Source organism: Bradyrhizobium sp. B117, from assembly GCF_038969555.1.
Lineage (GTDB): Bacteria > Pseudomonadota > Alphaproteobacteria > Rhizobiales > Xanthobacteraceae > Bradyrhizobium.
Window position 1 is genome coordinate 7,563,217 of record NZ_CP152414.1, and the last position, 55,043, is coordinate 7,618,259.

Here is a 55,043-nt window from a genome sequence, read left to right on the forward strand (position 1 = left end):
GTTTCGCTTCAGAAAGCCTTATGGCGCGGGTTCACGATGAAGTGCCCGAACTGCGGTCAGGGCCATTTGTTCGGCCGCTTTCTCAAGGTGGTCGACAACTGCGAGGTCTGCGGCGAAGATTACACGCCGCAACGCGCTGACGACCTTCCGGCCTATCTCGTGATCGCCATCGTCGGCCACCTCGTCGTGCCGGCGCTTCTTGCCGTCGAGATCGCCTATTCACCTCCGGCCTGGCTTCAATTGCTGATCTGGCTCCCCGTCACCGGGCTTTCCGCACTCTTTCTGCTGCAGCCCGTGAAGGGGACAATCGTCGGCCTGCAATGGCAGACCGGCATGCACGACTTCGAGGCCACCAAGCGCCGGCGGGATCGAGAGACCTCCGATCGCGTCACGCCCGTTCCCCACCTCGCCTCAAAGGAGTTGGTGTCATGAAAACCGTCGTGAATTCGCTCCGTCGCTTTGGGCTGACCGGTGCCGTTGTGTTGGTCGCACTTTGGGCCGGCTACAAGCTGTGGGATTACTACTTTGATGCGCCCTGGACCCGCGACGGACACGTACGGGCCGACGTGGTGCCCGTGGCCCCCGACGTTGCCGGCTTTGTAAGCGAGGTTCTGGTTCGGGACAATCAGCAAGTCCAAAAGGGCGACGTGCTCTTCCGGATCGACCGGGCGCGCTATGAGATCGCGCTCAAGCAAGCAGAGGCGGTACTGGAAGGCAAGCGCTCCATGCTCGACAATGCCAATGCCGATCTGAAGCGCTACAGTGCGCTGACGCCCGGCGTCGTGGTGTCGACGCAGCGGATGGACCAGGTCGTCGCCATCCAAGGCTCGGCCCAGGCGGCCTATGACCAGGCCGTCGCCGACGTTGCCCTCGCGAAGCTCAACATCGAACGCAGCGAGGTGCGGGCTTCGGTCAGCGGCATCGTTACCAACAACGAGCTGCGTCCTGGCGCCTATCTCGCCCCCGGAAAGGGCGTGATGGCGCTCCTCGACAGCGACACGCTGCACATCCAGGGCTACTTTGAAGAAACCAAGCTGCGGCGCATCCACGTCGGCGATCCCGTCAGCGTGCGGCTAATGGGAAGCAGCGGCGCGTTGCTCGGCAAGGTCGAGAGCGTTGCAGCTGGTATCGAGGATCGCGATCGCAGCAACGGCTCGACCCTGCTTGCCAACGTCAACCCGACCTTCAACTGGGTGCGGCTGGCGCAACGTGTGCCGGTCCGAATCACGCTGGACGGCACCGACCGAAACGAACTCGTTGCGGGGGCCACCGCGACCGTCGAGGTCCTTGAACCGGCTCGGCGCGGCCACTCCGAGGAAGCTGGCGTCGGGATGGACGATGCAATGGCATCGGCGCATTCGGCCTCTCACCATGCAGAGCACAATAGGTTCGACTCGCTGCGCCCGGGCTCCTTCTAAAGGGTCAGCTTCATGAACATCCTGATCGCACTTCTGGCCTCAATGAGCGCGGCTATTTTTGCGGTCCATACCGTCGACGCGCTCCGCACCCCCGGCACGCGAACGCCCGCAGCACGGCTATAGCATCGAGGCCGAGTACTGCGAGAAGACCGGCAAGGGCACGCCTTCGCTCGAGTTCGCGTCTGCCACCATTCGTAGATGATTATTCCCCACCGCCACAATTGGTTCGCGGTTCACCCCGCAAAAACCAGCTTCGGCCCGGAGAAGGATTTTTCCAAAAGCGAACATGCCGCGAACGGCAGATGCAGATTGATTAATTGCTGTTGCTTGGCTCTCGCGAGCATCTATTGCGGCATTCTAGGTTGGCGACCAGCCGAACCAATCAGTCCATGCCGGCCCTCTCCCGCGCCTACCAACGGATCGTGACATTGGACATGATCCAGTCCTTCAGTTTTCGGAAGCGAGTTTGATACCGCCGCTTCAACCTACTTGATCGTCGCGTGGACCGTGATTATCGACGTACCGGACGCCTTCGGCCCCTTGCCCGTTGCCTTAATGACAAAGGTATCGGTCCCTTTATATCTCGCCTTCGTGCTATATTCGTAAGTTGCTGCGTTGAGCTTCTTCAGCTTGCCGTGCACAGGCTTCAACGAGATCTCCGAGCTACTAGCAGCGCCGCGTACCGTGATCGGGAAAACGCAACTGCCCCCAGACGTGACGCTGATGTCAGCGGTCGAGTTCTCACCCCAATCTGCCAGTTCCATTGATCTCGAACATTCCGAAGCTGCCAGCGCCACAGAAATGCAAGTTGAGCCGGAAGCCCCCAGGATAAGCGCTGGAACAGCAAGGATAGACAACCGCATCCCGCGCCTCCCCAAATAGTGTGAACCACTGCCCGTCGCGTTGGCGTGTACTCAGAAATTAACAGGTGGGCCAGCGATTAATCCGCGTGTGCCTCGGTAGCGGCCTAAAAGCTGGCCTGCCGGGACGTCCATTCCATAAGCGGACTTGGTCTACCCAGCTGGGTCTGCTTCTCCATGGCGGCTAAAGGCAATGCAAGCCGACAACGGAACTATTGGCTTGCCGCCCCAGCGGCGGTCGCCACATTTTTCGTATAGAACTCGGCGACCCGGCCGCGCCACATGCCGACGAACGCCTCTGACGTCACGTTGTCCACCGACTTCCAGGTGCGTTTGTAGGCCGGAAGTGCATTGCCCCAAATCGCGCGTTTGCACCATCTCTCGCCCTTCTCCTTGCCTTCGCTGGTGGCGCACATGGACTTCCAGGCGATGCGACCGGGCCGGCTGATGTGCTGAGCGGCGCCTTCCCAGCCCTGCTGGTGGATCAGGTAAAGATCGCTCATGTCCGGCGCCCGGTGCGTGATCCACTCGAACTGGACGCCTTCGGTAATGATTTTGTAGGCGGCCGCTACGGCATTGTCCCGCGGGCTGCGAATCTGTCCGAAGCCGAACTTCCCGAACTCATACTGGCTCAGCTGAAAAAGGCCGATATACGATCCGGTGCGCTGATTAGGGTTGAAACCGGATTCGATCTTGGCAACCGCCATCATGAAATTGAAATCGAGACCAAACGCGTCGGAGGCGCGCTTGATCTCTTCGGCCGGCGTTCCGAGCGGGATGTCCTTGAATGCACGCAAGACGGTCTCCGCCGGTTTCTCGGCGGGCGGCACTTCGGACCAGATGTAATAGGTCAGATAGCGGAAATCCGGCGTCGACGCCGCTTTGGGCGTATCGTCCGGCGCATCGCGCGCTGCCGGCAGCGACTGGACGATATCCTCTCCCAACGACGCCAATTTTGGCGCGGCGGGAGCATCGGTGATTTCGGCTCCGGTGCTCAACGGCACGGAACCTGATGACGTCACCGAGCCAAGCTCTGCTCTTTCCGCCTGAAGAGCTGCCGCAAGCCTGGCGGATGCCTCAGCGTAAAGCGCGGGCGTCACGATGTTCGCAGGAGCCGTCATGTTCGCGGGAGCCGCTATGTTCGCTGCAGCTTCCGGCATGACATCCGGCACCGTCGCGCCCGGTCTGTTACCCGCGGCCAGATAAAGTCCCAACGATGCGATCGCAGCCGCGAGGCAGCTGGACTGCCAAACCTTCATTGCCCGAAGTCCTCGGGTGACTTCCTCACAAATGGTGTTCGCATGGTCCTGCCGCCTGTGGGGTGACCCCTCTTCGTAAAATCTTAAGGTTTAAATGTGGTGAACGAGAACGCACTCTCTGCCTCGCCAATCATCGGATGTGGCCCGATTTAGGTCATAAGCGGCCATGGCGAGAGACGCTGGTGGGTCGCTATGGGTCAGAAACTGCCTTCAATACCTTGCACTGGCTTGGTCGGCTCACCTCTCAGAAGCGGACGTCGGGTTCATTCGCGGGCTTTCGAGCAGCCTTCCCTACCCCTCACGGATCAGCGTTGATCACCGTGAACCTGCCCATCGCGCGCCGTCTAGACTGCCAAGCCTCCGCGTCAGACTTCCGACGCATGTGAAGTTGGCGCTCCGGCGTGAGCACGAAGACATCATCGCCCCAATCTTCACCAACCGCACAGAGGCCGACAGCGGCCTGACGCATAAGTTGCGGTGTCAGCAATCTGGGCAAGGCTATCCGATAGCAAGTACCATCGTGGATAAAGAAACCGAGGCGGACCATGAGCCCGAACTCGCGGCTGAACATCCCGCAGCCATCTGCGTAGAGCTCGAGCGCCGCAGCACAACTTTGTCCCTTCAACTCATCGAGGGTTTCGCGAGCGAAGGCCTCCAGATCCGGAATGCCGTCTGCATCGAGCAGATCCACGCGATCATGGAACTCTCTGTCCACTTGCGCGCCCGACCATAGAGCTTCGGCCTCAATCGCCTTGGCGAGCCAAGCCGCTTCAAACTCGGGTTTTTCTCTCGGCATCTCTAAGAGGACGTGCGTGGCAGAAAGCGACATTTTTGGCTCTCTCATCAGATCCCTCTGGAGGGTAGGAAAACTGTGCTTGCGCCTCGCTATCCTGCAGACTATCGCAGCAAAATGCTAAGCGAAATGCCTCGCCAAGTCGGAGGCAGAAAAATTTTGCCGCGCGGTGTTGCGAACGTTCTTGTTGCCTCGTTTGGGGGGCGCCAGGGGGCGGTCGTCGGCCAGCAGCCCTGCCCACACCGACACTGCTTCGCGGATTCAGTCCTCTTCGATGCTTCCACTCCCTTTCACACGCGACTCTTGCGGAGATTCACGTCTTGTAACATACTGACGTTCGTTTGCATGTTACGAGAATGACGATGTTGCAGCCGATTGTCGCCTATTATCGAGTATCGCGCGAGAAGCAAGGTCGATCGGGGCTCGGTCTCGATGGCCAGCGGCGCCTCATCTCGTCCTTCGCCGCCAATGAGGCCATGGAAATCGCAGGTGAGTTCACGGAGGTCGAGACCGGCAAAGGAGCAGATGCGCTAGACCGGCGTCCACAGCTTGCGGCGGCCTTGCGTAAAGCCAAGCAGCTCAAGTGCCCGGTCGTTGTGGCCAAGTTGGATAGGCTTTCCCGCGATGTGGCCTTCATCGCTGGTTTGATGGCAAAAAGAGTGCCGTTCATCGTTTCGGAGTTAGGCAAGGGCGTTGATCCCTTCATGTTGCACATCTACGCGGCCGTGGCAGAGAAAGAACGCAACGTCATCGCGGAACGGACCCGCCTCGCCCTTGCGGAGGCCAGGCATCGCGGCAAGCGGCTTGGCAATCAACGACAGGCCGACATCAACAAAGCCGCTGCAGCGACTCGGGACGCCCGTATAGAGCCCATCCTGAAGGAGATGTGGGAGTTGCCCTACCGTGAGATTGCACAGGAGCTGACCGAGCGAGGCATTCCTTCGCCCCGAGGCGGCGCGTGGAATGCGATGACGGTGATGCGCGTCATGAAGCGGCTTGGGATCGACGGCGACTGACCCTGCATCGCAAGCGGCTTTGGCCGCTCGTCATTGCGCCGCGTCGCTTACCCCTCCTCATTGCAGAGGCATACCTTTGGCAGGCCGCTTTCTTTTGGTGAACATTTTCCGAGAGAGTACGTATTTCGCCTCCCTGTTTCTTTTGATGATCTGCAGCCCACGGCCACCATGCTTGAGGCACGTCGGTACACCTTTCAGAGCGATGTTGCGACAGCGCTGGCCCGTACATCGCGCGATAGCTTCGCAAAGACGCCTGTTCGCACGTCGAGGCTTGATGGCGGACTGCACCCTCGAAGCTCTCCATGCTGCATTGCCACTTCCCGGGCTCCTCCCCATCGCGGCATCCTCTGGATCAGGCTAAGACCCAGAGGAGTTGGTGCCACGAGGTTTGATCCGCAAGAGTCACGTCTGTGGGACCGATGAAGAGAGGTAGGCCCATTGCTTTCAGTCCCGGCCCGTCCAGTGACCTTCCGACCTGCTGGTCAGCGCATTTGCGCATTTGGTGCTCCTGTGGGGAAAAGCCAAAGCGCGCCCCTTTGCGCTTTTGCTTTTCCCTTAGGGCACCGGTTAATAACGCGCAGACTTGGTTGCGCGTTTGCTGCGCCATTAGATTTGGTCAAATGAGCAGGTCGTTCCGGGCCGCTTGGCGTCGTCAACGTAGAGGCCCGTCGCGGACTTTCTGGCCACCTCATTGTAATACTCGCACTCGATCAGCACCCCCGTTTTGAGCCAAGTCTGGATCATCTCTCGGGCCTGCTCCTCAGTTTTCTCGGGAGCAGCCCTACAAATGACCTTCCACGCCGCCCTCGCCCGTGCATTGGGCGCCGCGCTGTAGAGGGTCTTATCCGGCATGCCATCATTGATCTCGGTTAGGATGCGATTGAGAAGGGCATTATCCATGCCCGCCCAGGTCTCGGGCGGCGTCCATAGCTCTACAGTCTGAACTTCATCCCCGTTTGGGTAGAGATCGCTTCCATTGGCCAGATTGACACCGACCAGCTTGAACCATGTCGCCGGGCCACTTGTAGGCGCCGTATTGACCTTGGCACGATCAAGCCGAATGTAACGGCGGCGTTCATTTACAGGGATGCCGAATGTCTGTGCATCCAACTCCCCCATCACCGTCAGCGTGTAGGTGAGCCTCGCAGCGTCGATTAGGGCACTCGCACCCCGACCTCGGTGGGCATCGCCGGGTTTGTCACTGCCTTTGGATGTATGATGCGGCACGTCAACGGCGATGTTATAGCCAATAGCAAGATCTGTTAGGGCCTGAGCCACATCATCTATGGCGCTATTAGAGTTCTTCTCCACCCCATGCGTCTTCACCAAGGGATCGATAATTACGCAGTCGATCGCGTTGGTCCTGATCGCCGCTTCAAGGTTGGCCTTGAGCTGCCCGTCTTCGGTTTGGCCGCGAGCGTTCATGATCTTCAATTTTCCTGCCTGCCGCCCTGGAGCTGCCAAATATAGCCAACCTTCGACTTCTGACGGTTGAATGTTGTAGTGCAACCGCGCGGCCAGCACGCGACGACGCAGCTCTTCGCGATCGTCCTCGAGGCTAACGATCAGCACGCGGCAGCGCTGAAACACATGTTCACCGGTCAAAGGGCGGCCCGTAGCGAGTGCTAATCCCTGAGCGACACGCAATGCCGTTTTGCCGGTCCCACCGTCGGCAAGCACCGAGCTTACGTACTTGCGACAGAAACTGTTGCCGAGCAGCCACTCGCGCGGCGGCGGCGGCATGACATCCTTCCCCGCGTTCCATTCGCCTAGCCCAACCGATTTCTCGCCGGTCTCCGTATCGGCGTGCTCACGGTACTTCTCCGCACTCTGAACAAGGCGGGGGATTTCATCGTATCGAGCCCGCCACCTCTCATCACGCGGCGCGGACGACGCATGCATTAGTGCGCGCAACTGGTTGCATACGGCGCCCGAAGTGGCACCAGCGCGGATCATTTTGGCGGCCAAATTGCGCAAGGCGTCGTGCAGGCCACAACCCGATAGGATGTCCCGGAACAGACTCTGCCAATCGGACGCTCCGTCAGCATCCACATCTCCACCACTCGGCTTCGGGCGCGGTGCCACCCGCTCGTAACCAAAATCGCGGACCAACAGATCTGCGCTGTCGTTCACGAGCTGGCGCGCCTCGCCCTCGGCCAGACATGGCAATTCGTCTCGTCGGATGTCGCCTGGCTGCCCTCCAAACCATAAGTAGGGCCTGTTTGTTTCAGGATGGCTGCCAAAGCAGAGAACCTGCTGACCGTCCGCTAACAGTTCGATCTTTTCAGCCGTCCCGCCATTCGGGGCGATCAATTTTGCCTCGATCTTTTTGAACGGCCGCTCTGTACGAAACGGAATTGCGCGCTTCGGAGCACGTCCTATGCGAACGAGTACGCGCCCCCTGTCCTCATATCGTTTGCGCACTAGGTCCTCGACCGCTTCAGCCGCCTCTTCGTTGAGGATGTCAATGTCGAGGGTGGGAGCAAGAGAAGTTAAGATGCCAGTACTGCGCGCACTTGGATAAATTTGATCCCACAGCATGATCTCGTCGACATTGACGTCATGCTTTGTCTCCCATTTTTCCATCGGCGGTCGCTTGCCAACAATCGGCAGCGGCGAGAAGCCAGCAGTGCGTAGCTTCTTCCGGACCTCTGAGGGCAATAAGATTGCTTCTGCCATCTCTAGCGCCGTAAAAAGCCCCCGGCAGCTTCGACTACCGGGGGCAAGCATCAGAACGGGACGCGATCCTTGTCGATCTCCGGCGGCGAAATCGGCCTCACGAGCACGCTCTGTTGCGCCTGCTTTTCAAAAGTCGTCTCGCCGGCATAAAGCTCCACGATCTTTCCGATCCAATTGTCGGACTCCCAACCGTAGGCCCGAGCTAATGTCCGGGCGTTGGTCTTGTTGAGCGAAAACAGGTCCCCGCTCTCGAACTCAAGGACCTTGGAGTCAAAGTTGCCATCTTCAATCGCCGTGATCTTTTCCCTGCGCGGCGCGTCCACAACATCAGGGTACTTGATATACGACGGGCCGATGTAGTCGCGCATATCCATGATATTCCTCCTTTCCGTCATCAGACTCCTCCCCCGCTCGCCCGGCGGCAGATGGGGGATATGAAAACCTTCTGTGCATTTTTTCTGGGAAGATGAGCGGTCGGCGCATCTTGTACGCCTTGGCTCGACGCCAACATTGCTTGAGCTTCAGCCGCAACGGACAGCCAAACCGGCTCGATGATAGCCACGCGTGAGGAGCCCGGCTTGAGCGCACCCACGAGTTTAAGCGGCTGACGAACCGGCTATGCCGGCTGATCGGAATAGTCTTGCTGCGGTCCGGCCCCACGCTGCGAGCATGACCGATCCCTGGACGCCGGAGTTGCACGTCCGGTCCTTTCCTAGCCTCTTGGCCAATTTGCGGACCGGGTGTAAAAGGCGGGTCGTTTCCGTTTCGCCGCCAATTTCCGGTCGGTTGAGAAGATGGCGCCGCCCCAGACGGGGCGGCGTTCTCTTATGCGGCAGTCTGCTCTTCGACTTCCCCACTTGGACGTTCGCGTCGATCCGCAGCGATGAGCGCTGCTTTCTCTTCTCGCTTGGCGATCCACTCATTCACGGCTTCATCCGCGATCCGAATGCCCGTGCGACCGAGTACCATCTCGCGCGGCCCCCACCCCTCACGCTTTGCCCGTTCGTACGTGGATCTCGAAATGCCGACGGAAGAGCAGAACTCATCGACGGTCCACGATGCGCGCGGCACCGGATTGCGTCGGCTATTCTCTTCGCGCGATAGACACGCCATGACATCCTCCTCTTGTTGATAGCGAGCGCCTTCACTCGCCTTGTCGACGAACAGTGTGCGCTCGACTTTCGCACATGAAAAGAAATTTTTCTGAAAAGCGGCAGCTTACTTTTGGTTAGCTTCAAACTCTATAAATTCAAAAAACCGCTGCCGCACAGGCACTTCTTCAATAGGTTTCTTTAGGTTAGTCCCAAACTCGTGATCCGGGGGGCGCTCGACTTGAATTTGCATCGCGCTATCGTGGGCGAGCTGTTTCAAGGAGCATCGAGGTGACGCATGGTGACCACCTCCAAACGAAGCGATGGTCGTGAACTCCGGCCCATGCTCACTGAACAAATGGTTCTTGAGCTTGTCCCGATCTCACGCACCACGCTTTTCCGACTCGAGCGCGCCGGCAAATTCCCGCGCTCGGTCTACGTCAGCCCCAACAGGCGATTTTGGTTTCGCGACCAGGTCATCGCGTGGCAGACCGCCATCAACGACAACGACGAGCGCAATCTAAAGCGCGGACGCGGTAAGGGACGACGGCGGCGCAGTGACAGATTTTGAGTTCTGCCGCGCGCGAGACCGGACGGGCCGAGCATCGTTACCTGAATGAGGGGCAGACTTCGTCGATCATGCGAAGAAGAAAACGCGCCTGGGGGAGCGTCACGAGCCTCGCATGCCAACATCAATCAGCCGATCTAATTCGACCTCATCCAAATCGTCGTGACGCTCGAGTTGCTTTGCAACACGGCGGATCGCAGACCACCATCGCTCCACGGGCGCCGCCGTTTCCCCTAAAAGCCGCCAGTACTCTTCGTCCATTCGGCGACGGGTGTCCGGATCAAGCTCGAGGGAAACAGTCGGGTCCGGTACCAATTTTCGAGCCTTTAGGGCTACAATGCGATAGACATGGCTCCTCGCATTGGTCGTGTCCTCGTCTCCGTCTTCGAACAGCGAACACTCGGAGTTCTGGGAGATCGTGTCGGTTCGCAGCTCATGAGGCACTGGGGCTCCAGCATCAACGCGATGGCCGGGAGTATAGGTGAGCTGGTGAAGTGGACTGTCAGGGACACAGAGACCGAAGGTCCTCGCTTCGTGACGTATCGACCGTTCGACGCCAATGCCCTCTTGCCGCCGCGACGGTCGAGCGACAGGTTCAATGCGCGCCTAAGCCTTCTTGGCCTTCTTTGTTCGGGCTGGATAGCGGTCAATCCGCTTGGCGGTGTCAGGGTCAAACGAGCCATATTGGTGAAGATGTCGGGGTATCTCCAGACGGCGCATGAAACCATAAAATGGTCCGTTGGCTGCTGAAAAGGGAGCGTAGACGTGTACACCTTCGAAAAGATCGTCGCCAACCTCGTCGATCGCAACTATGTCTCGCAACCTGATAGCGCCGAAAATTTTGAGCCACGCTCGGTTTCTCTCCGGCAACTCATCCCACACTGCACGCGCCATTTGCTCCAGTTTATCCAAACGCGCATCCTCAACGCGCCAATGATGATGGCGGCGCATGGCTGGTACGGCGTCGGCAGCATCCCATTCCCCCGTATCGGGATCGAGGAATGCAAAAAACCAAGAGATGTCCATTTCGAGGCCGTAGTGGCTTAGGGCTTCAGGTCTATAGACTCCCCATTTGGTTGGCCGTTCGCCTTCTTTGACGCTGGGATATTCATCGGCCGACGGATCGCGGACAAGCACATCGGCGGAGCTTAGGAGGATCGTCTTTTTTAGCTTCCGCTTTGTGGCAATCTCTGCTCGTATCTGCGTGGCTTGGCTACGGCGGCGGATGGTCAGGGAAATGCCGAAGTAAGCAAACAGCAGATTGTCGTTTTTGGGCTGGTATAACTGGTCCTCTAATTCGCCTTTGCCCCAGATCACCGCCTCAGTGATACCTTTATCCCGACACCAAGCATAAAAGGCATCGCGGGAAGCTTTGGAGAAATCGCAAGCGGCAGCAAAGATGATCCCGTGCAGCGTTTCCTCCGACGTGAGGTTGATTTGACCAAGGTAGCCTTTGAGCTTGGCCGGGCTGATAGTCCGCTCCCTTTTGCACTGGATCAGCCATAACTGATCCGGTGCGCCATCGGCCGCCGTCTCATCGTAGGGTTCATCCTGTTCCGTCTCAGCGATCGCCTCCGGCGCTCCGACAATCTCCAGGCCGCGCGCATCGAAACCATCATCTGAGCCAGATCGGCCGGTCGCCTCAAGTCGCCGCCACGGGCGAAATTCATAGACAAGCTGCCGCACCAAATCCTCAAACCGCTTGGGTTCGAGGTCGGTGAACGGAAGGGGGTTAAATGTGCGGGTCGGAGTTGCGTTCATGGGGGGATAAGGCTCATCGGTCAGGCTAGCGGCCTTCTAATCGCAGTGACCCTATTTCGGCTTGACGAAGCACAAGGTCTGCTCAGACGGACGATTGTCGATTATACAGCCGTTCGCCGTCGCGAAGGCTAAAGCCGAGCCTCTAGCACGGTCGTCTGGTTCGCCGGGTGGAAATAGTTCGGCAAAAGTGTCGTGGTGAATGCAGCACGCCGCTCCCGGTGCCAGAGCTTTGAGTTCGGCTTCTAGATCCGGCAGTGTAAAGGCCATCGATGATCCTCCAATAAGGGCAGGTGCAGGGACATCGCGTTAGCCGATGGCATAACGCTTGAAGAACTCAACCCAATAGTCACGAGCCCGACTGAATAGGCCAATATCGGAGTAGTGGTGATCGCCGTCTAGGACAAACGCGCCGTGACCGGGCACCACATGGCTCTGACCGTCCTTAGAAACATATAGATGCACGGCGGCGGATCTGTATGTCGAGATTTCTTCGTCAATGTGATCGCGGAGGACAAAATGTTTCGAGCCGTTGGCCAGTTGCTGGCAAATCGCGAGTTCGCGGCTTTGGTCTCGGAGGAGCGCGGCTAGGGGCTCAGAATTCGAAGCGCTTGGCTTCGGACTTTCTTTTCGAAACCGCTTTCTTAAGCCGTTGGATGCGGAGTTCCAAGTCCAGTCGCAGAGGCTCCAAGCAGTGACCGCGCAGTTGAAGGCGCGATAAGATGCGATAGCCTCTTGATCCATCGGCTGACCCAACTGCATGATTTCCCAATTCAGCTTCAACAGAAGGTCAGACGGCCCATCAAGTCCGAAGCGCTTCCTATCCGGCATCTAACTTCCCTGCTCTGCGCTCTATGACTGCTGCCATGCAATCTTCCTTGTCAGCACCGCGAGCGACGATCCTCAACTCGTTATCCGGCAGGGGTCGCTGCAGGTCTCTCGCTTCATCCACGGCGCACGTATCCAGAGATCGCGCTCCTCGTCAGTAGTTAGGATCAACGGCATCGCCTTCGGATGTATAGGCTCGACTACTGTGTTCGGGCTGGTCGTCAGGAAGCCGTAGACCTGATGCGGCCCCCGGCACCGGCCTAGACTTCGTGCCGCGATCACCATTGAAGATCGTCCAGATGCCAGCGAAGGCGAACAGCGGCCGGTTCTTGTTCAGCGCGAACCAGACTACGTCCTTCTTCTTCGTCTCAGGGTTCGGCTCCGGCGCGTACTCGGCGAAGCTGTTGGCCGGGACCAGGCAGCGGTTTTCCGGCTTCAGCCAACCTCGCCAGTGCGGCGACGACGTGTTGCGGATGTTGGTGACCGGAGGGCCACCTGTGCGCGGTGGCGGCGGCATGCCCCAGCGCATCAGCAGCATCTCGCTCCCGGTATCGGTGTTGCGGATCACCGGAGCCGGATAGTCTGGAAACACACCCGGCATCGGTGCGAGGTTGCCGACGTAGCGGTTGACTACGCGAAACAGGTTGATGATCGCGGCTTGGTTCGTCGTGATGCTGTAGAGGTTGCACATATGGGCGACGATTAAGTGCTCGGATGAAGTATGTAATCCAGCCTCATGTCGAATGAGCCCGGCTCTTTTTGCGCTTCGTCGGACAGCGTCTTATAGATGGCGAAGTAGAGCTTTCGAAGAAGCTCGTTGGCATCGATCAGCAGATCACCTAACAGGGTGATGCCCTCATCGAAAACGGAATGGATCAGCACGAACCCCTTTCCATCCTCATCGTTTTCGTCGTGAGGTATCTTGATCGTCTTGGTTGTCATGCGCATCAGTTCGCGATCCGAATGGGCAACGATCTTGTTGCGCATTCGGACAAGCCGCTGATGCAATGCCCTCTCTTGCTCGCTTAACTTCGCGCCTGCCATTTTTAGTGTCAGAGGCGGAAAGCCACCGTCAGACTGCGAGAACGGCCTAGCGTAGGCAGTGATCAGAGTAGTTTCGAAACAGCGGAAACGCCGCAGATCAGCTCTTGAATATCGTTCCTCCGGATCACACTCGTAGAGGAATTCACATGCGCTCAACGCGAGTTGAAGGTCGCCAAGCGAATACAAGAGGCGAATTCGACGGCGCTCTATGCTCTGCCGCCTTAATTCCGAGGGTGAGAGGCCCGCTGCTTTACCTTTGCGAATTGTCAAGTAAGGCTACTCCTCATCGCTCGCCCGGCCACCATGTTGACGGCGGATCGTTCGCACACTTTCATCTTTCACTCGGATAGCAGCTCCACAGCGTATGGTGCCGGTTCTCTTGGCTTGTGAAGCGGCGCTCTTTATCATCCCCATCCTCTAAAAGAAGATCGAAAACTGACTTGCGTTCGAACTTGTCGATCAGCGAAGCGTATGCAGCTGCCTGCCGGTATGACAGCTGGTCGATGCTTCTGCGATAAGCGTCGGTCGGTGCGGTAAGGAGGCGAAAGCCATAGTCCGCAAGCCAGGCGAGCGTATCTAGCTCCTCTTTCGGCAGGGATACCGTTACCTCGTTTGGCTTTCTCTGCTCGCCCTTTGGGACCGCTGGAGGCCGCTTGGCGTACCGTTGGAGCGCATCCTCGATCGCCATGCGCATTTGTATTGCAAGCTGATGCTGGCCCGCGACCGAGATGCCAGCGAGAGCGCCCAATTCGCGCGCCGCCTTTATGCGCATCTCGCATGCTTCGCTCTTGTTCTCAACAATCTCTGAGTAGTAGTCGTCCGGCCCGGAAATGAAGGCAGGCGGCTTTGGGAAATTGTCACGAGCCAGCACATCCTCGACGTGGCTGCTCATGAACGCGCGGTTGGTCAGCCAGAACAACAGCCAGCTCCACGCACTCCGCTTGATCCAAAGCGCCAGATACACGGCTTGCAACGCAATCAGCGTTCCAAAGAATACCTCTGCGCCACTGTCCATGAGCCGCATCGCAGCCCATGCTATCAGCAGGTCAGGAATGGCTGAGAGAGCTACATTCTTCCAATAGCTCCGCTCCACCTTGCTCTTGATCACAGTCACCGGCCCGCCCCCTTTGCGCCCAGCCTAAGATTGCACACAACGGCTGGGTGTTACAGTAGCCACCCACAGCCGCCAGCGGCCCTCCGTACGGTCGTCCGGGTCCCCTGGGGCCGGGCCCAAACGCGGGGTACGCGCGACCGCGCTCTGTCAGGATATTTGCAGTTTTTGATTTCGCGCTTTCGTTTTGTACCAACTCGCACAGAAATGCGGTGCGCGGAGTGGCTTACGCAAGCCGTGATCTTCACGGTTGGAACGCGGAGACCGACATAAGGTTTACTTTTTGCGTATTATCGCGCTGCGCTGACGGACGCGCGCTGTATTGGAGGCGCTGCATGAAAGTCATCGTTGATGAAACCGGCGAGGTCATCGCCATAGCAACGGATGATCATATTCTGCTCGGGGGCCACCATCGCCTGGCGGTGGCGGGCAGCATGGGCAAAAGATTGTTCTGGCGAGATACCGGCGAGCCTGTGAAGCTTGATCTCTTCTTCAAGCACCATCCGCATGGAAAATCCCGCCGGTCAGCCTGAGCCGTTCGCCCTGGTACCTTTGAGTGGGTGAAGAACGCAAGCATCCGGCCTGTCGGCGCGTGCAGGATCAGAGATGGTCAGCTTTTGACCCAAGCGGACCTGTGGCGCCTATTAGGTTGGGATGACGACAGCGCTCGCCGCTTTCCCTTCAAAATGGCTGCACAGCAATGATATATCTTTTGAGGAAACGGATTTCCGAAAGAACCGGCATTTGAACTGGTTATCACTTGCCGATCCACTTTCGGACAAAAATATGCACGCGCTGCAAATGTCGGCGTGATGGCGGCCCCGAACAACGTCATGTCGAGACAGAACATGTCGGAGCGTGTCACGCAATCGGGATCGATCGTCAACAGCGAGGGCCGCAATCTGATCTCTGAGTACATTTACTGGATCGCGCTCAAGCAATTTCTTGCCTTGAGATGTAACGCGCAAAATTATTGACCGCTTGTCTTCCGGGGATGGCTCACGGGTCACCAACCCCTTACTCTCTAGAACTGCGGCGATTTGCGATGCTCGGCCACGGTTCGTATCGAGAAACCCGGCGAGAGCAGATGGTGTCCTTGAGAACCTGTTAGCACGCCCCAGGAAACGCAGCGCCATCCATTCGCGGTCGCTGAGACCCGAATGCTGACCCTCAAACAGCCAAGCGTTGGCCGTTTGCAGCAGCAACTCCACAACCTCAGTTTCTATTTTCATTGATGGCGGGAAGTCCTTAGCCCGGACCACCACCATTGAAGCGGGTCGGCCCGGGCATGGTGGCTGAAAGGCTACTGTCGGGACTTCGTTGCTTCCGGCATACCGTGCCGTGGAGGGCGTGCGGGGGGCATGAAGCTCCATGCCTGCGCAGCGCCGCAATCTCCGCCCGAACTGCCGAATTTCGATAGCCCTACCGTTCCCAGCGAGGAACACCGTAGTAATACGGCTGTGAACAAACGAGAGATTGGCGCGGCACGTAATCGAATACGTCGGTCATTGGCCATAGCGGACACCGCGCGAATGATGGCGGCCGTTACGATCCGGTCATGCCTCATCTTGCTCCACCGAACCGCCCCCGATACATCGATTGCCATATCGCCAGACTGTCCGAGCCGGATGCATGTTGGGAGCTGGGCAGCTTGATGCTGGTGGCTCGGCCAGCATCATGCCCTTGGCTTTCGCGGCCCCAACTTTGCCCGCCAGCGAGTTAGGGCCGCCTTTTGGGACAAAGCGATGCGACGTGCTTGGAATTGCAGTTCCAAGTCCCGACGCAAGCCGGTCGCGCCACCCCATACATCGGTTGCCATATCGCTAGAACGCCCGAGCCCTGTGCACGTTGGGCCATGGGCCAGCATGACTCCCATCGGCTTGGCCCCTGCGTAGTATCGGCCCCAACTCAGCCCCCCGAGTTGGGGCCGCTTTTTGCGAGGCGCAATCCATAGAGAGGGAATGGACAGGGCGGTGGCGTTTGAGGCCGGGGAACGCTTCATCAGTTCCGGGGTTTCGAGGAAATGCCTCGATACTACTTCGACTTTCGCGATGACGCCGGGCTCACCATCGACGACACTGGTGAGGATTTGCCCGATCTTGATACTGCCCGGGATGCGGCGCTTAGGGCACTTGCCGAAGCCATCCGCGGCAAAAGCGAGATCCACGCGGAAATGGGGCAGATGTTCGTTGAGGTGAGAACCCAGGCCGGGTCAGCTATGACAGTGTCGGCGTCGGTTGAGGTCATTATGAAGTCGTAAGATGGTCGGCCGTGATCAGAATGACCTCCTCGAACGCGCGGCTCGCGCGATTGCCGAGAGCAACAGGCTTGTCGAGGAAGCCGACCAGATCCGTTGGCAGGCCGAGCAAAGACACGCATGGCTTAGACACCATCGAGAGATTTTGGAACGGACTGGCCCCCGTCGCCTGTCCTCAGAGAAGCAAGCGGCATGCGCTAGACCCTTGAGAAGCTCGCAGCCTTGAGAGCACTCGGCGAAGGCCCTGAAGTTCTCTTTGTGCGCTGCACGCAGCGGAGGTTTCGCAGCCACCTGCATTTTGCTAAGTAATTGTCGGTGCTGAACCATGCGGATTAGGACCCGCAAGCGCGAGGGAGACTTTCATGCAAGATCGCCAACTAGCCCATTCCCCCAATGAACCGAATTATCGCTTCGTGGCACGGCAAGAGATCAGAGCGGCGAAGCTGGCCTATGAACGAGCGCAGCGAGCGTTTGAGCAGACCCGTGCTACCCTTAAACAGTCCCAAATCGTCTTGGAGCAGTCGTTCAAAGTCCTCGGCTCCTTTTCGGAGCAAGGGCAGGACGGGACGCAAGAGTAAGCTGCCTCAGTTGGGTGATCCTTTCATCGTGTTGGCAATTAATGGCCGCACGAGGTCGCGTGCTCTCAGTCGTGTCAATTAGCGCGCGTCTCACGCAAAGCCCGTTCGCCGCCGCCTGGATTAAATGTGCCCCCACGACGGAAATAAGCCGCGAACTGGGGTATCATTTCGTACATCACGGACAAAGGCTCGGCTCGTAGGCGTCGGTGGCTGAGAGACAGCTTGTGCTCTCGCGAGGAGCCGATGGAACGATCCCGCCAACTTCAACATCTAGAACAAGCCGAGCGTTATGTGTTGCGTGGCGAGCAGAACGTGTCCGACCAAGAGCAGCGTATCGAAGACCTTGAAAATCACGGGTATGACGTAACTCTGGCCCGCGAACTATTGGAGACGTTCCTCCGCACTCAAGCGCAATTCCTCACGCACCGCGATCTGATCCTCAGAGAACTGGACCGCGCTTGAACCACGGCCGATCACTGACGGCACTTTGAGTTGCCTCGCTTCAAGCTAGGAACTACCTGTCGCTGGCGCTTACTCCGGTTGCCCATTCCCAGCACATTTCTCGGCGACAAACTCCACCCGCCGCCTAAGACGGAAGGGGACGAGTAAGGCCGACGTGCAAACTGTCAGCATCAACGTCGCCTTGAGCACAAAGTGGATGCGCGACTTACAAGAGTTCCTTCACCTTGATCTAGGGATACATCCGAACGGGCAATAGCCGAAGATCGCTTCGCGCTGAAGAGTGAGGTCGCTGCTGCTGGGGGCCAAACGGAGATGTCCGATGGGTGCGGCAGGCTTGCGCTTCGCGCATATGAAAAGAACTCTCCGCTTCCGGGCGGTCTTTATCAGCGTGCTGGAAGAGTTGCCCTTTATCTGCCCGGTGGCGGTCGCAATCGGCTCGCTGATCATGATCGGCATCACTCTCTGCAAGGATTGGCCGCAGTGAGGCCTCGATCATCTACCGAATGATCCGCAATCTTCTCGTAGCCGTCACGCGGAAATCTTTTCGTGCCGTTACGGCATTTCGCGCATCATCGCAACCTCGATGCGAACCGTGTCAGCATCGAAAGTTTGACGGGAAATTCCTCGTCATTTTCTTGAAGTCCTCCCTTGTAATCCACCTCACACCCGCACCGAAGCGCAGTCCGATATAGTCCAGTCGTTCTTGCGGGGTCGGGCGCCGAAACAGGAGGCCGGCATGTCAAACTCATCTGCGCTTTTGCGATGGTCGACCGAGATGCTGCCGGAGCACGTTCGGTTCTCCGCATTCCGTGAGGAGTTTGCGCGGCTGAACCTCGCCTTGGACGTGATAGATCACAGCGGCGGCCGCCCGCGTATTGACGTCACCTACTTGTCGCTCGGCGCGGTTGGCGTTTGTAGTATTGTCACCACGCCGGTGGAGTTTATCCGGCACAAACACCACCTCAAGGATAGCCGCGACCAATTCGGACTGAACATCGTCGAGGCTGGACCCGTCCAATTTGCAAATGCTGGCCGGGAACATGTTTATGATGCCGGCTCCGCTTGTTTGGTTGACCGGGGAAAGCCACTGCGAGTATTTGGCCCGCGTGGCGGCAGCGTCAAATTCGTGACCGTGCAGGCTCCCGCCCTTAGGTCCCTGGTTGCGCAGCCGGAAGATCTTTCAGGTCGGCCGGTGCATCGCGGACCGGCGCTTAGATTGCTCGGTCGTTACGTGCGGTCGCTCGCATCCTTCAAAGAACCTCCGTCATCAAAACTGGCGTCCACCGTCGGCGTTCATCTCCTCGATCTCGTGGCCGCGACGCTCGGGCCGACCGCCGAAGCTGCAGACATGGTTACGGAGCGTGGTGTGAAAGCGGCCAAGCTTCAGGCGATCCTGGCGGAGGTCGCGCAACGCTCCGGTGATCCCAATTTCGATCTGGACAATGTTGCCGGCACGCTCGGTATGTCGCGGCGATACGTGCAAAAATTACTCGAAGGGACCGGGAAGTCGTTCACCGAGCACCTTGCAGGGTGTCGGCTTGAGCGCGCCTTCGCGATGCTGGCTGACCCGCACCATCTGCATTTGGCTATCATTGATATCGCGTTTGCAGTCGGCTTTGGTGACCTTTCTCATTTCAATCGCTCGTTCCGCCGACGCTTCGGCGAGACGCCGTCAGGCGTACGCGCCACATCAATCGTGCGGCAGAAGTCATCCAGCGCCCCCGCACAATGCGCTGGCGACGGCCGCTGAAGTGCGGATACGCACCGGGAGGGCGCAAGGCATCATGAGCGAGGCCGCAGTAAGGCCGTACAGGAGCCCAGGCGCGCGCGGGCTACCGGACACCGGACCACGCCAGCGCATAGGAGAGCCCGCAAAGGGCCGTAGAGCGCCAGCTACTTGCTCCAAGGGCACCCCGACCGGCCGCGCGAGCGCCATGTAAAACTAGGGCCTATTAGGGCCCAGCCGGTTCGGACAGACTTCTCGCCCGCCCGGCAACAACAGAAATATGCCTTTATCTTCAAGCGCTTCCGTCGATTTCAACAAGCCGAAAAAATCGCTTGCAGCAAGGACCACACGGTTTTGCCGTACGCGCGGTTCATTGGCGCCACAGCGGCCGACGGCGTTGTGCACGTTGCCTCGACATGTTGACACGACGAACCTGACAGCGCCGCTCGTCCACGCGCGGCTTCGGGCTCACGGAGAGCAATCCGCCCTGCCCTAACCTCTCGCGCCCGACGCTGCCGCGTCCACCGCAAGCCCGGCTCGCGAAACATGACGACCTCACGATCGCCCCTCAAGGATGAGCCGGGACGGGCGACACATACGACAAATCCGAATTTCGGTAAAGCGGAATATTTTTCCGCTATGGGGTTGACGGGCGGCGACACAGGCCGCTCGTGTGTTCTTCCGGCTTCATTGTCTCTCCGGCGGCGCGACCGCCAAGCAACTTACCCGGCGTGCCCATCCTGACGCTTGCGAAATTTGTCGATGAACTCGCGCTGCTGATCGGCATATTCTTGCGCGACCTCGCGAGCTTCTTCCTCGCGCGATTTTGCTGGTTCCGTAGGCTTCTTGGACTTCTTGTCCTGCGACATGCTGGCTCCGAAGCAATTTCAGGCTGTCGGCCAACGGTCGCTGTGTCGGGTCGTTCCTCGCTCCAAGAATGAATTGTGCATTTGTGAACTTTGGAACGTGGCCGCGCATCCCGCCTATGCGCGCCAAAGGGATCAGCGCGATTTTCGCTTGTGTGTTTGTTTGCGGCTGAGCCGTTTGGCGTTGGCCGCAACCTTCCTTCGATACTGCGCGACAATCTTGTCTCCGGATGCCCCGGCCATCAGGCTTTTACCGGCCTTCGCCGCCGCAAAGAATTTCTCACTCACCATGAGTTGGGCTTCACGTTGAGCGGCTTTGCCGCCGCGCATCAGCTTCGCCATTCGCAGGGCGATCACACGGTTGCTTTCCAGCCCGAGCATCATCCAGTTCCACATGCGGCGATGTTCCTAGCCAAGCAATAGCCTTATCACATGAACAACTCCGGTGTGCGCGGTGTCCAATCAAAGCCGCGTGGCTTCCCACCACGGCAATCGGTGCGGATCATTCTGCCGGTAATGCGCGTCCCTACGAGCTAAGGGTTCCTTCACCTTGCTTTAGGGAACACCCGAACTGGTAATGGCTCGGCCCCATTTCACGCTGAATATCAGACCGCTGCTGCTGGGGGCCAAACGGAGATGTCCGATGGGTGCGGCAGGCTTGCGCTTCGCGCGTATGAAAAGAACTCTCCGCTTCCGGGCGGTCTTTATCAGCGTGCTGGAAGAGTTGCCCTTTATCTGCCCGGTGGCGGTCGCAATCGGCTCGCTGATCATGATCGGCATCACTCTCTGCAAGGATTGGCCGCAGTGAGGCCTCGATCATCTACCGAATGATCCGCAATCTTCTCGTAGCCGTCACGCGGAAATCTTTTCGTGCCGTTACGGCATTTCGCGCATCATCGCAACCTCGATGCGAACCGTGTCAGCATCGAAAGTTTGACGGGAAATTCCTCGTCATTTTCTTGAAGTCCTCCCTTGTAATCCACCTCACACCCGCACCGAAGCGCAGTCCGATATAGTCCAGTCGTTCTTGCGGGGTTGGGCGCCGAAACAGGAGGCCGGCATGTCAAACTCATCTGCGCTTTTGCGATGGTCGACCGAGATGCTGCCGGAGCACGTTCGGTTCTCCGCATTCCGTGAGGAGTTTGCGCGGCTGAACCTCGCCTTGGACGTGATAGATCACAGCGGCGGCCGCCCGCGTATTGACGTCACCTACTTGTCGCTCGGCGCGGTTGGCGTTTGTAGTATTGTCACCACGCCGGTGGAGTTTATCCGGCACAAACACCACCTCAAGGATAGCCGCGACCAATTCGGACTGAACATCGTCGAGGCTGGACCCGTCCAATTTGCAAATGCTGGCCGGGAACATGTTTATGATGCCGGCTCCGCTTGTTTGGTTGACCGGGGAAAGCCACTGCGAGTATTTGGCCCGCGTGGCGGCAGCGTCAAATTCGTGACCGTGCAGGCTCCCGCCCTTAGGTCCCTGGTTGCGCAGCCGGAAGATCTTTCAGGTCGGCCGGTGCATCGTGGACCGGCGCTTAGATTGCTCGGTCGTTACCTGCGGTCGCTCGCATCCTTCAAAGAACCTCCGTCATCAAAACTGGCGTCCACCGTCGGCGTACATCTCCTCGATCTCGTGGCCGCGACGCTCGGGTCGACCGCCGAAGCTGCAGACATGGTTACCGAGCGTGGTGTGAAAGCGGCCAAGCTTCAGGCGATCCTGGCGGAGGTCGCGCAACGCTTTGGCGATCCCAATTTCGATCTGGACAATGTTGCCGGCACGCTCGGTATGTCGCGGCGATACGTGCAAAAATTACTCGAAGGGACCGGAAAGTCGTTCACCGAGCACCTTGCAGGGTGTCGGCTTGAGCGTGCCTTCGCGATGTTGGCTGACCCGCACTATCTGCATTTGGCTATCATTGATATCGCGTTTGCAGTCGGCTTTGGTGACCTTTCTCATTTCAATCGCTCGTTCCGCCGACGCTTCGGCGAGACGCCATCAGGCGTGCGCGCCGCATCAATCGTGCTGCAGAAGTCGTCCAGCGCCCCCGCACAATGCGCTGGCGACGGCCGCTGAAGTGCGGATACGCATCGGGAGGGCGCAAGGCTGAGCGAAGCGACATCCGGAGATCTGCGCCAGCGCATTCCCCGAGTTTCACCCACTCACCGGCTGGATGGGAACTTTCGTTGCCAATCTGCAACGGTTCCCCGCGATCTGAAGCCGGACAAAACAAACTCCCATTCCGGCCACGAACCGCTCTCACAACGCCGTGAGACGACAGGGGAATTACGATGCGTGCACAACGCGTTTGGAAAGTGAACGGGGCTGCCAGCATCGGGCAGCTCCAGTCGAGACTGGACGATCTCAACAAGCGCCTCAGCCAGCTCGAAGGCCAGAATCCGGAGAGCTGGAAGCTCGACGAGCTGAGATCGAGCGCGCTCAGGCTGTCGCGCGAGATCGACGACATCCGCTGCGCCGAGGCGACGGCAGCGCTGAGCGAGCTGCTGCGGAAGTAGCCGGCGCCAGAGAGCCGCCGGTACGTCGGATGGGGAGAGCGACTTGTCCGCCGTAGCTTGAAAAGCGAAGGCGGAAGCGAAATCCATCGATCCCTTTGGGGGGAAGAAGGTGATGGGTTTCGCTTCGCTCTACCCATCCGACCCAGCTCGACGAATCGCTCGCCGCTCAGGGAACCAACGCGTCCCGCCGCCATTTCCATGACAGCATGGAGCAAGATCATGACCAGGCACCTGACGCGAGCCGGTCTCGCGCGCGGCGTGGCCGGCGCGGTATCCACGCTGGTCCTGTGCGCGACGGCGGCATTCACCATCGCGCGCCATTTCGCGCTGTGAGGGATTTCGCATGACATCCGACCCCGAGGAGTCGGTGAGGCTGCAAGGCTTTGGCGAGATGACGTTGCGCACGGCGATCGCGACGCTGATGGCGCTTGCGCTGCGCGAGCGAACCGACGCCGCCATCTTCCGCATCCGCGACGGCTCGCGTTTGGCGTCGAGCGAGATCACCGAGCTCGCCTCCGACTGGGGCATGACGCCGATGGCTGAGGTCAGGTCGCCACGACTGGCACCGGATCAGCACTGGACGGACATCGTTCGCGGCATGGTGCGCGAGGCGCCGCTGCCGTCGCTGATGGTGGCGTTCCTGGTGGGCGTGCTGGTGGCACGGCGGTAGGCGCAAACACAACTCGCGCGGCCTCGGCCGCCGCTGCAAGCCATGCCGCGCGCTCAGGCGCCCCTGCCCGGCCAAATCGGCCGTGGACCCGCCCCGAAAATCGTTGCAGAAAGGTATCCTGAGGCGTCGGCGGCCGGTCCGCCAAGCCTCTGGAAAACGTCAACTTTTGGAAGAATGGTCGGAGTGGCAGGATTCGAACCTGCGACCCCTGCGTCCCGAACGCAGTGCTCTACCGGGCTGAGCCACACTCCGACAAGAAGGCGGCTTATAGCGTCGGGTTTGACGCACTGCAAGCGGCCGAGCCGAGGAATTTTGTCCCTGTGAAAACGGGTCTTGAGACACTGATTTTGCCGGCCGGCGAGGCCGGCGCGGAAGCCGCCGCCCGGACACTTGCGGCCGGCGGGCTGGTCGCGTTTCCGACCGAGACGGTCTACGGCCTCGGCGCGGACGCCGCCAATGCCACCGCGGTGGCCCATATCTACAGCGCCAAGGGGCGGCCGGCCTTCAATCCGCTGATCGCACATGTGCCGGACATCGCCGCCGCGCGCCGGATCGGCGGGTTCGACGGCCGCGCGCTGAAGCTGGCGGAGGCGTTCTGGCCGGGGCCGCTGACGCTGGTGGTGCCGAAGACCGACGGTTGCCCGGTGGCGGATCTCGCCACGGCGGGCCTCGACACCGTCGCGATCCGCATTCCCGCCCACCCGGTGGCCGAGGCGATCCTGCGCGCCTTCGGCGGAGCGGTGGTGGCGCCGTCCGCAAACATCTCCGGCCACGTCTCGCCGACATTGGCGGCTCATGTCGAGAGCGACCTTGCCGGGCGCATCGACCTGATCATCGACGGCGGGCCGGTCGCGGTCGGCGTCGAATCGACCATTGTCGGCTGCTTCGACGCGCCGATGCTGCTGCGGCCCGGCGGGCTGTCGCGCGAGCGGATCGAGGCGGTGCTGGGCATGCCGCTGGCACGGCCGCCGGCGGCAGCCGAGAGCGACGACAGCCAGCCGCTGGCGCCGGGCATGCTGGCCTCGCATTATGCGCCGCGCGCCCAGGTGCGGCTCGGCGCGCTGGACGTTGCGCCTGATGAAGCGCTGCTTGCGTTCGGGCCTGCGCGTCTGCCTGGACTCGATGCTGCCGCGGCCGTCATGAATCTGTCGCCCACCGGTGATCTCGATGAAGCCGCCACCAATCTGTTCGGTTATCTTCGCAGCCTGGATGCGAAGGCGCCGAAGACGATCGCGGTGATGGCGATCCCCGAGGAAGGCTTGGGCGAAGCGATCAATGACCGGCTGCGGCGCGCGGCAGTTGCGCGCTAGAACGCGGAATGAAAGAAGACGACATGAACATCAACCAATCTGCCCCCCCTCCGCTTGCACCCGAGCTGATCGACCAATTCCGCAAGATTGTCGGCGACAAGCACGCCATCACCGACGCGGCAGACATCGAGGCTTACGTCACCGAGGAGCGCAACCTGTTCCACGGCCGCACGCCGCTGGTGCTGCGTCCGGGCTCGACCGCGGAAGTCTCTGCGATCTGCAAGCTCGCCTCCGCGCACAGGATCGCGCTGGTGCCGCAGGGCGGCAATACCGGGCTCGTCGGCGGACAGACGCCGCATAATGGCGAGGTCGTGGTGTCGCTGCGCCGGCTCGACAAGATCCGCGAGGTCGACACCGCCTCCAACACCATGACCTGCGAGGCCGGCGTCGTCCTGCAGATCGCGCAGCAGAAAGCGTCCGACGTGGACCGGCTATTTCCGCTGTCGCTCGGCGCCGAAGGCAGCTGCACCATCGGCGGCAATCTCTCGACCAATGCCGGCGGCACCGCCGCGCTCGCTTATGGCGTGGCGCGCGAGATGGCGCTGGGACTGGAAGTGGTGCTCGCCGACGGGCGGGTGCTCAACGTGCTGTCCAAGCTGAAGAAGGACAATACCGGCTACAATCTGCACAACCTCTTCATCGGCGCGGAAGGCACGCTCGGCATCATCACCGCGGCGACGCTCAAGCTGTTTCCGAAGCCACGGGCGGTCGAGACCGCCTATGTCGGGCTGAAGTCGCCGGCGGCGGCGCTAAAACTGCTGACGATCGCGCAGAGCGAGGCCGCGAACGCGCTGACGAGCTTCGAGCTGCTGTCGGAGATGGCGGTGGACTTCTCGGTGTGCCATGGCATCGACGTGCGCGATCCGCTTGCGGAAAAACATCCGTGGTATGTGCTGATGGAATTGTCCTCGCCGAGCGACGACGCCCGCACGCCGCTGGAGACGATCCTCGGCCGCGCCATGGAAGAGGAAATCGTCGACGATGCCGTAATCGCGGCCAGCCTCGCCCAGCGCAACGCCTTCTGGAAGTTGCGCGAGGAAATGTCGTCGGCGCAGAAGCCGGAGGGCGGCTCGATCAAGCACGATATCTCGGTCCCAGTCGCTGCCGTTCCTGAATTCATCGAGGAAGCCAACGCCGCCGTCGTAAAACTGATCCCGGGCGCGCGGCCGGTGCCGTTCGGCCATCTCGGCGACGGTAATCTCCACTACAATGTCAGCCAGCCGATCGGCGCCGACACCGCGGACTTCCTCGCGCGCTGGCACGAGATGAATGCGGTCGTGTTCGAGATCGTGCTGCGCATGGGCGGCTCGATCTCGGCCGAGCACGGCATCGGCGTGCTCAAGCGCGACGAGCTGCCTGAGGTGAAGGACAAGACCGCGATCGAGCTGATGCGGTCGATCAAGGCGATGCTCGACCCGCTCGGCATCATGAATCCGGGGAAGGTGCTGTGAGTGCTCTTGCGATCGATGCGATTGGGGATGCCGATGTCGAGAACGTTGTGGCGCTGTGGCAGCGCTGCGGCCTGACGCGGCCGTGGAACGATCCGCATGCCGACCTCGCGCTGGCGCGGCGGCGTGGAAATTCCACCGTGCTGATCGGCCGGGATAATGGTGCGATCGTGGCGACCGTCATGGTTGGCCATGACGGCCATCGCGGCTGGGTCTATTACGTCGCCGTCGACCCCGGCTGCCAGAAGCGCGGCTATGGCCGGGCGATCATGGCGGCGGCCGAGAACTGGCTGCGGCAGGCCGGGATTTCGAAGCTTCAGCTGCTCGTCCGGCGCGAGAATGCACAGGCGACTGCGTTCTATGGCTCGCTCGGCTTCGAGCTGTCCACCTCCGTGATGTTCCAGAAGTGGCTCGACGGCCGCGCGACCACGCAAAGCAATTGAGATCCAGCCATGACCATTTCCGACCGCGTCCGCATCAAGGACGTCCGCGTGCTCTCGGACAACTGGACGCCCCTGAAGACCACGACGTTCGAGTACCGCCGCGCCAATGGCGAATGGCAGACGCAGCACCGCGAGACCTATGAGCGCGACAACGCCGCCGCCGTGCTGCCCTACAATCTCGGCCAGCGCACTGTGATCCTGGTGCGGCAGTTCCGCCTGCCGGCGTTCATCCGCGGCTACGACGATCTCCTGATCGAGGCGGCCGCCGGCGTGCTGGAGAACGCTTCGCCGGAAGAGCGCATCCGCGCCGAGGCGGAGGAAGAGACCGGCTATCGCCTGCACCATGTGCACAAGGTGTTCGAGGCGTTCATGAGCCCTGGCGCCGTCACCGAAAAACTGCACTTCTTCGTCGCCGAATACGAACCTTCGATGCGCGTCAGCGACGGCGGCGGCCTCGAGCACGAGGGCGAAGACATCGAGGTGCTGGAGCTCGACATCGACGAGGCGCTGGCGATGATCGCCGACGGCCGCATCATCGACGCCAAGGCGATCATGCTGCTGCAATACGCAGCGCTGCATGTTTTCAGGTGAGAGCTCTCTTCACCTCGCCCCGCTTGCGGGGAGAGGTTGGATTGCATCGAAGATGCAATCCGGGTGAGGGGGAGCCTCCGCGAGTCCAACCCTCACCGTCCTCGCGGAGACTCCCCCTCACCCCAACCCTCTCCCCGCAAGCGGGGCGAGGGAGCGCACCTGCCGCGCGGCGAGCCATCGCGGTAAGCAATTCAGACCTGCGCCCCCCCGCCCCCCGTTGAGCAACCTCAAAACTATCTCTAGTCTGGCTTCAACCAAGAACCAGGAGACGCGCCCATGTCCGCTCCGCGCGACGACGAATTCGGCTTTGCGCCCGACTATGACTCCCCTGTCCCCTATATGCAGCGCACGCGGGACTATTACACCGCGATCGGCTACACCACGCCGTATCGTTGGGCGCATTGCACCGAGGCGCCGTTCCAGCCGCTGAAGAAGCCGCTGGCGCAATCGCGGGTGACCCTCATCACTACCGCTGCGCCGTACGATCCGACCAAGGGCGACCAGGGGCCGGGCGCGGCGTATAATGGCAGTGCCAAATTCTACCAAGTCTACGACGGCGACACGTCGCAGCAGCACGATTTGCGCATCTCCCACATCGGCTACGACCGCAAGCACACCACGGCGACCGACAGCGGCACCTGGTTTCCGCTGCCGCAGTTGCTGAAGGCTAGCGCCGCCGGACGCATCGGCGAAGTCGCCCCGCGCTTCTTCGGCGCGCCGACCAACCGCAGCCATCGCGTCACGATCGACACCGACGCGCCGGAGATTCTGGCGCGCTGTCTTGCCGACAAGGTCGACGTCGCCGTGCTGGTGCCGAACTGCCCGGTCTGTCACCAGACCACCGCGCTGGTGGCGCGGCACCTGGAGCGCAACGGCATCCCGACCGTGATCATGGGCTGCGCCAAGGACATCATCGAGCACGCCGCCGTGCCGCGGTTCCTGTTCTCCGACTTCCCGCTCGGCAACTCCGCCGGCAAGCCGCACGACGTCGCCTCGCAGGCACAGACGCTGGAGCTGGCCTTGAGGTTGCTGGAGACCGCGAGCGGTCCGCAGACCACGATGCAGTCGCCATTGCGCTGGAGCGAGGACGCCTCCTGGAAGCTCGACTACAACAACGTCGCGCAGCTGACGCCGGAAGAGCTGGCGCGCCGCCGCGCCGAATTCGACAAGCAGAAGGAGATCGCGCGCGGCAACCGCGCTGCCTGACGTCCTCCAACAAAAACAAACCAAGGGGAGAGCGACGTGACGCGACCGTTCGAGGGCGTGAAGATCCTGGACTTCACGCAAGTGCTGGCCGGCCCCTATGCGAGCTACCAGCTCGCGCTGCTGGGGGCCGACGTCATCAAGGTCGAGCGGCGCGAGGGCGAGGACATGCGCCGCACGCCGCTCTCCCGCGAATGGGCCGAACGTGGCCTCGCGCCGGCCTTCCAGGCCATCAACGGCAACAAGCGCAGCCTGACGCTGGACTTGCAAAAGCCTGACGCGATCGCGATCGTGAAGAAGCTCGCCGCGACCGTCGACGTCGTCATGGAGAATTTCCGCCCCGGCGTGATGGACAAGCTCGGCATCGGCTATGAAGCACTCTCCGCGATCAATCCGAAGCTGATCTATTGCGCGGTGTCAGGTTTTGGCCAGACCGGCCCGGACCGCTTGCGGCCCGGCTATGACGGCAAGATGCAGGCGCTGTCGGGCATCATGGCGATCACTGGCCATCCCGAGACCGGGCCGACGCGCGCGGGCTTTGCGGTGTGCGACGTGCTCTCGGGCGCGACCGCCGCGTTCGGCGTGTCGAGCGCGCTCTACCAGCGCGACCGCACCGGCAAGGGGCAGCTGATCGACGTCTCCATGCTGGAGGCGACGATGGCGTTCCTCTCCGGCCAGATCGCGGACTGGTCGGTCGCCGGCCATCGCCAGCAGCTGTCGGGCAACCAGGCGGTGAGCCGCAGGACGACGGCGAATTTGTTCAGATGCGGCGACGGCCACATCCTGCTCGCCGTCAACAACGAGAAGCAGTATCGCGCGCTGATGACGACGCTCGGCCGCGCGGACACGCTGTCCGATCCGCGCTTCGCCGACTGGTTTTCGCGCAACGAGAACGAGCCAGCCCTGCGTGCCATCATCGAGGAGGCGCTCGCGGCAAGGCCGGCGCGCGAATGGGAGAAAATTCTCGAGGACGCCGGCGCGCCCTGCGCCAGCATCTGGAAAGTCGAGGAGGTCATCGACCATCCGCAGATTGCCGCGCGGGGCGCCATCCAGGAATTGGACACGCCCTACGGCCACCTGCGCTTTGCCGGCAGCGGCTTCAAGCTCGCGCATGGCGGCGGACGGCTGGACCGGATGGCGCCGGAGCTGGGGGCGGATACGGATGCGGTGCTGGGTGAGCTGGGATTTGATGCTACGGAGATCGCGGCGTTGAGGGCTTGGGAGATCGTTTAAAACTCCGCTGCCGTAGGGTGGGCAAAGGCGCAACGCGCCGTGCCCACGATCTATCTGTTTCTACGACATGCAATGGTGGGCACGCTTCGCTTTGCCCACCCTACGGCAGCGCAGCTAGAACAACGACCCCTGCCCGTCATCGGCCGAGCTCGCTGCAACCTTCCGCGCCGCCTTCTTCGGCTTCGGCGCCTCCGCCTCCATCTCCTCCGCACTGATCGGCAACAGCAACTGCTCGTCGTCATTGGCGACGCGGTTGACGCGGGTGGAGACGGGGTGCCAGGCGAATTCGCCGATGCGTGGCGCCGTCATCAGCGGCAACACATGATCGACCTCGTCACCGCGGATCTCGAGCCAGCGCTCGAAATCGCGCGGGCTGATGGTGACGGGCACGCGGTCATGCAGCGCGGCCAGATTCTCGCCCGCCGCGGCGGTGACGATCGCGACCGTGTCGAGCTCCTCGCCGTTCGGCCCGACCCAGGTCTCGAACACCGCCGCGAAACCAAGCGGCTCACCGTCGGCGCGGTGGATGAAGAAGGGCTGCTTGCGGCCCTCGATGGTTTTCCACTCGTAATAGCCGTCGGCCGGAATCAGCCCGCGGCGGCGGCGTATAGCCTTCTTGAACGCGGGCTTCTCGAGCACCGTCTCCGAGCGGGCGTTGATCAGCAACGTGAATCCCTTGGGATCCTTGACCCAGCTCGGCAGCAGTCCCCAGCGCATCAGGCGGAAATGGCGTGCGCCATTCTCGACCAAAACGACCGGAATCGGTTGTGTCGGGGCGACATTGTACCGTGGCGGGAAATTCGGCTGCTCGATATAGCCGAACAGTTGCCGTAAAGCCGCGGGGGCTGAAGTTATGACGAAGCGTCCACACATCCTTGGGCGTCTATATAGGGTCCGTTCAGGTCCTTTTAACCCCGAACGTTAACACTGCCGCCGATGAGCTCAATGGCCTCCCAACCCGCGCGGACGCATGTACAGACGGGCCTCGAGGCCGCCGCCTGGGCCGAACGGCTGCGCGTGGCCAACATCAACCCGCGGACCGGGCTTGCCACCGACTATCTCAACCATTTCAATGAAGCCGTGATGCTGCTGGAAATGGTCCCCGACATGCCCGAATGCGCGGAAGATTTTCTGACCTGGTCGCCGCTGTCCTATGCCGAGCATTTCACGGCATCGAATTTCAAGGCACGGGATCTCGCCATCGAGGCCTATGAGAAGGCCGATCCGAATGTGCGCGCCCAGTTCGATCACATCACCGACACCATGACCTCGATCCTGACCGCGGTCGGCTCGGCCATGCGCGAGGTCGAGAAGGATACGACCCGCGTCCGGCTCGCCGAGCAGGCCACACTCTGGGTCAAGCCGCTGATCGCGGCCTGCGGCGGCATCATCAATGGCGGCGCGGAGGCCGACGTCGACACCATCATGGCCAACTGAGCCAAGTCCTTTAAGAACCGGTCCTTTAAGAAAATGTCGGCGGTCGTTCAGCCCACCCATCCCCAGATCGCGGTCAGTGCCGCGATTTTTCGCAACAGTAAGGTGCTGCTGACCCGCCGCGCCCGTTCGCCCGCCAAAGGCTTCTATTCGCTCCCGGGTGGCCGGGTCGAGTTCGGCGAATCGCTACACCAGGCGCTCAAGCGCGAGGTCGACGAGGAGACCGGGCTGGACATCGAGATCATCGGCCTTGCCGGCTGGCGCGAGGTGCTGCCCAGCGCGCCCGGCGCCGGGCACTACCTGATCATGTCCTTTGCCGCCCGCTGGGTAGCCAGGGAACCAGCCCTCAACGACGAGCTCGACGATTACCGCTGGATCGCCCCGGACGCCTTGGCGAGCCTGGGCGACCTCAAGCTGACCGGGGGGCTCGAGGAGGTCATCCAGTCCGCTGCGCGCCTGGTTGGCCCCTGACCGAGCCGCGAGCTCTGACGCCTCTCCCGCTTGCGGGAGAGGTCGCTTCGCATCGTAGATGCGAGGCGGGTGAGGGCTTTCGCCTCTAGGGGGTTCTCGCCCGCGGAGATACCCTCTCCCCGACCCTCCCCCGCAGGCGGGGGAGGGAGCGCACCACCCGCGCGGCTCCGCCTTGCGCCCGTCGCCCCGAGGGGGCATACAGCCGCCGATGTCCACGCGATTTCTGGCCATTTTTGCCCTGCTTCTCGCCTGCGCCTCCGTGCCCGCGAGGGCCCAGGACGTGGCGGCGCCATTTGACGCCGATTTGCAGCGGCTGGCGGAGATCCTGGGCGGCCTGCACTATCTGCGCGGCATCTGCGGCTCCAACGAGGGCAACAAATGGCGCAGCGAGATGCAGGCGCTGATCGATGCCGAAACCCCCTCCGGCGAGCGCCGAACCCGCATGATCGCCGGCTTCAACCGCGGCTATAACGGCTTCCAGCAGACCTACCGGAGCTGCACGCCGGCGGCGACGGTGGCGATCCGCCGTTATATCGAGGAAGGCTCGAAGATCTCGCGCGATCTCACGGCGCGCTACGCGAACTGAGGTCTCTCCCCTTGTCATTCCGGGGCGCGCGCAGCGCGAGCTATGGTGCGCAATTGCGCACCTGAGAATCCATCCCACCACCGACTCTGCGGCCCGATGGATTCCGGGTTCGCACTTCGTGCGTCCCGGAATGACAGTGACGGGAACCTGTCATCACTTTGTTCACAGCCGTTAACCGTTCCTAAAGATGTGCCCTAGCGGTCGTTAACACCCGTGCTACACCTCTCTCACAGCGCATCGCCGTGGATCGCGCCCCAGCCCTGACCGAGTTGCATGAGCCAGCCGATTTCCTACGCCCCCGCCCGCGCGCCGCTGCCCGATCACGAGCAGAAGCAGGCTGCCTTGAGCTATCTCAACGAGGCCTGGGCCGAGGCGCGCCATGACGGCGTCGACGGCGATTGCCTGGCGCAGGCAAGCCTGTTCGCCGCCTTCGCCGAGCTGGTCGGCACCTATGGCGAGGATGCGGTGGCGAAATTCGTCGAGGGCCTTCCCGGCCGCGTGCGCAACGGCGAATTCTCGGTCGGCGTCTCCAGGCAGTAGGCGCTACGGCTCGATTTTGAGCGTCGCTTTCATGTTGGGATGATAGCGGCAGTAATACTCGACCGTTCCCGCTTTCTTCAGGACGAACGACACCGACTTCTTCGGCGGCAGCGTCACGTCGAAATCGCCGTTCTTCGCGGTGGCGGTATGGGCGAAGACGTCCTTGTTGATCCAGTTGATGGTGTCGCCCACCTTCGCCGACACCTCAGCCGGTGAGACCACGAGATTCTCCATCGCGATCTCGATCGTCGCGGCGTGTGCCGGGACAACCATCGACATGAAGATGGCCGCAAGCGCGATCGATGCGAGGCGTCCCGGCTTCATCTCACACGCTCCTACTTCAGCTCGGTTGCGACGTGCTCGGCGTGCTGCTGATGGCCCTGAAAGATCTTCAGGCCGGTCTGCAACAGGCTTTTGAGCTCGGCGTTGCTCGCCGACGGGATCAGCTGGGTCTCGAGCGCGCCGTTGACCGTCTTGTGGTAGGCGACCTCGTTGGCGACATAAGCCTTGTCGAAGGCTGTGCCGCTCAGCTTGTCGAGCTCGGCCAGCTTGTCGCTCGCCTGCTTCGACAGCGCCTTGCTGGTGTCGTTGTCCTCGGGCGTGACATTCAGCTTCTTGACCAGCGCGAGCGCCTGCTTGTTGACCGTCTCATGGTCGCGCAGCATGTCGTCGGCAAATGCCTTGACGTCCTTGTTCTTGGACTTCTTCTGCGCCTGCTTGGCCGCGTTGATGTCGATCACGCCGGCAGTGTAGGCGATGTGCGCGATCTGCGGATCGGTGAGCTTGTCGGCAGCGCGCGCGCCTTGCAGCAGCACGGGGCTGGACAACAGAATGGCTGCGGCGGCCGCCGCGCTCCAACGGATGAACATGGTTTGACACTCCTGTGCTGCCGGACGGTTTGCCGGCGTTGCGTCACAGGTGTTGGATGGACGTTTGGCGCAAACGTTCCCGAAAAATTTCAGCCGCCGATGCCGAGCCGCTTCAGCACGGCCTCCGTCAGCCGCTCACAACGCCAGCCGGCGAACGGGAACGCATCCATCATCACCGGGCCGATCTCCCTCTCCACATTCTCGCGCAGCATGGCCCGGGCGCGATGCAGCCGCGTCTTCACGGTCTCGGGCTTGACGCCGAGCAGATCGGCGGTCTCCTCGATGTTCATGCCCTCCATGACCCGCGCGACGAACACCATGCGGAAGACATCCGGCAACTCGTCGATGGCGCGTTCGACGACGCGCTGGATTTCACGTTGGGCCATGGTCCTTTCCGGATCGCCTGCGGGAGAAACGGGAAATTTGATGATCTGCGCCTCGAGCGCCGCTTCCGGCACCGCGCCAAGCTCGACATGCGGCCTGGCGCTACGCGCACGGCCAAGCGCCTCGTTGATGGCGATGCGGGACAGCCAGGTCGACAGCCCGGATTCGCCCCTGAAGCCGTCGAGATGGGTGAAGGCGCGGACATAGGTTTCCTGCACCACGTCCTCGGCTTCGCTGTCGCTGCGCAGGATGCCGCGCGCGAGGCGGTAGAGCCTGCGGTTGTTGGCCTGCATGATCTCGCGCAGCGCAGCCTCGTCCCGGCCCCGGGCCCGGTCGATCAGTTCGGCTTCCGATGTCCTGATTTCTGGGGTTTTTGCGCCGGCGGACAGGCCGGCTGCGGTCCGTTGCATGGCGGTCACCTGCTTGTTTCGCGTCGTTCCGGACATTGGATGCAGGCCAAGGGAAAAGGTTCCCAACTTTCTTACCCTCCCCTGGAGGGTAAGACCTAATCCGTCTCGATCGGCAGGGACGGGTCCCTCGCCCATTCGCCCATCGAGGCATCGTAGAGCGTGAGCTTGTCGTAGCCGAGCTGCGTCAGCATCAGCAGGTCGATCGTCGCCGAGATTCCGCCGCCGCAATACACGATCACATTCTTGTCCCGCGTGACGCCTGCCGCGGCGAATTTCGCTTCGGCATCGGCGAGGCTCGTTAGCGTCTTGTCGGCATTGGCGAGCGTCGCCGCGGGAACGTTGACACTGCCAGGCACGCGACCGGGCCGGCCGTAGCGGCTCGGCTCGAGTCCTGAAACTGCGGTCCGAGTGCATTGACGATCACGGTCGAGGGATCGCCGATCCGCGCCTTCACGGTGTTCTTGTCAACGAAGAAGCCCGCGCGCGGCGACGCCTTGAAGGTCGTAGCCGGATAGCCCTTTGGTGCGCCGGTCTCAATCGGCCGCCCCTCGTCCTTCCATTTGTCGAGGCCGCCGTCGAGCACGCGCGCATCGACACCGAGCGAGCGCAGCATCCACCAGAACCGCGTCGACCACATCATGCTGCCGATGCTGTAGAGCACGATGGTCTTGCTTGCATCGGCGCCGTGACGGCCGAAGGCGGCCTCGAGCTCGGGCACCTCGGCCATCATGAAGAGCGGACCTGCGGAGGTGTCGGAGAACTCGCCTTGCAGGTCGAGGAAATCGGCGCCGGGGATGTGGCCGGCCGCGAAGGTCTTGTCGCCGGGCACGGCACGATACGGCACGTCGCTGCCGGGCGGCACGGGCTCGTTGTAGGTCGTGCAATCGTAGAGGCGCAAATTGGGATCGCCGAGGATGGCGGCGAGTTGCTCGGTGGTGATGAGGGGCGTCGGTTGGGACATTGTCACCTCGCGCTGCAAAGCTGTAGCCCGGGTGAGCGTAGCGAAACCCGGGAACCTCGCAAAGTGAAAACCCGCATGTCGCTGCGCTCATGCGGGCTACGGCCCCTCCACTCGTCATTGCGAGCGAAGCGAAGCAATCCAGACTGCCGCCGCGGAGGGATTCTGGATTGCTTCGCTACGCTCGCAATGACGAGTGGGGAGGCACTATGCGTCCCCACGACACATCACGTTACTGCTTCAGCGTCTCCAGAAACCGCACCGGCTCGCCTTGCGAGGCCGCTACCAGCTCGCCCTGCCACATCACGCGGCGGCCGCGGATGAAGGTGCCGACGGGCCAGCCCGTGACACGCACGCCGTCATACGGCGTCCAGCAGGCTTTCGACGCCACCCATTTGTTGGTGATGGTCTCGCTGCGTTTCAAATCGACCACAGTGAAATCGGCGTCGTAGCCGGCGGCGATGCGGCCCTTGCTGGCCATGTTGTAGAGGCGCGCGGGGCCGGCGCTGGTAAGATCGACCAACCTTGCGAGCGACAGGCGGCCGGCATTGACGTGATCGAGCATCAGCGGCACCAGCGTCTGCACGCCGGTCATGCCGGAGGGCGAAGCGGGATAGGTCTTCTGCTTCTCTTCCAGCGTATGCGGGGCGTGGTCGGAGCCGAGCACGTCGATGATGCCCTGCTCGATGCCGCGCCAGATGCCGGCGCGGTGATCGGCGCCGCGCACCGGCGGGTTCATCTGCGCGAGCGTGCCGAGCCGCTCGTAGCATTCGGGCGCGACCAGCGTCAGATGATGCGGCGTCGCCTCGCAGGAGGCGACGTCCTTGTGGTCGCGCAAGAATTCGATCTCTTCCTTGGTCGAGATGTGCAGTACGTGGATGCGCTTGCCGGTCTCGTGCGCGAGCTTGACCAGGCGCTGCGTCGCCATCAGCGCCGCGGTCTCGTCACGCCAGACCGGATGCGAGCGCGGATCGCCCTCGATGCGCAGCGATTTCCGATCGTTGAGGCGGTACTCGTCCTCGGCGTGGAAGGCGGCGCGGCGGCAGATCACCTGGAAGATGCGGCGCAGGCTCTCGTCGTCCTCGACCAGCAGCGCGCCGGTGGACGAGCCGATGAACACCTTGACGCCCGCGCAGCCCGGCGCGCGTTCGAGCACCGGCAGGTCCTGCACGTTCTCGCGGGTGCCGCCGATGAAGAAGGCGAAATCGCAATGCATGCGGTGATGGGCGCGCTTCACCTTGTCGGTGAAGGTGGCTTCCGTCACGGTCAGCGGCGAGGTGTTCGGCATCTCGAACACGGCGGTGACGCCGCCCATCACGGCGCTGCGCGAGCCGGTCTCGAGGTCTTCCTTGTGCTCCAGCCCGGGCTCGCGGAAATGCACCTGCGTGTCCATGACGCCGGGCAGGATGTGCAGGCCCTTGCAGTCGATCACCTCCGCGGCGGAGCCTTGCGACAGCGCCCCCAGCGCGGCGATACGACCGCCCATGATGCCGATGTCGCGAACACCCTCGCCGTCCTGGTTGACGACGGTGCCGCCCTTCAAGATCACATCGAAACGCTGGGTCATGGGGCCTCTCTCATCCCCAAGCGCAGGGCTCGAGGTCTTGTCGTTTATGCCTTGCGGGCTTACGTTCCGGAGCAACATGTCGCAAGAGATTTTCGCATGAAATCAGCGTTTCTTCCCGACCGGGGCGTGGTCAAGGTCGCGGGCGAGGATGCGCGCAACTTCCTCAACGGCCTCATCACCACCGATGTCGACAGGCTCAAGCCGGGCCTGGGGCGATTCGGCGCGCTGCTGACGCCGCAGGGCAAGATCATCGTGGACTTCCTGATCACGGAGGTGCCCGCGGGCCATGGCGGCGGGTTCCTGATCGACTGCCCGAAGCCGCTGGCCGAGGGACTCGCCACCAAGCTGAAATTCTACAAGCTGCGCGCCAAGGTCACGGTGGAGAACCTCGATCTCGGCGTGCTCGCGGCCTGGGGCGGCCAGCCTGCGGCGCAGCCGGACCTCGCCTTCGCCGATCCGCGCAATGCCGAGCTCGGCATCCGCATACTGATCCCCGAGGATCTCAAGCAAAAGCTGTCCGACCTGATCGGCGCCGAGCTGGTCGATGCCGCCGACTACGAGGCGCATCGCATCGCGCTTGGCGTGCCGCGCGGCGGGCTCGATTTCATGTACAGCGACGCGTTTCCGCACGAGACCAACATGGACCGCCTCGCCGGCGTCGATTTCGACAAGGGCTGCTATGTCGGCCAGGAGGTCGTCTCGCGCATGCAGCATCGCGGCACCGCGCGCACCCGCAGCGTCAAGGTGCTGCTCGACAATCTCTCGCCGGAGGTTGGCGTCAGTGTCATGGCCGGGGACAAGCAAGTCGGCACCATGGGTTCGTCGGCGCAAGGCAAGGGCATTGCGCTCGTGCGCATCGACCGCGTCGCCGACGCGCTCGATGCCGGTCAGCCGCTCACCGCCGGCGGCCTGCCCTTGACGCTCGCCGAGCCTGAGATCGTGCGTATTCCAACCAAGCAGCCGACCGCATGAGCCGAGCCCCCCGCCTGCATCCTGACGGAAAGACCCGCTGCCCCTGGCCCGGCGAAGATCCGCTCTATGTCGCCTATCACGACACCGAATGGGGTGTACCGGAGTATGACGACCGCGCGCTCTACGAAAAGCTGATCCTCGACGGTTTTCAGGCCGGCCTGTCCTGGATCACGATCCTGCGCAAGCGCGACAATTTCCGCAAAGCCTTCGACGATTTCCAGCCGGAGAAGATCGCGCGCTACAACGAGAAGAAAGTTCATGCGCTGATGCAGGACGTCGGCATCGTGCGCAACCGCGCCAAGATCGAAGGCACGATTTTGAGCGCGAAGTCGTATCTCGACATCATGGAGAAGGGCGCGGGCTTCTCGAAGCTGTTGTGGGGCTTCATGGACGGACGGCCCAAGGTCAACCATTTCAAGACCACCGCGAGCGTGCCGGCCTCGACGCCGCTGTCGGTGCAGATCTCGAAAGAGCTGTCGTCACGCGGCTTCAAGTTCGTCGGCCCGACCATCGTCTACGCCTTCATGCAGGCGACCGGCATGGTCAACGACCATCTCGTCGACTGCCATTGCCACGCGACCTGCGGCAAGACGCAGCGCAAGCCGCGCCTCAAGGCCAAATGACCGCGAAGAAGACGGCGCACGATGCGCAATCCCGCGCCTGGCAGCGCATGCTGTCGGGCCGGCGGCTCGACCTGCTCGATCCCTCGCCGCTCGATGTCGAGATCGCCGACATCGCGCATGGGCTGGCACGCGTGGCGCGCTGGAACGGGCAGACGACAGGTGCGCACATCTTCTCGGTCGCGCAGCACACGCTGCTGGTGGAGACCGTGATGCGGCACGAGATGCCGCGCGTCGACCAGCGCATGCGGCTCGCGGCGCTGCTGCACGATGCGCCCGAATATGTCATCGGCGACATGATCTCGCCGTTCAAGGCCGTGCTCGACGGGCATTACAAGGCGGTGGAGAAGCGCCTGCTCGGCGCCATCCACATCCGCTTCGGCCTGCCGCCGGTGCTGCCGGACGAGATCACGCAGGCGATCAAGGCCGCCGATCGCGGCGCGGCTTATCTCGAGGCGACCGAGCTTGCCGGCTTCAGCGAAAGCGAAGCCAGGCGCCTGTTCGGCAAGGACCCGGGCCTCTCCGACGGCGTCCGGCGCGACTATCTCACGCCCTGGACCGCGGCGCGGGCCGAGAAGCAGTTTCTGGAGCGGTTCGGCGCGGTGTTTGCGTAAGTCATTGTCTTGGTTTGGTGGCGCCTGTAACTCCGGTGTCGTCCCTGCGAAAGCAGGGACCCATAACCACAGGAAACGGTTGCGGCGCAAAACTGGCAACCACGAGTCTTCGCAAAACTCAATCCTGTGGTTATGGGTCCCGGATCTGCGCGCGCTTTAGGCGCGCTTGTCCGGGACGACGAAAGTAGATGCAGGGACACCATGGGCTTCGCTTTGCCCACCCTACGGCCGCGGCTATAATCAAGAAAAAGGTCCACCATGATCCACGTCTGTTCCCTCGCCGCGCTTCCCGAAACCGTTCGCCTCACCAAGGCCAGCCATGTGCTGACGGTGATGGCCAATGTCGAGCAGGTCGCGCGTCCGGTGTCCGTGCTGCCGGCCAACCATCTCAAGGTGTCGATGGACGACATCACCGAGGAGATGGACGGTTTCGTCGCGCCGTCGGAGGCGCATATCGACCAGGTGCTGGCTTTCGTGCGCGGCTGGGACCGCGCTGCGCCGCTGGTGGTGCATTGCTATGCCGGCATCAGCCGCTCCACAGCGAGCGCGTTTGCGGCCGTGTGCGCGCTCAATCCCGAGCGCGACGAGATCGAGATCGCCAAGAAGATCCGCGCGGCTTCGCCGATCGCCTCGCCGAACCGGCGCATCGTCAGCCTCGCCGACCGCGCGCTCGGGCGCAACGGCCGCATGCTGCGTGCGCTCGACGAGATGGGCCCGGGCGCGATGATGGTCGAAAGCCGCCCCTTCGTGATCGAGCTCGCATGAGGCGAGAGTCGAATAGCAGCCGCGCCAGGACTGCGCCCCTTCTAATGCCCGGATGCATCCGCACCGTCATAGCCGGGCATGACGTGCCACCACGCGCGATCATCATCGCATGAGCGACAAGCTGCTGACGCCGATCGAGATCGGGCTGACTGCGGCGATCGTCGCGATCGCGGATCATGAGCCGCTGGTCCTCACCGCGCGCGGCAGCGACGGGCTGGCCGGACTGCCGTTCGGGCCGTTCGACGCGCTCAGCCACCGCACCTTCGAGATCGGCTTGCGCGCCTGGGTCGAGGAACAGGCGGCCTTGCGGCTCGGCTATGTCGAGCAGCTCTACACCTTCGGCGACCGCGGCCGCCATGCCGAGGCCGGCGACACCGGCGCGCATATGGTGTCGATCGGCTATCTCGCGCTGACGCGCGCGGTGGACGGCGAGCTTGCTGCGACCGGCGCGAGCTTCGAGCCCTGGTATCGCTTCTTCCCCTGGGAGGATTGGCGCGAGCAGCCGCCCGCGATCATCGCCCGCGACATCATCCCGGCGCTCGCCAAATGGGCCGAGGAAGAGACGCCGGAGACGACGCGCGCACTGCCGCGAAAAGATCGCGTGCGGTTCTATTTCGGCCTCGACGGCGCGCCCTGGGACGAGGAGCGCGTGCTCGACCGCTACGAGCTGCTGTACGAGGCTGGCCTGATCGAGGAGGCACGGCGCGACGGCCGCCCTGCGGCATTAGCGCGCAAGGCGCTGCCCGCGCTCGGCACCTCCATGCGGTTCGACCACCGCCGGATTCTCGCCACGGCAATCGCGCGGCTGCGCGCGAAATTGAAGTATCGCCCTGTGGTGTTTGAACTTTTGCCCGCCGAGTTCACACTTACGGAATTGCAGCATACGGTGGAGGCGATCTCCGGCCGGCACCTGCACAAGCAGAATTTCCGCCGCCTGGTCGAAACCGAAGCCCTGGTCGAACCGACCGGCGTGATGTCGACACAGACCGGCGGACGGCCGGCAGCGCTCTACCGCTTCCGCCGCGAGGTGCTCCAGGAGCGGCCCGCGCCGGGCTTGCGCGTCCGCTCCCGGCGCTAGGGCATGATCCGGAAAAGTGCGTAGCGGTTTTCCGAGAAGATCATGCTGAGATTCGTGTGATCGGCCCCTGCGCGCCGGTTGCCAGGAGGCTTCATGTTCGACGGCCCGTTTGACGTCTTCGCGCTGATCATTGCGATCATCGCCTTCCTGATCGCGATCAAGGCTTCCAGCCAGGCGACCGAGCTGCGCCGCCGGCTGAGCTCGCTCGAAGAGAAATTTTATGCGCAGCGGCAGGTGCAGCCGCCGCCGCTCCTGCCCGCCCAAGTGCAGCCCGAGGCGCCCGCGACGGCTGCCGCCGCCGAACCGCCGCCGCTTGCGCCGGAAGCCGAGGCGGCGCCGCCTCCGCTCGTCACCGAAGAGGCCTCGCCGCCGTCGCTCGAAGCGAGCACCGCCGGCGATGCACCGCCGCCGTTGCCCACACCGGCGCCTGTTTCCAGAGAACCTGGCTTCGAGGAACGGCTCGGCACGCGCTGGGTGGTGTGGATCGGCGGCCTTGCGCTCGCGCTCGGCGGCTTCTTCATGGTGCGCTATTCGATCGAGGCCGGCCTGGTCGGCCCCGGCGTGCGCGTGTTCCTCGGCGGCCTGTTTGCGGCTGCGCTGCTCGCGGCCGGCGAATGGACGCGGCGCAAGGAGAGCATCTCCAACATCGCGGCGCTGCCGATCGCCAACATCCCCGCCATCCTCACCGCGGCCGGAACGGCGGTGGCGTTTGCCACCATCTACGCCGCCTACGCGCTCTACGGCTTCCTCGTGCCCGCAACCGCCTTCGTGCTGCTCGGCATCGTCGCGATGGGCACGCTCGCCGCCGCATTGCTGCATGGCCCTGCGCTCGCCGGGCTCGGCGTGGTCGGCGCGTTTGCGACGCCGGTCCTCGTCTCCAGCGGCAAACCGGACTATTGGGCGCTCTACATTTATCTCGCCATCGTTACCGCCGCGAGCTTTGGTCTCGCCCGCATCCGGCTGTGGCGCTGGCTTGCGGTGACCACCATCGTGTTCGCCGTGCTCTGGGTCTTCCCGGGGCTCGACACCAGTGATCTGCAGGTCGCGCCGCACGCTTTCCATGTCATCGCCGGCTTCGTGCTCGCCGCACTGCTCGTGGTCTGCGGCTTCATGTTCGGACCAACCATCGAGGACGGCGAGATCGAGCCGGTGTCGTCGAGCTCGCTCGGCGCCTATCTGTTCGGCGCGATGCTGATCGTGCTCTCAAGCGCGCATGCGGACCTTGCGCTGATCGCGTTCACGCTGCTAGTCGGCGGCACGCTGTTCGTCGCCTGGCGGGCGCCGGCGGCGACTGGCGCGCTGGGCGCAGCCGCTGCGACCGTCTTCATCGTGTTCGCGGAATGGGCGGTGCGCGCCAATCCGGATATGCTGGTGCTGCCGGGCGGCCCGATGCCCGGCGTCGGACCGGTCGCGACCGACAGCTCCGTGACGCTGCATCTCGTGATGGCCGCGATCTTCGCCGCCGGCTTCGGCGTCGCGGGCTTCCTCTCCCAGGGCCGCTCCAATTCGGCGATCATTCCGGTGGTGTGGTCGGCGGCTGGCGTCGCGACGCCGATCGCGATCCTGGTTGCGCTCTATGCGCGGATCGCCCATCTCGACCGCTCCATTCCGTTCGCGATCCTCGCAGTGCTGCTCGCTGCGGCCTTCGGCGCTGCGACCGAAGCGCTGATGCGTCGCGAAGAACGACCGGGCGTGGCAACCTCGATCGCACTGTTCGCGACCGGCACGCTCGGCGCGCTGGCGCTGGCGCTGACCTTCGCGCTGGAGAAGGGCTGGCTCACCATTGCGCTCGCACTGATGTCGCTTGGCACCGCCTGGATCTCGTTGCAGCGGCCAATTCCAGTGCTGCGCCGGTTAGCTGCGATCTTCGCCGCGATCGTCACCGCACGCATCGCCTATGATCCGCGCATCGTCGGCGATGCCGTCGGCACGACGCCGATCTTCAACTGGCTGCTCTGGGGTTACGGCCTGCCGGCGGCCTCGTTCTGGGGTGCGAGCATCTTCCTGCGCCGCCACGGCGATGACGCCCCGCTGCGCGTTGTCGAAGCGGCTGCGATCCTGTTCACCGCGCTGCTCGCCTTCATGGAGATCCGTCACCTTGCGACCGGCGGCGACATGATCTCGCCGCCGTCACTGCTCGAATTCGCGCTGCAGGTCTGCGTCTCGCTCGCGATGGCCATCGGCCTGGAACGGCTGCGGCTGCGCAGCGGCAGCATCGTGCACAATGTCGGCGCGGTCGTGCTCACCGTGATCGCCGGCCTCATCAGCGTGTTCGGCCTCTTCATCCTGGAGAACCCGCTGATCTGGCGCATCGACGTCGGCGGCGCGGTGTTCAACCTGTTGCTGCTCGGCTACGCGCTGCCGGCGGTGCTGATGCTGCCGCTCTCTTATGCCGTGGTCGGCGCGCGCGGCAAGGTCTACGCCAACACCATCGCAGGCGGTGCGCTGCTGTTCGCGCTCGCCTATGTCACGCTGGAGATCCGCCGCTTCTATCACGGCCCGATCCTCTCCACGGGACCCACGACGGGCGCGGAGCAGTACACCTATTCGATCGGCTGGCTCGCCTTCGGCGTGGTGCTGCTCGGTGTCGGCATCCTCGTCAACTCCGAGCGCGCGCGGCTGGCCTCGGCAGTCGTGATCGCGCTCACGATCCTGAAGGCCTTCGTGATCGACATGTCGACGCTGACGGGTGTCTACCGCGCACTGTCGTTCATGTGCCTCGGTATCGTGCTGGTGGCGATCGGCTGGCTCTACCAGCGCATCCTGTTCCGGCGGCAGGTCACATCGCCGCCGGCTCCGCAAACGAGCCCGTAGAGCTCCAGGGGAGGTGCCCACCTCTCCCCAGCGGGGAGAGGTCGGATTGCGCCGGGCGATGCGGAGCATCGTCCCCAGCAATCCGGGTGAGGGGCCGCAGCGCATCGTGAGACTGTAACCCCTCACCCGGATCGCATCTTCGATGCGATCCGACCTCTCCCTGCGGGAGAGGTGAATAACGACCGTGTGCGACGTCTAGGCCGCGCGGACCGATTCCAGGAACTGCGCGACCTCGACCTTGAGGCGCGTGCTGTCCGTCGCCAGCGACTTCGCCGCCGACAGCACCTCGACCGAGGCCTCGCCTGTCTCGATCGCGCCGCGCTGCACGTCGGTGATGTTCGAGGAAACCTCCTGCGTGCCGACCGAGGCCTGCTGGACGTTGCGCGAGATCTCCTGTGTCGCCGCACCCTGCTCCTCGACGGCCGCGGCGATCGCCGCAGACACTTCGGACAGCCGCTCGATGGTGCCGCCGATCTCCTGGATGGCGGTGACGGATTCCTGCGTCGCGGCCTGGATGCCGGAGACCTGCGCCCCGATCTCGCCGGTGGCCTTCGCGGTCTGATCGGCCAGGGCCTTGACCTCGGAGGCGACGACGGCGAAGCCGCGGCCGGCTTCGCCGGCGCGCGCCGCCTCGATGGTGGCGTTCAGCGCCAAGAGGTTGGTCTGGCCCGCGATGGTGTTGATGAGCTCGACGACATCGCCGATGCGGGACGCCGCCTGCGACAGCGCATTGACGCGCTCGTTGGTGCGCGCCGCCTGCTCGACCGCTTCCGCCGCCATCCGCGACGAATCCTGCACGCGGCGGCTGATCTCGGTGATGGAGGACGACAGCTCTTCCGAGGCGGAGGCCACCGCCTGGACGTTTGTGGAGGCTTCCTCGGACGCGGCGGCAACCACGGTTGCCAGCTCCTGCCCGCGCTGCGCGGTGCTGGTCAGCGTCGAGGCCGAGGCCTCGAGCTCGGTCGAGGCCGAGGACACGGTGCCGACGACCTCGCCGATCATGGCCTCGAACCTGCCGGTGATGGCGTCGACGCGGCGGCCGCGTTCGATCTTGGCTTCGGCATCGGCCGCGGCAGCCTCGTCGGCGGCCTTCTTGGCGATCAGGGCTTCCTTGAAGATCTGGAGCGCATCCGCCATCGAGCCGATCTCGGTCTTCTCGCCGCGATGCGGCACCTCGGCCGAAAGGTCGCCCTCGCCGAGCGACTGCATCGGCTTGATGATCGAAGCAATGCCACGCGAGACATCGCGCACGAGATAATAGGCGGCGCTGATCGCGATCACGACCGAAAGCACGATGATGCCGACCAGCACGCGGAAGATCATGGCGTAGCTGTCGGCCGCCTGCTTCGTCTCCAGCTCGGCGCCGCGATTGTTGAGCTCGATGCCCTTCTGAAGCAGCGGGTCGGCCGCCTGTGCCATCTTCGCGACCTTGGTCTGCAGCATCTCGTTGGCCTCAGTCGGGAACTTGCCGACGCTCTTGCGCGACAGCGCCATCACCTCCTGCACGCCGTTCAGATACTCGCCCCAGGCCGTGGCCCATTGCTGATAGAGCGAGCGCTCTTCCGATGAGGTGATCAGGGGCTCGTAGACCTTGCGGGTCTGCTCAATGCGGTCGCGCAGCGAAGCGAGGCGCTTCTCGGCGGCCTCCTTGCCCTCGGCGCTCTCCTGCATCAGGTGCAGCCGCAGCGCGACGCGCAGCTCGTTGATGTCGGCCCGGAGCGAGCCGAGCGCACGCACGCTCGGCAGCCAGCTGTCCGCGATCTCGACGGTATGGGCGTTGATGTTCTGCATCGTGCCGATCGCCGTCACGCCGACGCCGGCGAGCGAGAGCACGAGGACCGACAGCACGGTCAGAAGCTTGAACACGATCGACAACTTCGACATCACCACACCCCCTGATACCAGGCAACGCACAAGTCACCCGCGCCGCAATCGTCGCATCGGACGATAGGGCCGGCTTCCTTCCAACAATGCTGGCTGGTTCTTATCCGGTAAGATAGCGCCCATAATTGCAAACAGGCGTTAACAAGAACCTAGTGGAACTACTGGTTCACCGATTCTCGATACTTAACGTCCACGCAATCATTTTGCGGTTGCGGCGGCATCCCGCTGCACACGCGAATGTGCCTCACGTGAGGCCGTGCATCATCCAAGCTGCAACCGGTTCGTATGAAGGCGACAACGGCCGCGCAAGCAAGCGCGGCCGTCGGAGCTACTCCCTGCCCGGCGACGCCTGGATCAGGCCGCGCGCACTGTCTCGAGAAATCTCCCGACCTCGAGCTTGAGACGGTTGCTGTCGCCCGACAGCATCTGCGCGGCGGACAGCACCTGCGAGGAGGCCGAACCGGTCTCGCTCGCACCGCGCTGCACGTCGGTGATGTTGGACGAGACCTGATGCGTGCCCTGCGCGGCCTGCTGCACGTTGCGGGAGATTTCCTGCGTCGCCGCGCCCTGCTCTTCGACCGCCGCCGCGATGGTCGAGGAGATCTCGGACAGCTTTTCGATGGTATCGCTGATGTCCTTGATGGCACCGACCGATTCCTGCGTCGCGGCCTGGATGCTGGAGATCTGCTGACCGATCTCGCCGGTGGCCTTCGCGGTCTGCTCGGCGAGCGCCTTGACCTCGGAGGCGACGACCGCAAACCCCTTGCCGGCCTCGCCGGCCCGCGCCGCCTCGATCGTGGCATTGAGCGCCAGAAGATTGGTCTGGCCCGCGATCGTGTTGATCAGCTCGACGACATCGCCGATACGTGTCGCCGCCTTGGACAGTTCGCTGACGCGTTCGGTCGTGGTGCGAGCCTGGCCGACGGCTTCGCTCGCGACACGCGCGGATTCCTGCACCTGGCGGCTGATCTCCGTGATCGAGGACGACAGTTCCTCGGTGGCGGAGGCCACCGACTGCACGTTGGTGGAGGCCTCTTCCGAAGCGGCCGCAACCACCGTGGTCAACTGTTGCGTACGCTCCGCGGTCGAGGTGAGCGTCGTGGCGGACGCTTCGAGCTCGGTCGAGGCCGACGACACCGTGCCGACGATTTCGCCGACGGCGCCTTCGAAACTGTCGGCGAGCCTGCGCATCTCCGCTTTGCGTTGCTCGGCTGCGATCTGATCCTGCCGCATCTTGGCTTCCGCTTCCGCGCGCGCTTTCTGCTCGGACACGACCTTGAATTTCTCGACGGCACCGGCGACCTCGCCGACCTCGTCCTTGCGGCCGAGCCCGGGCAGCACCACCGAGAAATCGCCACCGGCGAGCTTCTCCATCGCCAGCGTCAGCGCACGCATGGGCCGCGCGATGCTGAAGACCGAGAAGATGCACGCGCCGACGAGAACCAGCGCGACCAGCACACCGACGACGAGCGAGGTCCGCGCAACCGACGCCGCCTCCGCTTCAGCCTCGGCACGGGCCTCAAGGCTTCTCTGCTTGGCGAACTCGGTGATCTGGTTGGACAGATCCGAAATCTCTTCGTTGATCGGCACCAGCGTCCCCTTGCGGACGCGATCGATCTCGGCCGTGAGCTTTGCGAATTGCGCCGCCGCCTCGCCGTCCTTCTTGCCCTCGAGCGCGAGCTCCTGCTTGCGGATGGCTTCGATCTGCTGAGCGCCTTTGCCGAAATCGCCGATCAGCACCGTCAGTCGATCGATCCGCTTGCGGTTCTCGGGGGAGCGCGAGAGCTTCGCCATCTCACCGGCGAATTTCAGGGCCGCCGTCTGGCGGTCGTTGAAATAGGTGACGGCTTTCTGCATCTCGGCCGGCGAGGATGAGGTCAGGATGTCGCGAATGCCGATCTGCATGCCGCGGACCGAAGCCTTCGCTTCGGCGGCGTTCTGCGCGATCGCCTGCTGTCCGGCCGCGCTCATGCCGAGCTTCTGAACCTCGGCGTCGCCACTCCTCTGAAGGAAAATCATCAGCGCGACGAGCCCGATGGTCAGCGCGGAGGTGACGGCGAGCTTGGTGCCAATTCGCAGATTTTGAATGAAGGACATCGATACTCCCGGCTACGCATGGCCGCGCGGACGCGCGTGAACAGTCGGGAAAAACTAGCAGAGAGGTTCCTCATTAACGTTAAACGGGGCGCACCGCGGGGTAGGTAGAAATACTGAAAACGCTGCTTAAGTTGCCGGACTTACGCACTTTTCGCGTGCAGCGAATCTGCACTTCGCGAATTTGCATGCCTTGGCGTTCGTTAACGCCTGTCGCGCTATTCGCGGTCGTCAGCCCACCTTCTCGCCGACGAGGCTGACGCGGAAGACCGGCTTCTTGTTCTCGTCGAGCAGCTCCATGCGCCACTCGGCATTCGGCTTCAGGCCGCGCGCGATGCCGCCGAGTAGATTGGCGCAGACCTCGGTCATCTCGGTCCAGGCGGCCGCCCGGTCCTCGAACTCGTACGGCTGGTCGGCGGCGCCGGAATAGCGGCCGGTGCTGATGCGAAAGAAATACAGCGACATGTAGAACCCTTGCGCCCCCCGGCCCTGCGCAAACTGGGACGCGACTAGCTACCAACGCATGAAAACCGCCGTCCGTATGATTACGGCGCAGCGGCTTCGTGCTCGATGGGGCTCTTCAAGGACAAAGTACGCGGTGGGATCCCGCGGCCAGCTCACTGGGTCGAGCGGCGTAGCTCCAGCGGGGCGTCGTTCCTGGCGGGTTCGGCCTTCACCGGCTCAAGCCGGCCGCTCTCGACGCGGGGCGTCTCCACGCGCGCGGCGACCTCGGTGTTGGAGGCGCCGACCGATCCGGTGCGCTCGGAGCGCAGCGAGCGCGGACGCGCCGCGGCACGCGCCATCAGCATCTGGTTGCCGCCCTGGTGATGGAAGTCGCAATAGGCGAAGCCCATACCCGACACCGAGCCGCGGAAGCTGCGCTCGTCGGTCTTTTCCAGGTTGAAACAGGGCTCAAACGGGATGCCCTTTATCGACGCGCAGACGTTCTGGCCGCGGATCTGGAGCGTGTTGCCGGGCAGGCGGAGATGTTTCACCGGGCCAGAGCCCGAGAATTGCACGGCCCCGGCGGCGCCGAGATCGTCGAGAATGCGGCCTGCGCCGCGCGTGCCGTCGAAACAGGTGAAGGCGAACACCTTGCCAGCCACAAAGCGGCGTGCCTCGTCGGCATTCATGCTACCTGCAACGGCCGGCGCAAACGTCGCTGCCGCCGTGACAGCCCCCAACACAATACGCGCAAGCATGCTCAACTCCGAACCAACCCCCGCAGCGGGCGATGCCTTATCTCTTTACCCGCTGCTTACCATACTAACCAAGGCAACATTGAAGCAGCTTGGTTGGTAAAGTCTGAACGCCGTTAGACAATTTTTACCACGACGCGACCGCGGACCTGGCCGGCCAGGATTTTCGCGCCCCATTCCGGGACTTCGCCGAGCGAAATTTCCCGAGTGATTTCAGATAGTTTCGTCCGATCCAGATCCGACGCGAGACGCTGCCAGGCGGCCTTCCGCGGCTCAATCGGGCACATCACGGAATCGATGCCGAGAAGGCACACTCCGCGCAAAATGAAGGGTGCGACGGAAGACGGCAGGTCCATGCCGGCCGCCAGGCCGCAGGCCGCGATCGCCCCGCCGTATTTCGTCATCGACAGGAGATTCGCGAGCGTCGTCGAGCCAACGCTGTCGACGCCGCCCGCCCAGCGCTCCTTGGCCAGGGGTTTTGCCGCCGCCGACAATTCATTGCGGTCGATCACCTCGGCGGCGCCGATCTCTTTCAGGTAGTCCGCTTCCGAGACGCGGCCGGTCGAGGCGATGACGTGATAGCCGAGCTTCGAAAGCACGGCCGTTGCGACCGAGCCGACGCCCCCTGCGGCGCCCGTCACCACCACGGGTCCGCTCTTTGGCGACAGGCCATGCTTCTCCAGCGCCAGCACCGAGAGCATCGCGGTGAAGCCCGCGGTGCCGATCGCCATGGCGTCGCGCGCCGAGAGCCCTTGCGGCAACGCGACCAGCCAGTCGCCCTTCACCCGCGCCTTCTCGGCATAGGCGCCGAGATGATTCTCGCCCATGCCCCAGCCGGTGCAGACGACCTTGTCGCCCGCCTTCCACTGCGGATGCGAGGAGGCTTCCACCGTGCCGGCGAAGTCGATGCCGGCGATCATCGGGAAGCGGCGCACCACCGGCGCCTTGCCGGTGAGCGCGAGACCGTCCTTGTAGTTCAAGGTCGACCATTCCACGCGGACGGTGACATCGCCATCCATCAGCTCGGCTTCGTCGAACTGCGCAAGCTGTGCGGTGGTGCCCTTGTCCGCCTTGTCGATCCGGATCGCCTTGAATGTGGCCACGGCTGAACTCCCTGACTTGTTTGTCGGGATTGTTTAGCCGATCAGGCAGGCTGCGCAACCACCCGCTGAACCGGTTTCTCCACGATCGGAAGATTGATCAGCGCCGACAGCACGCCAAACAGGATCGAGAGCCACCAGATCGGCGTGTAGGAACCGAATTTCTCGAACACGATGCCGCCCAGCCAGACGCCGAGGAAGCCGCCGACCTGATGGCTGACGAACGCAAAGCCATAGAGCGTCGCGAGCCAGCGCGTGCCGAACATCAGGGCCACCAGCGCCGAGGTCGGCGGCACCGTCGACAGCCAGGTCAGACCGGAGACCGCGCCGAATGCGATCGCCGAGAACGGCGTGATCGGGAACGAGATGAAGGCGAGCGTCGCGAGCGCGCGGGTGAAATAGATGGTCGAGAGGATGTAGCGCTTGGGCAAGCTGTTCTGGAGATAGCCGACGCTGAGCGATCCCATGATGTTGAACAGGCCGATCGCCGCGATCACCCAGCCACCGGTTTGCGTCGAGATGCCGCGATCGACCAGGAACGCCGGCAGATGCACGGTGATGAAGGCAAGCTGGAAGCCGCAGGTGAAGAAGCCGAGCACCAGCAGCACATAGGAGCGGTGGCCAAACGCTTCGGCGAGCGCCTTCGTAAAAGTCTGCTCATCCGCGGGCGCCGCATTTGCCGTGCTCGCGACCGGTGGCGTCGAGAGCGCCAGCGCCAGCGGGATGATCAGCAGCATCAGGAAGCCGAACACGGAGAGCGCCTGCTGCCAGCCGAAATTGTCGATCAGCGCGACACCGATCGGCGCGAACAGGAACTGGCCGAACGAGCCCGCTGCAGTGCCGGCGCCGAGCGCGAGGCCGCGCTTCTCCGCCGGCAGCAGTTTTGTGAACGCCGACAGCACCAGGTTGAACGAGCAGCCGGCAAGACCGAAGCCGATCATCACGCCTGCGCCGATATTGAGCGACAGCGGCGTCGAGGAATAGCGCATCAGCAAGAGGCCGCCGGCATAGAGCAGCGCGCCGACGCACATCACCCGAAACAGGCCGAAGCGATCGGCGACCGCGCCGGCGAAGGGCTGGCCCAATCCCCAGAGAAGATTCTGCACGGCGATGGCGAGGCCGAACACGTCGCGGCCCCAGGCAAATTCGTGGCTCATCGGCTGCACGAAGAAGCCGAGCGCCGAGCGCGGGCCGAAGCCGAGCATGCCGATGGCGCAGCCGCAGAGAATGATGATCGCCGGCGTGCGCCAAGAGGAACGGGAGGCCGGACCGAGCTCGCCCACTTGTGTCGACATGCACTTCCTCATGTGTCGTTGGCGGATCCGGAATAGGCAGCCGCGCCATAGCGTTTAATGCAGGTGCATGAAAATCCCAAGTCAAAAACGATTGCGTTCCACGAAGGGCTGCCGCGAGAGCATTGCGTTTCGTCGCGGGCTCGCCTGACGCGGTAAGGGGCGACTTGACGGGAATGTGTGCGGCTTACCCTAGCGGCCGGCCGCAGGGCGTGTTATCTTCGATTTACTCAAGTTGAGTATATGTGAGCTCTGGCGAAGCGCCCCGGCCTCTTGGCCGGATTTCTCAGGCTCCATATATACTCATATAGAGCATAATTGGCATGCACGGGAGGTTTTGATGCCGATCACTGGAATTTACGGCCCCGACGATCTCGCAGGCCGGCCGCAGGGCCAAACCGCCATCGCTCCCCGCGCCGCGCCGGCGCGCACGGGGCCTGCGCTGCCGATGCCCTCGCTGGAATGGACGGATGAGGTCGAGCGCGCCACCGCTCCGCTCTACGAGCGCGTGAAGCACGTGATCCCGCCGATCGAGTGGCCGCTGATGGCGCCAACCATCAAGGCCATCAACGAGCTGAAGGCGGCGCGCGGCGCGGTGATCCTCGCGCACAACTACCAGGCGCCGGAGATCTTCCACTGCGTCGCCGACATCGGCGGCGACTCGCTCCAGCTCGCGGTCGAAGCCACCAAGGTGAAGGCCGGCATCATCGTCCAGTGCGGCGTGCACTTCATGGCGGAGACGTCAAAACTGCTCAACCCGGACAAGACGGTGCTGATCCCGGATTCACGCGCTGGGTGCTCGCTCGCCGCCAGCATCACCGGCGCCGACGTGCGGCTGTTGCGCGAAAAATTCCCCGGCGTGCCCGTCGTCGCCTATGTCAACACATCGGCGGAAGTGAAGGCCGAGGTCGATATCTGCTGCACCTCGTCCAATGCGGTGCAGGTGGTGGAGAGCCTCAACGCGCCGACCGTGATCTTCCTGCCCGACCGCTACCTCGCGACCTACGTGGCCTCGAAGACCGACGTGAAGATCATCGCCTGGAAGGGCGCCTGCGAGGTGCATGAGCGTTTCAAGGGCGAAGAGCTGCGCGCGTTTCGCGAGGCCGACCCGTCGGTGCAGATCATCGCGCACCCCGAGTGCCCGCCGGACGTGCTGGCCGAAGCCGACTTCACCGGCTCGACCGCGCACATGATCAACTGGGTGCGCGAGCGGCGGCCGCGGCGCCTCGTGATGATCACGGAATGCTCGATGGCCGACAATGTCCGCGCCGAGCTGCCCGATGTGGAGATGCTGCGCCCCTGCAATCTCTGCCCGCACATGAAGCGCATCACCCTCGCCAACATCCTGGAGAGCCTGCTGACGCTGCGCGAGGAGGTCACGATCGATCCCGCGCTCGCAGAGCGAGCCCGGCGTTCGGTCGAGCGGATGATCAATCTGAAGAACTGAAGGCGAGAAGCAGCAACACCCACGGTGTCGTCCCGGACAAGCGAAGCGCAGATCCGGGACCCATAACCACGGGGAGACGTGGTTGCGAAGAACGACGTTGCAGAGCTTCGCAAGACAACTTCCGCCGCGGAGTATGGGTCCCTGCTTTCGCAGGGACGACAGCGAAGCAAGAGGAACAACCATGACAAACATCCACAATCTCACCCGCACCACCGACGACGTCGTCATCGTCGGCGGCGGCCTTGCCGGATTGTTCTGCGCGCTCAAGCTCGCGCCGCGGCCGGTGACCTTGATCTCGGCAGCGCCGCTTGGCCAAGGCGCATCCTCCGCCTGGGCGCAAGGCGGCATCGCCGCGGCGGTGGCCGAGGGCGATACGCCGGAAGCGCATGCCGCCGACACCATTGCCGTCGGCGGCGGCATCGTCGACGAGGCCGTCGCGCTCGGCATCGCGCGTGAGGCGGCGCCGCGAATCCACGATCTGCTCGCCTATGGCGTGCCGTTCGATCGCGACCTCGAAGGCCGGCTCGCCGTCGGTCGGGAAGCTGCGCATTCGGCGCGGCGCATCGTGCATGTGCGCGGCGATCATCGCGGCCTTGAGCGAGGCCGTGCGCCGCACGCCCTCGATCCGGCTGATCGAGGGATTCGTCGCCGAGGCGCTGTTGACGGAGGACGGCACGGTCAGCGGTCTTCAATTGCGCGAGGCCGGCAATCCCGCCGCGCGGCCGATCATGCTCGCCTCGCGTGCGGTCGTGCTCGCCACCGGGGGCATCGGCCATCTCTATGCCGTCACCACCAATCCGGTCGAGGCCAGCGGCTCCGGCCTTGCGATCGCCGCGCGTGCCGGCGCGGTCATCGCCGACCCCGAATTCGTGCAGTTCCACCCGACCGCCATCATGGTGGGGCGCGATCCCGCACCGCTCGCGACCGAAGCGCTGCGCGGCGAAGGCGCGATATTGATCAACGGCGATGGCGAGCGCTTCATGCTGGCCCACCATCCGCTCGCCGAGCTCGCGCCGCGCGACATCGTCGCTCGCGGCGTGTTCGCGGAGATCGCGGCCGGGCGCGGAGCCTTCCTCGACGCGCGGACGGCGCTGGGCGCGCGCTTCGCCGAAAAATTTCCGACCGTGCACGCAAGCTGCATCGCCGCCGGCATCGATCCCGCGACGCAAGCCATCCCGATCGCGCCGGCCGCGCACTACCACATGGGCGGCATCGCGGTCGATGCATGCGGGCGCAGCTCGATCGACGGGCTCTGGGCCGGCGGCGAAGTCTCGTCCACCGGCGCGCATGGCGCCAACCGCCTCGCCTCCAATTCGCTGCTCGAAGCCGTGGTCTATGCCGCGCGCATCGCCGACGACATCACCGGCCGCCCGATCCCCTCGCCGGCCCGGCTTCCGGAGGCGCTGGTGACACAGCGCAGCAGCGCGCCGGATGCAGCCAGCGTGACGCGGCTGCGGGCGATGATGAGCACGCATGTCGGCGTGATCCGCGATGGTGACGGGCTTGCGGAGGCCGTGCGCAGCTTCGCCGCGCTGGAACACGAGGCCACGGGCATTACCGTCCGCAACATGGCAACAACGGCCCTGCTCGTCGCGGCTTCCGCCTGGACCCGACGCGAGAGCCGCGGCGCACATTTCCGCTTCGACCATCCGGCGGATGTTCCCGCGCTGGCGCAGCGGACAATGACCACACTCGCCGCTGCACGCGAAGTCGCGGAAAGCCTGAGCGAACGCCCGCTGCCGCGCACCGCCCAACCCATGATCGCCTGAAGGAAGCTCATGATGACCCCGACCTCCCTGCTCTATCCCGACGCCTTCCTCTCGCCGCTCGCCATCGACGAGGCCGTGCAGCGCGCACTGGCGGAAGACCTCGGCCGCGCCGGCGACATCACCTCGCTCGCGACCATTCCCGAAGCGACAAGAGCGCAGGCCATCCTGGTCGCGCGCCAGTCCGGCGTGATCGCCGGATTGCCGCTGGCGCTGGCGACGCTGCAAAAGCTCTCGTCCGACATCGAGGTGCGCGCGCATGTCCGCGACGGCGCGCGCGTTGCCCGCGGACAGCACGTGCTGACGATCTCAGGCCCCGCCCGCGGCGTTCTCACGGCGGAGCGGACCGCGCTGAATTTCGTCGGCCGGCTGTCGGGTGTTGCGACGCTCACGGCCGATTACGTCGCGCGCACCGAGGGCACGAAAATGCGGATCTGCTGCACGCGAAAGACC

Annotated in this window: 57 protein-coding genes, 1 tRNA gene and 3 pseudogenes (2 of these 61 only partly in view); 33 read left to right on the plus strand and 28 right to left on the minus strand. The window is 63.0% G+C overall.

All coding sequences use genetic code 11. From position 1 onward, the window contains the following. Nucleotides 1-432: the 3' portion of a DUF983 domain-containing protein gene (locus tag AAFG16_RS36655; RefSeq protein WP_342733172.1), read on the plus strand. 12 nt of this gene lie to the left of the window's left edge; only the last 432 of its 444 coding nucleotides appear in the window; its start codon lies off the left edge, out of view; its stop codon occupies nucleotides 430-432. Further along, nucleotides 429-1,418 (plus strand): HlyD family secretion protein, encoded by a 990-nt coding sequence (locus AAFG16_RS36660; protein ID WP_342733174.1) that lies wholly within the window; start codon nucleotides 429-431, stop codon nucleotides 1,416-1,418. Before AAFG16_RS36655 ends, AAFG16_RS36660 begins: the two co-directional genes overlap by 4 nt. Before the next feature lie 485 nt (nucleotides 1,419-1,903). Here the strand turns inward: AAFG16_RS36660 and AAFG16_RS36665 are convergent, their stop codons facing one another. From AAFG16_RS36665 to AAFG16_RS36675, 3 genes are all read right to left on the minus strand, one after another. After that, nucleotides 1,904-2,182: a hypothetical protein gene (locus AAFG16_RS36665; RefSeq protein ID WP_342733176.1), complete on the minus strand. Its 279-nt coding sequence runs from the start codon at nucleotides 2,180-2,182 to the stop codon at nucleotides 1,904-1,906. Between the two features lie 308 nt (nucleotides 2,183-2,490). Next, nucleotides 2,491-3,537, minus strand: a complete 1,047-nt coding sequence (locus AAFG16_RS36670) for a transglycosylase (RefSeq protein WP_342733178.1) — start codon at nucleotides 3,535-3,537, stop codon at nucleotides 2,491-2,493. A 298-nt stretch (nucleotides 3,538-3,835) separates the two neighbouring features. Beyond that, on the minus strand, nucleotides 3,836-4,366 hold the full coding sequence (locus tag AAFG16_RS36675) for a hypothetical protein (protein WP_342733180.1): 531 nt from the start codon (nucleotides 4,364-4,366) through the stop codon (nucleotides 3,836-3,838). Between the two features lie 326 nt (nucleotides 4,367-4,692). Between AAFG16_RS36675 and AAFG16_RS36680 the strand changes: the two genes are divergently transcribed. Further along, the gene (locus AAFG16_RS36680) at nucleotides 4,693-5,346 is read left to right on the plus strand and encodes a recombinase family protein (protein ID WP_342733182.1); all 654 of its coding nucleotides are present in this window, start codon (nucleotides 4,693-4,695) and stop codon (nucleotides 5,344-5,346) included. A 606-nt stretch (nucleotides 5,347-5,952) separates the two neighbouring features. On the opposite strand, the gene AAFG16_RS36685 is transcribed toward AAFG16_RS36680, so the two are convergent. After that, nucleotides 5,953-8,025: an AAA family ATPase gene (locus AAFG16_RS36685; RefSeq protein ID WP_342733184.1), complete on the minus strand. Its 2,073-nt coding sequence runs from the start codon at nucleotides 8,023-8,025 to the stop codon at nucleotides 5,953-5,955. A 50-nt stretch (nucleotides 8,026-8,075) separates the two neighbouring features. Next, on the minus strand, nucleotides 8,076-8,399 hold the full coding sequence (locus AAFG16_RS36690; protein ID WP_342733186.1) for a hypothetical protein: 324 nt from the start codon (nucleotides 8,397-8,399) through the stop codon (nucleotides 8,076-8,078). Nucleotides 8,400-9,414: 1,015 nt separating this feature from the next. Here AAFG16_RS36690 and AAFG16_RS36695 point away from each other — a divergent pair. Further along, on the plus strand, nucleotides 9,415-9,687 hold the full coding sequence (locus AAFG16_RS36695) for an AlpA family phage regulatory protein (protein ID WP_342733188.1): 273 nt from the start codon (nucleotides 9,415-9,417) through the stop codon (nucleotides 9,685-9,687). A 99-nt stretch (nucleotides 9,688-9,786) separates the two neighbouring features. Here the strand turns inward: AAFG16_RS36695 and AAFG16_RS36700 are convergent, their stop codons facing one another. The 7 genes and pseudogenes from AAFG16_RS36700 to AAFG16_RS36730 all read right to left on the minus strand — a co-directional run bounded on the left by AAFG16_RS36700 (nucleotide 9,787) and on the right by AAFG16_RS36730 (nucleotide 14,428). Beyond that, complete coding sequence (locus tag AAFG16_RS36700) at nucleotides 9,787-10,128, minus strand: hypothetical protein (protein WP_342733190.1); 342 nt, start codon at nucleotides 10,126-10,128, stop codon at nucleotides 9,787-9,789. A 162-nt stretch (nucleotides 10,129-10,290) separates the two neighbouring features. Continuing rightward, nucleotides 10,291-11,445, minus strand: a complete 1,155-nt coding sequence (locus tag AAFG16_RS36705; RefSeq protein ID WP_342733192.1) for a hypothetical protein — start codon at nucleotides 11,443-11,445, stop codon at nucleotides 10,291-10,293. 51 nt (nucleotides 11,446-11,496) lie between these two features. Beyond that, a complete protein-coding gene (locus AAFG16_RS36710) occupies nucleotides 11,497-11,712 on the minus strand; it encodes a hypothetical protein (protein WP_342733194.1) in 216 nt (71 codons plus the stop codon). 39 nt (nucleotides 11,713-11,751) lie between these two features. Beyond that, entirely contained in the window at nucleotides 11,752-12,273 is a 522-nt protein-coding gene (locus AAFG16_RS36715; protein WP_342733196.1) for a hypothetical protein, read from the minus strand. Beyond that, a pseudogene (locus AAFG16_RS36720) lies at nucleotides 12,263-12,961 on the minus strand (SOS response-associated peptidase family protein). The gene AAFG16_RS36715 and the pseudogene AAFG16_RS36720 overlap by 11 nt, the downstream one beginning before the upstream one ends. 11 nt (nucleotides 12,962-12,972) lie before the next feature. Next, nucleotides 12,973-13,584, minus strand: coding sequence for a hypothetical protein (locus AAFG16_RS36725; RefSeq protein WP_342733198.1), 612 nt, complete (start codon nucleotides 13,582-13,584; stop codon nucleotides 12,973-12,975). 61 nt (nucleotides 13,585-13,645) lie between these two features. Next, nucleotides 13,646-14,428 carry a hypothetical protein gene (locus tag AAFG16_RS36730; RefSeq protein WP_342733200.1) on the minus strand — a complete coding sequence of 261 codons (783 nt, stop codon included), beginning with the start codon at nucleotides 14,426-14,428 and terminating at the stop codon, nucleotides 13,646-13,648. Between the two features lie 332 nt (nucleotides 14,429-14,760). Between AAFG16_RS36730 and AAFG16_RS36735 the strand changes: the two genes are divergently transcribed. Next, entirely contained in the window at nucleotides 14,761-14,958 is a 198-nt protein-coding gene (locus AAFG16_RS36735; RefSeq protein ID WP_084334349.1) for a hypothetical protein, read from the plus strand. Between the two features lie 111 nt (nucleotides 14,959-15,069). Here the strand turns inward: AAFG16_RS36735 and AAFG16_RS36740 are convergent, their stop codons facing one another. Continuing rightward, the gene (locus AAFG16_RS36740) at nucleotides 15,070-15,657 is read right to left on the minus strand and encodes a MarR family transcriptional regulator (protein WP_342733204.1); all 588 of its coding nucleotides are present in this window, start codon (nucleotides 15,655-15,657) and stop codon (nucleotides 15,070-15,072) included. Nucleotides 15,658-16,448: 791 nt separating this feature from the next. On the opposite strand from AAFG16_RS36740, the gene AAFG16_RS36745 reads away from it, so the two are divergent. The 5 genes from AAFG16_RS36745 (at nucleotide 16,449) to AAFG16_RS36765 (ending at nucleotide 19,472) form a co-directional block, all read left to right on the plus strand. Then, nucleotides 16,449-16,685 (plus strand): hypothetical protein, encoded by a 237-nt coding sequence (locus AAFG16_RS36745; protein WP_342733206.1) that lies wholly within the window; start codon nucleotides 16,449-16,451, stop codon nucleotides 16,683-16,685. Nucleotides 16,686-17,044: 359 nt separating this feature from the next. Beyond that, complete coding sequence (locus AAFG16_RS36750) at nucleotides 17,045-17,260, plus strand: hypothetical protein (protein WP_342733208.1); 216 nt, start codon at nucleotides 17,045-17,047, stop codon at nucleotides 17,258-17,260. Between the two features lie 243 nt (nucleotides 17,261-17,503). After that, on the plus strand, nucleotides 17,504-17,722 hold the full coding sequence (locus AAFG16_RS36755) for a hypothetical protein (protein ID WP_342733210.1): 219 nt from the start codon (nucleotides 17,504-17,506) through the stop codon (nucleotides 17,720-17,722). 319 nt (nucleotides 17,723-18,041) lie between these two features. Beyond that, a complete protein-coding gene (locus tag AAFG16_RS36760; RefSeq protein ID WP_342733212.1) occupies nucleotides 18,042-18,206 on the plus strand; it encodes a hypothetical protein in 165 nt (54 codons plus the stop codon). 252 nt (nucleotides 18,207-18,458) lie between these two features. Further along, nucleotides 18,459-19,472, plus strand: coding sequence for an AraC family transcriptional regulator (locus AAFG16_RS36765; protein ID WP_342733214.1), 1,014 nt, complete (start codon nucleotides 18,459-18,461; stop codon nucleotides 19,470-19,472). A 698-nt stretch (nucleotides 19,473-20,170) separates the two neighbouring features. Here AAFG16_RS36765 and AAFG16_RS36770 read toward each other — a convergent pair. Next, nucleotides 20,171-20,317 (minus strand): hypothetical protein, encoded by a 147-nt coding sequence (locus tag AAFG16_RS36770; RefSeq protein WP_342733216.1) that lies wholly within the window; start codon nucleotides 20,315-20,317, stop codon nucleotides 20,171-20,173. Between the two features lie 132 nt (nucleotides 20,318-20,449). After that, nucleotides 20,450-20,710 carry a hypothetical protein gene (locus tag AAFG16_RS36775; RefSeq protein WP_283081231.1) on the minus strand — a complete coding sequence of 87 codons (261 nt, stop codon included), beginning with the start codon at nucleotides 20,708-20,710 and terminating at the stop codon, nucleotides 20,450-20,452. A 247-nt stretch (nucleotides 20,711-20,957) separates the two neighbouring features. Between AAFG16_RS36775 and AAFG16_RS36780 the strand changes: the two genes are divergently transcribed. The 4 genes from AAFG16_RS36780 (at nucleotide 20,958) to AAFG16_RS36795 (ending at nucleotide 23,498) form a co-directional block, all read left to right on the plus strand. Further along, complete coding sequence (locus tag AAFG16_RS36780) at nucleotides 20,958-21,122, plus strand: hypothetical protein (RefSeq protein ID WP_283081232.1); 165 nt, start codon at nucleotides 20,958-20,960, stop codon at nucleotides 21,120-21,122. Nucleotides 21,123-21,374: 252 nt separating this feature from the next. Further along, nucleotides 21,375-22,388: an AraC family transcriptional regulator gene (locus AAFG16_RS36785; RefSeq protein ID WP_342733220.1), complete on the plus strand. Its 1,014-nt coding sequence runs from the start codon at nucleotides 21,375-21,377 to the stop codon at nucleotides 22,386-22,388. Between the two features lie 215 nt (nucleotides 22,389-22,603). Further along, on the plus strand, nucleotides 22,604-22,828 hold the full coding sequence (locus tag AAFG16_RS36790) for a hypothetical protein (protein ID WP_235539831.1): 225 nt from the start codon (nucleotides 22,604-22,606) through the stop codon (nucleotides 22,826-22,828). Between the two features lie 343 nt (nucleotides 22,829-23,171). Next, complete coding sequence (locus tag AAFG16_RS36795; RefSeq protein ID WP_342733224.1) at nucleotides 23,172-23,498, plus strand: hypothetical protein; 327 nt, start codon at nucleotides 23,172-23,174, stop codon at nucleotides 23,496-23,498. Between the two features lie 175 nt (nucleotides 23,499-23,673). On the opposite strand, the gene AAFG16_RS36800 is transcribed toward AAFG16_RS36795, so the two are convergent. Further along, nucleotides 23,674-23,750, minus strand: a tRNA-Pro gene (locus AAFG16_RS36800). A gap of 68 nt (nucleotides 23,751-23,818) precedes the next feature. Between AAFG16_RS36800 and AAFG16_RS36805 the strand changes: the two genes are divergently transcribed. From AAFG16_RS36805 to AAFG16_RS36830, 6 genes are all read left to right on the plus strand, one after another. Next, nucleotides 23,819-24,808: an L-threonylcarbamoyladenylate synthase gene (locus AAFG16_RS36805; RefSeq protein ID WP_342733226.1), complete on the plus strand. Its 990-nt coding sequence runs from the start codon at nucleotides 23,819-23,821 to the stop codon at nucleotides 24,806-24,808. A 23-nt stretch (nucleotides 24,809-24,831) separates the two neighbouring features. Then, nucleotides 24,832-26,259, plus strand: a complete 1,428-nt coding sequence (locus AAFG16_RS36810; protein ID WP_342741027.1) for an FAD-binding oxidoreductase — start codon at nucleotides 24,832-24,834, stop codon at nucleotides 26,257-26,259. Next, entirely contained in the window at nucleotides 26,256-26,699 is a 444-nt protein-coding gene (locus AAFG16_RS36815; protein ID WP_342733228.1) for a GNAT family acetyltransferase, read from the plus strand. The genes AAFG16_RS36810 and AAFG16_RS36815 overlap by 4 nt, the downstream gene beginning before the upstream one ends. 9 nt (nucleotides 26,700-26,708) lie before the next feature. Beyond that, nucleotides 26,709-27,290: an NUDIX domain-containing protein gene (locus AAFG16_RS36820; RefSeq protein WP_283081236.1), complete on the plus strand. Its 582-nt coding sequence runs from the start codon at nucleotides 26,709-26,711 to the stop codon at nucleotides 27,288-27,290. Between the two features lie 276 nt (nucleotides 27,291-27,566). Continuing rightward, the gene (locus tag AAFG16_RS36825) at nucleotides 27,567-28,496 is read left to right on the plus strand and encodes a glycine reductase (protein WP_342733232.1); all 930 of its coding nucleotides are present in this window, start codon (nucleotides 27,567-27,569) and stop codon (nucleotides 28,494-28,496) included. A 36-nt stretch (nucleotides 28,497-28,532) separates the two neighbouring features. Further along, nucleotides 28,533-29,726: a CoA transferase gene (locus AAFG16_RS36830; RefSeq protein ID WP_342733234.1), complete on the plus strand. Its 1,194-nt coding sequence runs from the start codon at nucleotides 28,533-28,535 to the stop codon at nucleotides 29,724-29,726. A gap of 114 nt (nucleotides 29,727-29,840) precedes the next feature. On the opposite strand, the gene AAFG16_RS36835 is transcribed toward AAFG16_RS36830, so the two are convergent. After that, entirely contained in the window at nucleotides 29,841-30,599 is a 759-nt protein-coding gene (locus tag AAFG16_RS36835) for an SOS response-associated peptidase (RefSeq protein ID WP_342733236.1), read from the minus strand. Between the two features lie 63 nt (nucleotides 30,600-30,662). Here AAFG16_RS36835 and AAFG16_RS36840 point away from each other — a divergent pair, with 63 nt between their 5' ends. From AAFG16_RS36840 to AAFG16_RS36855, 4 genes are all read left to right on the plus strand, one after another. After that, nucleotides 30,663-31,163, plus strand: coding sequence for a hypothetical protein (locus AAFG16_RS36840; RefSeq protein ID WP_342733238.1), 501 nt, complete (start codon nucleotides 30,663-30,665; stop codon nucleotides 31,161-31,163). Nucleotides 31,164-31,196: 33 nt separating this feature from the next. Beyond that, nucleotides 31,197-31,631 (plus strand): NUDIX hydrolase, encoded by a 435-nt coding sequence (locus AAFG16_RS36845; protein WP_283081240.1) that lies wholly within the window; start codon nucleotides 31,197-31,199, stop codon nucleotides 31,629-31,631. 208 nt (nucleotides 31,632-31,839) lie between these two features. Continuing rightward, nucleotides 31,840-32,217, plus strand: a complete 378-nt coding sequence (locus AAFG16_RS36850) for a TIGR02301 family protein (protein WP_283081241.1) — start codon at nucleotides 31,840-31,842, stop codon at nucleotides 32,215-32,217. Nucleotides 32,218-32,490: 273 nt separating this feature from the next. Continuing rightward, the gene (locus tag AAFG16_RS36855; protein WP_235539844.1) at nucleotides 32,491-32,757 is read left to right on the plus strand and encodes a hypothetical protein; all 267 of its coding nucleotides are present in this window, start codon (nucleotides 32,491-32,493) and stop codon (nucleotides 32,755-32,757) included. Between the two features lie 3 nt (nucleotides 32,758-32,760). Here the strand turns inward: AAFG16_RS36855 and AAFG16_RS36860 are convergent, their stop codons facing one another. From AAFG16_RS36860 to AAFG16_RS36880, 5 genes and pseudogenes are all read right to left on the minus strand, one after another. After that, nucleotides 32,761-33,081, minus strand: coding sequence for a cupredoxin domain-containing protein (locus tag AAFG16_RS36860; protein ID WP_283081242.1), 321 nt, complete (start codon nucleotides 33,079-33,081; stop codon nucleotides 32,761-32,763). 11 nt (nucleotides 33,082-33,092) lie between these two features. Beyond that, nucleotides 33,093-33,626, minus strand: a complete 534-nt coding sequence (locus AAFG16_RS36865; RefSeq protein WP_342733242.1) for a DUF4142 domain-containing protein — start codon at nucleotides 33,624-33,626, stop codon at nucleotides 33,093-33,095. Between the two features lie 89 nt (nucleotides 33,627-33,715). Next, nucleotides 33,716-34,420 (minus strand): RNA polymerase sigma factor, encoded by a 705-nt coding sequence (locus AAFG16_RS36870; RefSeq protein ID WP_342733244.1) that lies wholly within the window; start codon nucleotides 34,418-34,420, stop codon nucleotides 33,716-33,718. Between the two features lie 95 nt (nucleotides 34,421-34,515). Continuing rightward, a pseudogene (locus AAFG16_RS36875) lies at nucleotides 34,516-35,381 on the minus strand (sulfurtransferase). Between the two features lie 229 nt (nucleotides 35,382-35,610). Further along, a complete protein-coding gene (locus AAFG16_RS36880; RefSeq protein WP_342733246.1) occupies nucleotides 35,611-36,945 on the minus strand; it encodes a dihydroorotase in 1,335 nt (444 codons plus the stop codon). Between the two features lie 96 nt (nucleotides 36,946-37,041). Between AAFG16_RS36880 and AAFG16_RS36885 the strand changes: the two genes are divergently transcribed. The 6 genes from AAFG16_RS36885 to AAFG16_RS36910 all read left to right on the plus strand — a co-directional run bounded on the left by AAFG16_RS36885 (nucleotide 37,042) and on the right by AAFG16_RS36910 (nucleotide 43,808). Next, complete coding sequence (locus tag AAFG16_RS36885) at nucleotides 37,042-37,917, plus strand: folate-binding protein (RefSeq protein WP_342733248.1); 876 nt, start codon at nucleotides 37,042-37,044, stop codon at nucleotides 37,915-37,917. Beyond that, entirely contained in the window at nucleotides 37,914-38,540 is a 627-nt protein-coding gene (locus tag AAFG16_RS36890; protein WP_342733250.1) for a DNA-3-methyladenine glycosylase I, read from the plus strand. The genes AAFG16_RS36885 and AAFG16_RS36890 overlap by 4 nt, the downstream gene beginning before the upstream one ends. Next, nucleotides 38,537-39,151: an HD family hydrolase gene (locus AAFG16_RS36895; protein WP_342733252.1), complete on the plus strand. Its 615-nt coding sequence runs from the start codon at nucleotides 38,537-38,539 to the stop codon at nucleotides 39,149-39,151. The genes AAFG16_RS36890 and AAFG16_RS36895 overlap by 4 nt, the downstream gene beginning before the upstream one ends. A 258-nt stretch (nucleotides 39,152-39,409) precedes the next feature. Further along, a complete protein-coding gene (locus AAFG16_RS36900) occupies nucleotides 39,410-39,916 on the plus strand; it encodes a protein tyrosine phosphatase (protein ID WP_342733254.1) in 507 nt (168 codons plus the stop codon). A 109-nt stretch (nucleotides 39,917-40,025) separates the two neighbouring features. After that, on the plus strand, nucleotides 40,026-40,994 hold the full coding sequence (locus tag AAFG16_RS36905; RefSeq protein WP_283081251.1) for an NAD regulator: 969 nt from the start codon (nucleotides 40,026-40,028) through the stop codon (nucleotides 40,992-40,994). A 93-nt stretch (nucleotides 40,995-41,087) separates the two neighbouring features. Continuing rightward, a complete protein-coding gene (locus tag AAFG16_RS36910; RefSeq protein WP_342733256.1) occupies nucleotides 41,088-43,808 on the plus strand; it encodes a DUF2339 domain-containing protein in 2,721 nt (906 codons plus the stop codon). Nucleotides 43,809-44,003: 195 nt separating this feature from the next. Here the strand turns inward: AAFG16_RS36910 and AAFG16_RS36915 are convergent, their stop codons facing one another. The 6 genes from AAFG16_RS36915 to AAFG16_RS36940 all read right to left on the minus strand — a co-directional run bounded on the left by AAFG16_RS36915 (nucleotide 44,004) and on the right by AAFG16_RS36940 (nucleotide 51,380). After that, complete coding sequence (locus tag AAFG16_RS36915; RefSeq protein WP_342733258.1) at nucleotides 44,004-45,692, minus strand: methyl-accepting chemotaxis protein; 1,689 nt, start codon at nucleotides 45,690-45,692, stop codon at nucleotides 44,004-44,006. Between the two features lie 354 nt (nucleotides 45,693-46,046). Further along, complete coding sequence (locus AAFG16_RS36920; RefSeq protein ID WP_342733260.1) at nucleotides 46,047-47,789, minus strand: HAMP domain-containing methyl-accepting chemotaxis protein; 1,743 nt, start codon at nucleotides 47,787-47,789, stop codon at nucleotides 46,047-46,049. A gap of 228 nt (nucleotides 47,790-48,017) precedes the next feature. Next, nucleotides 48,018-48,251 (minus strand): hypothetical protein, encoded by a 234-nt coding sequence (locus tag AAFG16_RS36925; RefSeq protein WP_283087055.1) that lies wholly within the window; start codon nucleotides 48,249-48,251, stop codon nucleotides 48,018-48,020. A 152-nt stretch (nucleotides 48,252-48,403) separates the two neighbouring features. Next, nucleotides 48,404-48,988, minus strand: a complete 585-nt coding sequence (locus AAFG16_RS36930) for a hypothetical protein (RefSeq protein ID WP_342733262.1) — start codon at nucleotides 48,986-48,988, stop codon at nucleotides 48,404-48,406. A 113-nt stretch (nucleotides 48,989-49,101) separates the two neighbouring features. Then, on the minus strand, nucleotides 49,102-50,088 hold the full coding sequence (locus AAFG16_RS36935; RefSeq protein ID WP_342733264.1) for an MDR family oxidoreductase: 987 nt from the start codon (nucleotides 50,086-50,088) through the stop codon (nucleotides 49,102-49,104). A 41-nt stretch (nucleotides 50,089-50,129) separates the two neighbouring features. Then, nucleotides 50,130-51,380 (minus strand): MFS transporter, encoded by a 1,251-nt coding sequence (locus AAFG16_RS36940; RefSeq protein ID WP_342733266.1) that lies wholly within the window; start codon nucleotides 51,378-51,380, stop codon nucleotides 50,130-50,132. A 337-nt stretch (nucleotides 51,381-51,717) separates the two neighbouring features. On the opposite strand from AAFG16_RS36940, the gene nadA reads away from it, so the two are divergent. The 3 genes and pseudogenes from nadA to nadC all read left to right on the plus strand — a co-directional run. Continuing rightward, on the plus strand, nucleotides 51,718-52,824 hold the full coding sequence (gene nadA, locus AAFG16_RS36945; RefSeq protein ID WP_342733269.1) for a quinolinate synthase NadA: 1,107 nt from the start codon (nucleotides 51,718-51,720) through the stop codon (nucleotides 52,822-52,824). 181 nt (nucleotides 52,825-53,005) lie between these two features. Continuing rightward, a pseudogene (locus AAFG16_RS36950) lies at nucleotides 53,006-54,593 on the plus strand (L-aspartate oxidase). A gap of 9 nt (nucleotides 54,594-54,602) precedes the next feature. Beyond that, nucleotides 54,603-55,043, plus strand: partial view of a carboxylating nicotinate-nucleotide diphosphorylase gene (gene nadC, locus AAFG16_RS36955; protein ID WP_342733271.1) — the 5' portion only. Its footprint extends 438 nt past the window's final position; the window shows 441 of its 879 coding nt (coding positions 1-441); the start codon lies at nucleotides 54,603-54,605; its stop codon lies beyond the right edge, outside the window.

Bases quoted from the DNA above. Each gene is read 5' to 3' on its own strand.
- AAFG16_RS36820 (WP_283081236.1), top strand. From the start codon at position 26,709: ATGACCATTTCCGACCGCGTCCGCATCAAGGACGTCCGCGTGCTCTCG.
- AAFG16_RS36745 (WP_342733206.1), top strand. From the start codon at position 16,449: ATGCCTCGATACTACTTCGACTTTCGCGATGACGCCGGGCTCACCATC.
- AAFG16_RS36855 (WP_235539844.1), top strand. From the start codon at position 32,491: ATGAGCCAGCCGATTTCCTACGCCCCCGCCCGCGCGCCGCTGCCCGAT.
- AAFG16_RS36910 (WP_342733256.1), top strand. From the start codon at position 41,088: ATGTTCGACGGCCCGTTTGACGTCTTCGCGCTGATCATTGCGATCATC.
- AAFG16_RS36790 (WP_235539831.1), top strand. From the start codon at position 22,604: ATGCGTGCACAACGCGTTTGGAAAGTGAACGGGGCTGCCAGCATCGGG.
- AAFG16_RS36845 (WP_283081240.1), top strand. From the start codon at position 31,197: ATGTCGGCGGTCGTTCAGCCCACCCATCCCCAGATCGCGGTCAGTGCC.
- AAFG16_RS36840 (WP_342733238.1), top strand. From the start codon at position 30,663: ATGAGCTCAATGGCCTCCCAACCCGCGCGGACGCATGTACAGACGGGC.
- AAFG16_RS36760 (WP_342733212.1), top strand. From the start codon at position 18,042: ATGGGTGCGGCAGGCTTGCGCTTCGCGCATATGAAAAGAACTCTCCGC.
- AAFG16_RS36770 (WP_342733216.1), bottom strand. From the start codon at position 20,317: ATGTCGCAGGACAAGAAGTCCAAGAAGCCTACGGAACCAGCAAAATCG.
- AAFG16_RS36775 (WP_283081231.1), bottom strand. From the start codon at position 20,710: ATGTGGAACTGGATGATGCTCGGGCTGGAAAGCAACCGTGTGATCGCC.
- AAFG16_RS36880 (WP_342733246.1), bottom strand. From the start codon at position 36,945: ATGACCCAGCGTTTCGATGTGATCTTGAAGGGCGGCACCGTCGTCAAC.
- AAFG16_RS36740 (WP_342733204.1), bottom strand. From the start codon at position 15,657: ATGAAAATAGAAACTGAGGTTGTGGAGTTGCTGCTGCAAACGGCCAAC.
- AAFG16_RS36695 (WP_342733188.1), top strand. From the start codon at position 9,415: ATGGTGACCACCTCCAAACGAAGCGATGGTCGTGAACTCCGGCCCATG.
- AAFG16_RS36810 (WP_342741027.1), top strand. From the start codon at position 24,832: ATGAACATCAACCAATCTGCCCCCCCTCCGCTTGCACCCGAGCTGATC.
- AAFG16_RS36680 (WP_342733182.1), top strand. From the start codon at position 4,693: ATGTTGCAGCCGATTGTCGCCTATTATCGAGTATCGCGCGAGAAGCAA.
- AAFG16_RS36715 (WP_342733196.1), bottom strand. From the start codon at position 12,273: ATGCCGGATAGGAAGCGCTTCGGACTTGATGGGCCGTCTGACCTTCTG.
- AAFG16_RS36735 (WP_084334349.1), top strand. From the start codon at position 14,761: ATGAAAGTCATCGTTGATGAAACCGGCGAGGTCATCGCCATAGCAACG.
- nadA (WP_342733269.1), top strand. From the start codon at position 51,718: ATGCCGATCACTGGAATTTACGGCCCCGACGATCTCGCAGGCCGGCCG.
- AAFG16_RS36900 (WP_342733254.1), top strand. From the start codon at position 39,410: ATGATCCACGTCTGTTCCCTCGCCGCGCTTCCCGAAACCGTTCGCCTC.
- AAFG16_RS36755 (WP_342733210.1), top strand. From the start codon at position 17,504: ATGGAACGATCCCGCCAACTTCAACATCTAGAACAAGCCGAGCGTTAT.
- AAFG16_RS36795 (WP_342733224.1), top strand. From the start codon at position 23,172: ATGACATCCGACCCCGAGGAGTCGGTGAGGCTGCAAGGCTTTGGCGAG.
- AAFG16_RS36890 (WP_342733250.1), top strand. From the start codon at position 37,914: ATGAGCCGAGCCCCCCGCCTGCATCCTGACGGAAAGACCCGCTGCCCC.
- AAFG16_RS36885 (WP_342733248.1), top strand. From the start codon at position 37,042: ATGAAATCAGCGTTTCTTCCCGACCGGGGCGTGGTCAAGGTCGCGGGC.
- AAFG16_RS36750 (WP_342733208.1), top strand. From the start codon at position 17,045: ATGCAAGATCGCCAACTAGCCCATTCCCCCAATGAACCGAATTATCGC.
- AAFG16_RS36705 (WP_342733192.1), bottom strand. From the start codon at position 11,445: ATGAACGCAACTCCGACCCGCACATTTAACCCCCTTCCGTTCACCGAC.
- AAFG16_RS36850 (WP_283081241.1), top strand. From the start codon at position 31,840: ATGTCCACGCGATTTCTGGCCATTTTTGCCCTGCTTCTCGCCTGCGCC.
- AAFG16_RS36710 (WP_342733194.1), bottom strand. From the start codon at position 11,712: ATGGCCTTTACACTGCCGGATCTAGAAGCCGAACTCAAAGCTCTGGCA.
- AAFG16_RS36825 (WP_342733232.1), top strand. From the start codon at position 27,567: ATGTCCGCTCCGCGCGACGACGAATTCGGCTTTGCGCCCGACTATGAC.
- AAFG16_RS36670 (WP_342733178.1), bottom strand. From the start codon at position 3,537: ATGAAGGTTTGGCAGTCCAGCTGCCTCGCGGCTGCGATCGCATCGTTG.
- AAFG16_RS36675 (WP_342733180.1), bottom strand. From the start codon at position 4,366: ATGTCGCTTTCTGCCACGCACGTCCTCTTAGAGATGCCGAGAGAAAAA.
- AAFG16_RS36940 (WP_342733266.1), bottom strand. From the start codon at position 51,380: ATGTCGACACAAGTGGGCGAGCTCGGTCCGGCCTCCCGTTCCTCTTGG.
- AAFG16_RS36870 (WP_342733244.1), bottom strand. From the start codon at position 34,420: ATGCAACGGACCGCAGCCGGCCTGTCCGCCGGCGCAAAAACCCCAGAA.
- AAFG16_RS36865 (WP_342733242.1), bottom strand. From the start codon at position 33,626: ATGTTCATCCGTTGGAGCGCGGCGGCCGCCGCAGCCATTCTGTTGTCC.
- AAFG16_RS36895 (WP_342733252.1), top strand. From the start codon at position 38,537: ATGACCGCGAAGAAGACGGCGCACGATGCGCAATCCCGCGCCTGGCAG.
- AAFG16_RS36690 (WP_342733186.1), bottom strand. From the start codon at position 8,399: ATGGATATGCGCGACTACATCGGCCCGTCGTATATCAAGTACCCTGAT.
- AAFG16_RS36765 (WP_342733214.1), top strand. From the start codon at position 18,459: ATGTCAAACTCATCTGCGCTTTTGCGATGGTCGACCGAGATGCTGCCG.
- AAFG16_RS36660 (WP_342733174.1), top strand. From the start codon at position 429: ATGAAAACCGTCGTGAATTCGCTCCGTCGCTTTGGGCTGACCGGTGCC.
- AAFG16_RS36905 (WP_283081251.1), top strand. From the start codon at position 40,026: ATGAGCGACAAGCTGCTGACGCCGATCGAGATCGGGCTGACTGCGGCG.
- AAFG16_RS36685 (WP_342733184.1), bottom strand. From the start codon at position 8,025: ATGGCAGAAGCAATCTTATTGCCCTCAGAGGTCCGGAAGAAGCTACGC.
- AAFG16_RS36665 (WP_342733176.1), bottom strand. From the start codon at position 2,182: ATGGAACTGGCAGATTGGGGTGAGAACTCGACCGCTGACATCAGCGTC.
- AAFG16_RS36860 (WP_283081242.1), bottom strand. From the start codon at position 33,081: ATGAAGCCGGGACGCCTCGCATCGATCGCGCTTGCGGCCATCTTCATG.
- AAFG16_RS36835 (WP_342733236.1), bottom strand. From the start codon at position 30,599: ATGTGTGGACGCTTCGTCATAACTTCAGCCCCCGCGGCTTTACGGCAA.
- AAFG16_RS36920 (WP_342733260.1), bottom strand. From the start codon at position 47,789: ATGTCCTTCATTCAAAATCTGCGAATTGGCACCAAGCTCGCCGTCACC.
- AAFG16_RS36930 (WP_342733262.1), bottom strand. From the start codon at position 48,988: ATGCTTGCGCGTATTGTGTTGGGGGCTGTCACGGCGGCAGCGACGTTT.
- AAFG16_RS36785 (WP_342733220.1), top strand. From the start codon at position 21,375: ATGTCAAACTCATCTGCGCTTTTGCGATGGTCGACCGAGATGCTGCCG.
- AAFG16_RS36915 (WP_342733258.1), bottom strand. From the start codon at position 45,692: ATGTCGAAGTTGTCGATCGTGTTCAAGCTTCTGACCGTGCTGTCGGTC.
- AAFG16_RS36780 (WP_283081232.1), top strand. From the start codon at position 20,958: ATGGGTGCGGCAGGCTTGCGCTTCGCGCGTATGAAAAGAACTCTCCGC.
- AAFG16_RS36925 (WP_283087055.1), bottom strand. From the start codon at position 48,251: ATGTCGCTGTATTTCTTTCGCATCAGCACCGGCCGCTATTCCGGCGCC.